The organism is Streptomyces sp. NBC_01304 (assembly GCF_035975855.1).
Lineage (GTDB): Bacteria > Actinomycetota > Actinomycetes > Streptomycetales > Streptomycetaceae > Streptomyces.
This window is the reverse complement of record NZ_CP109055.1, coordinates 3621478-3678079: the sequence shown is the minus strand read 5'-3', so window position 1 is coordinate 3678079 and position 56602 is coordinate 3621478. Positions and strand designations below refer to the sequence as shown.

The following is a 56602-nucleotide window of genomic DNA, read 5'->3' as shown; positions in this document are numbered from 1 at the left end:
AAGCGGGTCGGCGCGCTCCTCGCGGGGGACGCCCCGCCGGAGCCGGCCGCGACGGCGGCGCCGACCGCGGAGCAGGAGCGGCTCGCCCTTGAGGCCTTCCGTACGGGCGGGCCCGTGCTCGCGCTGCGGGCCCAGGCGGAGGCGGGGGAGGAGGAGCCCGTCGGGGTCGAGCTGCTCATCGCGGTGCCGGACCAGCCGGGGGTGCTGCCCGCGGTGGCCGGCGTTCTCGCCATGCACCGGCTCACCGTGCGGGCGGCCGAGCTCGGGGTGCTCGGCCTGCCGGACGAGGTGGGGTCGCCCGACGAGGGGGGCGGGCCCGTGCTGCTCCTCGACTGGCGGGTGGCCGCCGAGTACGGCTCACTGCCGCAGGCCGCGCGGCTGCGGGCCGATCTGGTGCGGGCGCTCGACGGGTCGCTCGACATCCCGGCCCGTCTCGCCGAGCGCGAGGCCGCCTATCCGCGGCGGCGCGGCGCTCCGGCTCCGCCGGCGCGGGTGACGGTGGCGCCGGCCGGGTCGCAGCTCGCGACGGTGATCGAGGTGCGGGCGCACGATGCGCCGGGGCTGCTGCACCGGATCGGGCGGGCGCTGGAGGGGGCGGGTGTCCTGGTGCGTTCCGCGCATGTGTCGACGCTCGGGGCCAATGCGGTGGATGCCTTTTACGTCACCGGGCGCGACGGGGCGTTGTTGCCTGCTGCGGAGGCGGTGTCGGTGGCCCGCGCTGTGGAGGATGCGTTGAGGGGGTGACGCTCGGATGTCGTGCTCGTTGAGCGGAGTGTGCTCCCCGCCTACGCGGGGGTGTTCCGGAGCGTGCGGCTGGCGCTGAGGTGTCGCATGCGTTGTCCCCGCCGACGCGGGGGTTCCGCCCTCGCTTGCCAATCTGGCAGGCGAGGGCGTCGTACTTGCGGCGCCGGATACCCTGGAGGGCGACTGACCGCCCCCGACCTTGAGGATCTGCGACCACCGTGTTCGATACCCTCTCCGATCGCCTTGCAGCGACATTCAAGAACCTCCGGGGCAAGGGACGCCTCAGCGAGGCGGACATCGACGCCACGGCACGCGAGATCCGTATCGCCCTGCTCGAAGCCGACGTTGCCCTTCCTGTTGTCCGGTCCTTCATCAAGCAGGTCAAGGAAAGGGCCCAGGGCGCCGAGGTCTCCCAGGCGTTGAACCCGGCCCAGCAGGTCATCAAGATCGTCAACGAGGAGCTCGTAGGCATCCTCGGCGGCGAGACCCGCCGCCTTCGCTTCGCCAAGTCCGGCCCGACCGTGATCATGCTCGCGGGTCTGCAGGGTGCCGGTAAGACGACGCTGGCCGGAAAGCTCGGCCACTGGCTCAAGGGGCAGGGCCACGCGCCGCTGCTCGTCGCCTGTGACCTGCAGCGCCCCAACGCCGTGAACCAGCTGAGCGTCGTCGCCGAGCGCGCAGGCGTCGGCATCTACGCCCCCGAGCCGGGCAACGGCGTGGGCAACCCGGTCCAGGTCGCCCAGGACTCCATCGAGTACGCCAAGACCAAGCAGTACGACGTAGTCATCGTCGACACCGCCGGCCGCCTGGGCATCGACCAGGAGCTGATGCAGCAGGCCGCGGACATCCGCGACGCGGTCTCGCCGGACGAGGTCCTCTTCGTCGTCGACGCGATGATCGGTCAGGACGCGGTGAACACCGCGGAGGCCTTCCGGGACGGCGTCGGCTTCGACGGCGTGGTGCTCTCCAAGCTCGACGGTGACGCCCGTGGTGGTGCGGCGCTCTCCATCGCGCACGTCACCGGCCGCCAGATCATCTTCGCCTCCAACGGCGAGAAGCTGGACGACTTCGACGCGTTCCACCCGGACCGCATGGCGTCCCGCATCCTCGGCATGGGCGACATGCTCAGCCTGATCGAGAAGGCCGAGCAGACCTTCTCTCAGGCCGAGGCCGAGAAGATGGCCGCCAAGCTGCAGAGCAGCAAGGGCGGCAAGGACTTCACGCTCGACGACTTCCTGGCCCAGATGGAGCAGGTCAGGAAGATGGGCTCCATCTCCAAGCTGCTCGGCATGATGCCGGGGATGGGCCAGATCAAGGAACAGATCAACAACATCGACGAGCGCGACGTCGACCGCACCGCGGCCATCATCAAGTCGATGACCCCGGCCGAGCGGGCGGACGCGACGATCATCAACGGCTCGCGCCGTGCGCGTATCGCCAAGGGCTCCGGCGTCGAGGTCAGCGCGGTCAAGAACCTGGTCGAGCGGTTCTTCGAGGCCCGCAAGATGATGTCGAAGATGGCCCAGGGCGGGGGCATGCCCGGGATGCCGGGGATCCCTGGCATGGGTGGCGGTCCCGGCCGGCAGAAGAAGCAGCAGAAGCAGGCCAAGGGCAAGCGCAAGAGCGGCAACCCGATGAAGCGCAAGGCCGAGGAGGCCGCCGCGCAGGCCAAGCGCGAGCAGGGGGCGCAGGCGCCGCAGGACGGCGGGGCGTTCGGTCTGCCGGGCGGGCAGGGCGGGCAGGACTTCGAGCTGCCGGACGAGTTCAAGAAGTTCATGGGCTGATTGCCTGTTTGTTTGTACGTGGGTGGGGCCCGGGTCGCCGTTTCGGTGGTCCGGGTCCCGCTCTGCGTTTCTGTGAGCCGGTCCCGAAATGCCTGATTGGTCGGGCTCTCGAATAATGGCGAGCGTGACCAGTCCCGTGCCGCCCCGCGACCGCACCGACCAGCCCTGGCGCTCGGAGGGCGCGCCCCCGCCGCCTCCGCCCAAGAAGAAGCTGAGCTGGCGCAGTCTCATCTGGACGGCACTGCTCGTCTTCCTGATCACCAATCTCCTGCTGTCCTTCTTCGGCGACGACAAGCCCACCTCGGTCTCGTACACCGAATTCAGCAAGCAGCTCGACGCCGGCAACGTGCAGAAGATCTACTCCAAGGGCGACCAGATCCAGGGCGACCTGAAGAAGGCCGCGGACGTCCCCGACGGCGGCAAGGGGACGTACGAGGAGTTCACCACCCAGCGCCCCAGCTTCGCCGACGACAAGATCTGGGACGAGCTGACCAAGCAGAACGTCACGGTCACCGCCGAGCCGGTCTACAAAGAGCCGAGCCTGCTCACCAACGTCCTGATCTCGCTCCTGCCCATCCTGCTGCTGGTCGGCCTGTGGATGTTCATGGCCCGCCGGATGGCCGCGGGCATGGGCGGCGGCGCGGGCGGCATGCTGGGCCGCAAGCAGCCGCCCAAGCCCGTCGAGCTGGAGGGCAGTAAGCGCACCACCTTCGCGGACGTCGCCGGCATCGACGAGGTCGAGGGCGAGCTCAACGACGTCGTCGACTTCCTCAAGAACCCCGCCCGCTACCGGGAGTTGGGCGCCCGGATGCCCGGCGGCGTGCTCCTCGCGGGCCCGCCCGGCACCGGCAAGACGCTGCTCGCGCGGGCGGTCGCCGGTGAGGCGGGGGTGCCGTTCTTCTCGGCCTCCGCCTCGGAGTTCATCGAGATGATCGTCGGCGTCGGCGCCTCGCGCGTACGCGAACTCTTCGCGGAGGCCCGCAAGGTGGCGCCGTCCATCGTCTTCATCGACGAGATCGACACCATCGGCCGGGCCCGCGGCGGCGGCTCCGGCATGGGCGGCCACGACGAGCGCGAGCAGACCCTCAACCAGATCCTCACCGAGATGGACGGCTTCACCGGCTCCGAGGGCGTCGTCGTGCTCGCCGCCACCAACCGCGCCGACATCCTCGACCCGGCCCTGACCCGCCCCGGCCGCTTCGACCGCACGGTTACGGTCAGCCCGCCCGACCGCAAGGGCCGCGAGGCGATCCTGAAGATCCACACCCGCGAGATCCCGCTCGCCCCGTCCGTCGACCTCGCTCAAGTGGCCCGTACGACCCCGGGGATGACCGGCGCCGAACTCGCCAACCTCGCCAACGAGGCCGCCCTCCTCGCCGTCAAGCGCGACCAGAAGCAGGTCAGCCAGTCCGACCTGTCCGACGCCCTGGAGAAGGTCCAGCTTGGCGCCGAACGCCCCCTCGTCATGCCCGACGAGGAGCGCCGCCGCACCGCGTACCACGAGAGCGGCCACGCCCTCCTCGGCATGCTGCAGCCCGGTGCCGACCCGGTCCGGAAGATCACCATCGTGCCGCGCGGGCGTGCCCTCGGCGTCACCCTGTCCACGCCGGACGCCGACCGGTACGCGTACACGGAGGAGTACCTGCGCGGCCGCATCATCGGCGCACTCGGCGGCATGGCGGCCGAGCACGTCGTCTACGACGTCATCACCACCGGCGCGGAGAACGACCTCGAACAGGTCACCAATCTGGCCCGCGGCATGGTCGGACGCTGGGGCATGAGCGAGCGCGTCGGCCGTCTGTCGGCCCTCCCCAACGATGCCCAGCAGGCCTACGGCCTCGCGGCCGCCCCCTCCACGCTGGACGCGATCGACGGCGAGATGCGGCGCATCGTCGACGAGTGCTACGAGAGCGCGTGCCAACAACTCCGCGACAACCGCGACAAGTTGGACGCGCTGGCCACGGAACTCCTGGCGAACGAGACGCTGGACGAGGCGGCGGCGTACCGGGCGGCCGGCATCACCAGGCTGACGAAGGAGTCGTAGGACCCCTTCGTACGTACTGAAGCCCGCGCCTCAGCGGGTCCGTGCGATCAAGTACCGGAACACGTTCGACATCCACACCGTCCCGTCCCGCCGCTGATGCGGATGCAGCGCCTCCGTCAGCTCCTTGTCGACCTGCGCCTTGTCCGTCGCGCCGACTGCCGCGTCGAACAGACCGGTCGAGAGCAGCCCGCGCACCGCGCTGTCCATGTCCGCGTACCCGAACGGGCAGGCCACCCGCCCCGACCCGTCCGGCCGCAGCCCGGCCCGCTGCGCGACCTCCTCCAGGTCGTCCCGCAGCGCCGGGCGCCAACTGCCCGTGGAGCGCAGCGGATCGGCCAGCTTGCAGGCCACCCGGAGCACCGCCGAGGTGGTGCACCGCTCGGGCGGACCCCAGCCGGCCAGGACCAACGGACTGCCCCGCTCGGCGAGCGGCGAGGCCGCCTCGAGCAGGGTCGCCAGGCCCTCGGAGTCGCCCGCCATGCAGCCGATCGGCTGGAAGGCGGTGATCAGGTTGTACGCGGGGGAGTCGGGTCCGTCCACGGCCGCGAGCCCCTCGCCGGTCAGCCGGGTGCTGCCGTCCGCCCGGCCCGGGCCCCAGGACGCGTCCGGCAACAGCCGCTCGCGGGCCAGCGCGAGCCGCTCCGGAAACGTTTCGTCGACCCCGGTCACCGCGGCCCCGCGCGAGGCCGCCATCAGCAGGGCGAGTCCCGAGCCGCAGCCGAGGCCGAGGAGGCGGGTGCCGGAGCCGACCTCGAGCCGTTCGTACGCGGCCGCGTAGAGCGGCACCAGCATCCGCTCCTGGATCTCGGCCCAGTCACGCGCGCGTGCACACGCATCCGTACTCCTCGGCGCTGCCGTGCCCGGGTGCGGAAGGTGCTGCTGCACGAGCGTAGGTGTCATCGAAAGCGCCCCAATCACCGAGAGATATCGCAGAGATGCCGTGTTGCCCCTGTTGATCCGCCCCCGTGTACGTGCGCTCGCACTCCCCCCATATGCCAGGGAACTCCGCATCTTTGGCGGCGTCCAGAGGTATTCGGGTAATGCTTGTGTGCCCCGGGCGTGCGCCCCTGCGAGGGCGCCCGCGCCGCTGTCCGATTCACGTTCCCAGCGGGCCGCGCCGTACCATTCGCGCCATGGCAAAGGCTCCCGTTCTCACGCCCCAGGCGGACGACTTTCCCCGCTGGTACCAGGACCTGATCAGCAAGGCCGAGCTGGCCGACAACGGCCCGGTGCGCGGCACCATGGTCATCCGACCGTACGGCTACGGCCTGTGGGAGCGGATGCAGCAGGAGATGGACGCCCGGATCAAGGACGCCGGCGCCCAGAACGCGTACTTCCCGCTCTTCATCCCGCAGTCGTACCTGACGAAGGAAGCCGAGCACGTCGAGGGCTTCGCCCCCGAGCTCGCGGTCGTCACGCACGGCGGCGGCAAGGAGCTCGAAGAGCCGGTGGTCGTCCGGCCCACCTCCGAGATGATCATCAACGATTACTTCTCGAAGTGGGTCCAGAGCTACCGCGACCTGCCGCTGCTGATCAACCAGTGGGCGAACGTGGTCCGTTGGGAGCTGCGCCCGCGCCTGTTCCTGCGGACGACCGAATTCCTCTGGCAGGAGGGCCACACCGCCCACGCCACGCAGGAGGACGCCCGAGACTTCGCGGCGCACATCCACAAGAACGTGTACGCCGAGTTCATGGAGAACGTCCTCGCGATGGACGTCGTCCTCGGCCGCAAGACCCCCAAGGAGCGCTTCGCCGGCGCGATCAACACCCTCACCCTCGAGGGCATGATGGGCGACGGCAAGGCCCTGCAGATGGGAACGAGCCACGAGCTCGGCCAGAACTTCGCCAAGGCCTTCAACACGCAGTACCTGTCGAAGGAAGGCAAGCAGGAGCTCGTCTGGCAGACCTCCTGGGGTTCCACGACCCGCATGATCGGCGCCCTGGTGATGATGCACGGCGACGACAACGGCCTCCGTGTCCCGCCGCGGCTCGCCGCCGTCCAGGTCGTCGTCATGGCGATCAAGGGCGACGAGGCGGTCGCCAAGGTCCGCGAGCTCGGCGACCAGCTGAAGGCGGCGGGCATCCGCGTCCAGGTCGACGACCGCGTCGACACCCCCTTCGGCCGCCGCGCGGTCGACTGGGAGCTCAAGGGTGTTCCGGTACGCATCGAGATCGGCCCCCGCGACCTGGAGAACGGAACGGCGATGCTGGCCCGCCGCATCCCCGGCGGCAAGGAGGCCGTGTCCCTCGACGGCCTCGCCGACCTGCTGCCGAAGGTGTTCGAGGAGGACCAGGCGCAGCTCCTTCGCGAGTCCCGCGAGCGCCGGCAGTCGCGTACGAAGGACGTGTCCACGATCGAGGAGGCCGTCGAGGCGGCCGCCACCGGCTGGGCCCGGATCCCGTGGGCCACGCTCGGCGCCGAGGGCGAGGCCAAGCTGGCCGAGCAGTCGGTCACCGTACGGTGTCTGGTCGCCGAGGACGGGTCGGTGCCGGAGTCCGACGACGCACCGGGTACCGTCGCCATCGTGGCGCGCGCGTACTGACGTAGCGCAGTCCGGAAGGCGAAGAGGCCGAAATACCTCTTGCGCACCTGATGACAACTGCCGCCCCGGCGTGTGGACTTGGTCTACGCGCCGGGGCGTACGCGCCACTACGTACCACCTTGAGACGAGCTGAGCGGCTTCTCCGCAGATCAGCGCACCCGCCCTCGTCCGGACGCATCAGCGGCAACTGACTGGTACGTGCAAATTATTTGAGATGCCCCGGAATAGGAACACCAAGGGGGCTCGGCTCGTTGTCACGACGTGAGCACGACACCACCAGTCCTCGCCGCAGAGCTGGCGCAGGCGTGGGCCGACATTCAGCGGCACCACCCCGAGCTGCCAGATCTAGCCGCGCCCGAGTCCCTGATCGGAGAGTCCTCGTCCGCCTGTGGCGCCGAGCTCTCCTTCGAGCGACTGCTGCACGAGGCAGTCCATGGCATCGCCGCGTCCCGCGGCGTCCGTGACACCTCGCGCGCAGGCCGCTACCACAACCGCCGTTTCCTGGCGATCGCCGAGGAGATGGGCCTGGACCACCCCGAGGAACCGCACCCCAGCAGCGGCTTCTCGCTGGTCACGCTCAACCCCGAGGCCAGAAAGAGGTACCGGCCCACGATCGAGCGGCTCCAGCGCGCCCTCAAGGCACACACCGCGGCGACCTCCGCCGACACGGCCCGCTCCTTCCGGGGACCGGCCGCGCGGCACGGCTCGTCCGGGGGCGGAGTCCGGGTGAAGGCGGTCTGCGACTGCGGGCGCAATGTCCGGGTGGTGCCCTCGGTGTTGGCGCAGGCGCCGATCATGTGTGGGGGTTGCGGGAAGCCGTTCCGGATCCCGGAGGTAGTGGGTGCCGTGGCGGGGTGATCCGGCCCCTCCGGCGTTTGAGGAGCGGGGGTTCGGGGGCAGCGCCCCCGTGACCCCGGCCACAGTCCACCCCTGCCTGGAAGGCGGGCCCGGCCCCGGGGCGGATCCGCCCCCGCGACGTATGGCAGAATGGCTAGCTGTACTCGACGGCCGCACAGGAACCCTCTCGTCCTCCGGCTGACGCGTCCATCGGGCACCCGAGTACCGCAACCCCACGTGGCATCTCGTTGTGCCCAACCACGTCAAGACCAGGAGACACCACTCCAGTGGCAGTCAAGATCAAGCTGAAGCGTCTGGGCAAGATCCGTTCGCCTCACTACCGCATCGTCGTCGCCGACTCCCGTACCCGCCGTGACGGCCGGGCCATCGAGGAGATCGGTCTGTACCACCCGGTGCAGAACCCGTCGCGCATCGAGGTCAACTCGGAGCGCGCCCAGTACTGGCTTTCCGTCGGCGCCCAGCCGACCGAGCCGGTCATGGCCATCCTGAAGCTCACCGGCGACTGGCAGAAGCACAAGGGCCTGCCGGCCCCGGCGCCGCTGCTCGTGGCCGAGCCGAAGCCCGCGCGTCCGACGTTCGACGCCGTGGCCGTGGCCGACGAGCCCAAGGGTGAGGCCATCACCCAGAAGGCGAAGAAGGCCGACAAGAAGGCGGACGAGGCTGCTGACGCGGCTGAGTCCACCGAGTCGACCGAGGCCTGAGCATGCTCGAGGAGGCTCTCGAGCACCTCGTGAAGGGCATCGTCGACAACCCCGACGATGTGCAGGTTGCCTCGCGCACCCTGCGCCGTGGGCGCGTCCTCGAGGTCCGGGTGCACCCCGACGACCTCGGCAAGGTGATCGGCCGTAACGGCCGCACCGCACGTGCCCTGCGTACCGTCGTGGGCGCTATCGGCGGCCGCGGAGTCCGCGTCGACCTCGTCGACGTCGACCAGGTTCGCTGAACAAACGCAGCACCGGCTCGGGCCGGGGAGGGCTTTCGAGCCGTCCCCGGCCCGCAGTCGTATCCGGTACCGACAGGAGAACAACCAAGTGCAGCTCGTAGTCGCTCGGATCGGCCGTGCCCACGGCATCAAGGGCGAGGTCACCGTCGAGGTACGTACCGACGAGCCGGAGCTCCGTCTCGGGCCCGGCGCCGTCCTGGCCACCGACCCCGCCGCCACCGGGCCGCTGACCATCGAGACCGGCCGTGTGCACAGCGGGCGGCTGCTGCTGCGCTTCGCGGGCGTACGCGACCGCACCGGCGCCGAGGCCCTGCGCAACACCCTCCTCATCGCGGACGTCGATCCGGAGGAGCAGCCCGAGGACGCGGACGAGTACTACGACCACCAGCTGATGGACCTGGACGTCGTCCTCGCCGACGGCACCGAGATCGGCCGGATCACCGAGATCTCGCACCTGGCCTCGCAGGACCTGTTCATCGTGGAGCGCGAGGACGGCAGCGAGGTGATGATCCCCTTCGTCGAGGAGATCGTCACCGAGATCGACCTCGAGAAGCAGCGGGCCGTCATCACCCCGCCACCCGGTCTCATCGACGACCGTGCCGAAATCGCGTCCGCGCGTGACTCAGAGGCCGCGGAGGACGAGGCCTGATGCGGCTCGACGTCGTCACGATCTTCCCCGAGTACCTCGAGCCCCTGAACGTCTCCCTGGTCGGCAAGGCACGCGCGCGTGGCCGCCTCGACGTCCACGTACACGATCTGCGGGAGTACACGTACGACCGTCACAACACGGTCGACGACACTCCCTACGGCGGCGGCCCCGGCATGGTCATGAAGACCGAGCCCTGGGGCGACGCCCTCGACACCCTGCTCGCCGACGGCTACGAGGCGGGCCTCGGGGGCCCCGTCATGGTGGTGCCGACGCCCAGCGGCCGGCCGTTCACCCAGGAGCTCGCCGTCGAGCTCTCCGAGCGGCCCTGGTTGGTCTTCACGCCCGCGCGGTACGAGGGCATCGACCGGCGCGTGATGGACGAGTACGCGACCCGCATGCCGGTGTACGAGGTCTCCATCGGGGACTACGTCCTGGCAGGCGGCGAGGCCGCGGTGCTCGTGATCACCGAGGCGGTGGCCCGGCTCCTTCCCGGCGTCCTCGGCAACGCCGAATCCCACCGCGACGACTCGTTCGCGCCCGGCGCCATGGCCAATCTGCTCGAGGGGCCGGTCTACACGAAGCCGCCCGAGTGGCGCGGCCGGGACATCCCGGACGTCCTGGTCAGCGGCCACCACGGCAAGATCGCCCGGTGGCGCAGGGACGAGGCGCTGCGGCGTACGACCGCCAACAGGCCCGATCTCATTGAGCGTTGCGACCCTTCCTCCTTCGACAAGAAGGACCGGGAGATGCTCTCGATCCTGGGCTGGGCCCCCGGCCCCGACGGCCGATTTGGGCGTACGCCCGGGGCCGTGGAAGAATAGGTCGCTGCTGTACGTCCAGCGTGCGCCCCTGCCACAGGGGGATACGACGCACCGCCCGGCGCTCTCAGCACACTCCGAACTTTCATCACGATTTCCGCCGATGACCTGTGGCATGGGCGAGGAAGCAGACGATCATGGCTCACCTGCTCGACTCCGTCGACTCCGCTTCGCTGCGCAGCGACATCCCGGCCTTCCGCCCGGGTGACACCGTCAACGTCCACGTCCGCGTCATCGAGGGCAACCGCTCCCGTGTGCAGCAGTTCAAGGGCGTAGTCATCCGTCGCCAGGGCGCCGGTGTCCGCGAGACCTTCACGGTCCGCAAGGTCTCCTTCTCGGTCGGCGTGGAGCGTACGTTCCCGGTGCACACCCCGATCGTCGAGAAGATCGAGCTCGTCACCAAGGGTGACGTGCGTCGCGCCAAGCTGTACTACCTGCGCGAGCTGCGCGGCAAGGCCGCGAAGATCAAGGAGAAGCGCGACAACTGATCGCGCTCACGGATCCCCGGATCCGTGGGGGTCCTCGGATCCCGGTCCCACAGGGCAGCCGGATAGGCTCTGGCCCCGATGGACACCGAAGCACAGCACACGGAGCGCGACCGCTCTCCCGAACCCGCCGAGCAGGCGGGGGACGGCGAGGGGTCGCGCTCCGCGCGTATATCCCCGGCGGATCCGGCCGACCCAGCCGCTGAAGCCGCCCCGTCCTGGCGCTCCTGGCGCAGGGCCGGCGTGCTCGGGTGCGTATGCGTGATCTTTCTGCTGTTGTTCAGCACCTTTGTGATGCAGCCGTTCCTGATCCCCAGCAGCTCCATGGAACCGGGCCTCAAGGTCGGCGACCGGGTCCTCGTGAACAAGCTGGCGTACCGTTTCGGTGCCGAGCCGCAGCGCGGTGATGTGGTCGTCTTCGACGGCAGTGGCTCCTGGGGGAACTCCGACTACATCAAACGCGTCGTGGGTGTAGGCGGTGACCGCGTGGTCGCGCGTGGCAAGGACGGGAGGATCGAGGTGAACGGCGAACCGGTGGACGAGGGCTACCTGTATTCCGGGGACGCCCCCTCGACGGTGCCGTTCGACGTCGTCGTGCCCGAGGGCAGGCTTTTCGTCCTCGGTGACCACCGCAGCGACTCCAGCGATTCCCGCGACCACCTCGGTTCGCCCGGCGGCGGCATGGTGGCCGTCGACACGGTGATCGGCAGGGCCGACTGGGTCGGCTGGCCGGTGGGCCGCTGGACCTCCATGGACCGCCCCGGTTCCTTCGACCGCGTGCCCGAACCGGGCGGCCCGCATGGGTAACCGCGGCCGTACGCGGACCGGCCACCGCCTCGACACCCGGCTGCCGACCGGGTCCCGGCCGACCAGCGGGCCCGTCCTGCCGGGCCGGGCCGAGCGGCGCAAGCTGGCCCGCAAGGTCAAGCGGCGCAGAAGGCGCTCGGCGGTCAAGGAGATACCCCTCCTCATCGGCGTCGCCCTGCTGATCGCCCTCGTACTGAAGACCTTCCTGGTCCAGGCGTTCGTGATCCCCTCGGGCTCGATGGAGCAGACGATCCAGATCGGCGACCGGGTCCTGGTCGACAAGCTCACCCCGTGGTTCGGGTCCAAGCCCGAGCGCGGTGACGTCATCGTCTTCAAGGACCCCGGCGGCTGGCTCAAGGCGGAGCAGCAGGCGCCGAAGAAGGACGACCCCGTCGGCATCAAGCAGATCAAGCAGGGCCTGACCTTCATCGGGCTGCTGCCCTCCGCCGACGAGCAGGACCTGATCAAGCGGGTCGTGGCGGTCGGCGGGGACCGGGTGAAGTCCGACGGCAAAGGCGGCAAGGTCACCGTCAACGGCGTACCGATAGCGGAGCCGTATCTGAATCCCGGCGACAAGCCCTCGCTCATCAAGTTCGATGTCACCGTCCCCGAGGGCCGGCTCTTCGTGATGGGCGACCACCGGTCGAACTCCGCGGACTCCCGCTATCACCTCACCACGAAGTACCACGGCACCGTCTCCGAGGACGAGGTCGTCGGCAAGGCCAAGGTCATCGCCTGGCCCTTCGGGCACTGGAGCAAGCTGGAGCAGCGCGACGCCTTCGCGGCCGTCCCCGATGCGGCCGGCGTGCGTGGCGGGTCGACCGCGGCCCTCGGCGCGTCGCATAGGCTGGGGACCGACGAACGGAACGTGGAAACCCGCCTCCCGACCCCTGCGGAACTCCCGCTCGTTATGGGAGTGGTAGGCCTGCATCGCCTATGGCGCAGGCAGTCGCACGGAACGAGGAGTGGATGTGGGGGATTTGGCCGTCGGCGCACGATCCGGACACGACGAACCCGAGGATGAGCGCGACGTGATCAGCGACGGTTCCCCAACCACTGGTGGAACGGACACCGATGCGGTCGGCGACGCCGACCCTTCCGGCAACAGTGCCGACCCTTCAGGCAACAGTGACGACAACGAGCCCACGGGAGGGTCGAGGCATCGCTCCTTCTGGAAGGAGCTCCCGCTCCTCATCGGTATCGCGCTGATCCTCGCGCTGCTGATCAAGACCTTCCTCGTGCAGGCCTTCTCCATCCCGTCGGACTCGATGCAGAACACCCTGCAGCGCGGCGACCGGGTCCTGGTCGACAAGCTCACCCCGTGGTTCGGCTCCAAGCCGGAGCGCGGCGAGGTGGTCGTCTTCCACGACCCGGGCGGCTGGCTGCAGGGCGAGCCCGCGCCCAACCCCAACGCGGTGCAGAAGGCGCTGAGTTTCATCGGCCTGATGCCGTCCGCCGAGGAGAAGGACCTGATCAAGCGGGTCATCGGCGTCGCCGGGGACACGGTGGAGTGCAAGGGCACCGGGCCGGTCCGGGTCAACGGCAAGGCGTTGAACGAGCCTTATGTCTACCCGGGCAACACCGCGTGCAGCGATGACAACGGCGGCGGCCAGTTCAAGGTGACCGTCCCCGCCAACAAGATCTGGGTGATGGGCGATCACCGCCAGAACTCCTCGGACTCCCGCTACCACCAGACGAATCCGGGCGGCGGCTTCGTGCCGGTCGACAACGTCGTGGGCCGTGCCGTCGTGAAGGCCTGGCCGATCAACCGCTGGGGCACGCTCCCGGTCCCGGACACCTTCGACCAGCCGGGCATCAACAGCGCGGCCGCGCTGGCGCCGGGGGCGCTAGGTGTGGCGGGTGCGGTGCCGCTCGTGCTGTGGCGCAGGCGGGGTCTGACCGGTGGCCGCAAGCAGAGGGTTTCTGGCGGCAGTACCGCCGGGTAGTGTGCCGTCCCAGATCGCCGATCTTCCGCGCGGACACTTCCGTGCGGGGATCGATTCTCCGAGGTGGGGGCTGGGATGAGCAGAACGCGTCGTACGGACGAGGGCCAGGGCAGGCTCGGCAGCAAGCTGTCGGGTATCGCCGTGGCCCTCGGCTGTGTGCTCTTCCTCGGCGGCTTCGTCTGGGGCGCGATTCTGTACCAGCCGTACACCGTGCCGACCGAGTCGATGTCGCCGACGATCAACGGCGGCGACCGCGTCCTCGCGCAGCGGATAGACGGCAGCGAGGTGCGCCGCGGTGATGTGGTCGTCTTCCAGGAGAAGGCGTGGGGCGACCAGCCGATGCTCAAGCGCGTCGTCGGAATCGGCGGCGACAAGGTCGCCTGCTGCGCCGCGGACGGCCGTCTGACCGTCAATGGAAAGCCGATCGCAGAACCGTATCTCCCGAAGGGCGCGGCCGCCGCGGTCGGCGGCATCCCCAAGACCGAGGTGCCGAAGGGGCGGCTCTTCGTGCTCGGCGACGAGCGCAATGGCTCGCTGGACTCCACTGCCCACCTCGAGGACGCCGTGCAGGGCTCCGTGCCGCGCAGCGCGGTCAAGGCCCGGGTCGACGCCGTGGCCTGGCCCATGAACGGCATGCTGGAGAGCCCCAGCGGGTTCGAGGCGCTGCCCGGCGGGATCTCGGAGCCCGGGCCGCTGCGGCTGGTGCTCGCCGCGGTGGTGGCCGGTGTGGTGCTGATCCTGGGCGGGGCGGCGTACGGGCCCCTCGCCAAGGCGATGAGCGGCAAGGGCGCACCGCGCCGCAAGGAGCCGGCCGGTGTCCGCTGAGCCCGCGGCGGCCGCCGCCTCCGGGCCCGCCGCGGAGCCCTCGGCGGGCCTGCGGAAGGTCGCCAGGGTGGTGCTGCTCGACCCCGAGGACCGGATCCTGCTGATGCACGGGCACGAGCCCGAGGACGCCGGGGACGACTGGTGGTTCACTCCCGGTGGCGGCCTCGAGGGCGACGAGACGCGGGAGCAGGCCGCGCTGCGCGAGCTGGCGGAGGAGACCGGCATCACGGATGTGGAGCTCGGGCCGGTGCTGTGGCGACGGGTCTGTTCTTTCCCGTTCGCCGGGCGCCGCTGGGATCAGGACGAGTGGTACTTCCTCGCCCGTACGAAGCACTCGGCCATGTCGGCGCCGCGGATCGGTGACGGCCTGACCGAGCTGGAACGTCGCAGCGTCGCCGGAATGCGGTGGTGGACGTGCCAGGAACTCTCCGCCTCGCATGAGACGGTGTATCCGACCAGGCTCGCCGAGCTGCTGCGCAGGCTGCTCGACGAGGGTCCTCCGAGCAGTCCCGAGGTCCTCGACACGGAAATCGTCTAGGGGCACGCGGGGCTGGCGCACAATAGGGGGACGCACGGCTGAAGGGGAACATGCCATGAGCGCCGAGGACCTCGAGAAGTACGAGACCGAGATGGAGCTGAAGCTCTACCGGGAGTACCGCGACGTCGTCGGTCTGTTCAAATATGTGATCGAGACCGAACGGCGTTTCTACCTCACCAACGACTACGAGATGCAGGTGCACTCGGTCCAGGGTGAGGTCTTTTTCGAGGTGTCGATGGCTGACGCCTGGGTGTGGGACATGTACCGGCCTGCTCGTTTCGTGAAGCAGGTGCGGGTGCTCACGTTCAAGGACGTGAATATCGAGGAGCTCAACAAGAGCGATCTCGAGCTGCCGGGCGGCTGAGCCACCTCTGACGGGTGACCGAGTTATCCACAGCTGAGCGGTTGTCCACCAAGATCCACCGGCTGGGTGCGGATGCGCCACCTTCGAGACCGGAGGTGGTGCCGAATGAACGCACGAGGAGCACTCGGCAAGTACGGCGAGAACCTGGCGGCCCGACGCCTGGCCGAGACCGGCCTGACGATCCTGGCCCGCAACTGGCGGCCCGGCCGCAGCGGTGAGATCGACATCGTCGCGATGGACCGCGACGCGCTGGTCATCTGCGAGGTCAAGACCCGAAGAGCGGGTCCGGTGGGGCCGGACGGCACCGCCGAGCACTTCGAGCAGCCGATGGCCGCCCTCACTCCGGCCAAGGCCGACCAGCTGCGCGGCCTCGCCGAGATCTGGCTGCACCAGCACGGCGGGCCGCCCGCAGGTGGGGTGCGGATCGACTTCGTGGGCGTCGTGCTGCCCTCGCGCGGGGCCCCCGTCGTCGAGCACGCGCGGGGGGTGGCCTGATGGGGTTCGCGCGTACGTGCTCGGTGGCGCTCGTCGGGGTGGAAGGCGTCGTCGTCGAGGTGCAGGCCGATCTGGAGCCGGGCGTGGCCGCGTTCACGCTGGTCGGACTCCCTGACAAGAGCCTGACCGAGAGCAAGGACCGGGTGCGGGCCGCCGTGGTCATCCCTGTCAAGTCAGCGTGTTGAGATCTTCAGGGCCCGGAGGGCCCGGCTGTTCGCGGTCGGGGCGGGGGCGCCGGAGGTGCCCCCGCCCCGGAGATCTGTGAGCCGCGCTGTCACTCGTCCGTGCGGAATTGCCTGCGCTGGATCGGGACGACATTCGAGCGGGAGTCCATGAGTGTCTCGCGGAGTTCTTGATTCTCCAGGGTGAGCTGGTTGACGACTCGGATGAGTGCCGGGACGTCGGCTCGTAGTTGATCGAGTTCCTTGTTCTTGTTGGAGATCGTCTCTTTGAGTTTCACTATCTTCTGGCGAAGGCGGGCCTCGACGTCCGGTGTCGCTCCGCGTTCTTTGACGTGTTCGTAGAACTCGTTCTTCAGGTCGAGGTGCCGTTGGGTGAGGGCATTTCTAGGGACGCCGGCTTCCTGGGCAAGGGCAACGATGGTGAGGGCTCCGTTGGATGCCTGCGGGGTTCCGGCGAGGATGCGCTCCATGGCGTCGCGGATGCGGTCGCGTTCATCGAGGGCGGGAGTCATGAGGCTTCCTGAAGTGTGACGCGGGTGCGGTCGTGGTGGTCGGCGATGGCCCGGAGTTTGGTGGCGTTGACTCGCAGCCGGTCGCCAACTGGCTGGGGGGTGCTGGCGGCACGGTTGTCGAGCGCATCGGCTCGCTCGCGGATCCGGGCGACGTGCTGATCGGTGCGGACGATGTTCCCGCAGCCGGGAACACAGTGGTCCAGGCTGGGGGTGTCCTTGACGTCATCGCGGTGGCATAGGGCCTGTTCGCGCCGGTAGTGGCAGAGCAGGAGGGCTTGCGGATTGTCGTGGATCATCTCGCTGTCGTTCTCCAGGAGACGACGGGCAGTGATCGCGTTGATTGTGGTTCCGGCAAATCGCGGCGCCTGAGCGGCAGTTCTGATGGCCCTCCGGGCCGCAGGCCCGGAGACGCCTTCACCGGCTTCGAGGGCGTCGTGGAGTTCGGCAACGGTGTCGGCGACGGCCAGGACCGTCGCCATGTCGACCAGTTCGTGGATGCCGCCGCGGCTGCGGGATGCGTACCCCTCTGAGACCAAGGTCGTCCGCAGGTGCCCATATTGAATCGCGAGAGCGACCAGGCCGTTCGGTCGGCGGGCGATGTGCCAGGCGAGGGACCGCCGGAAACGCTCCATGCCGATGTTGCCGTGAGGGTCGGGCGGGATGACCTCGTGGATCACGCCGTGGGTGGTTGCCTCCTCGTTTGCCCAGACGATGAAGTCCTCGATCCGGGTGCGGAGGGCATCGGACTTCAGAGAGCCGGTGCCCGCGCGAGATGCGAGCAGGTCGTGAGCCTGGTGGTCAAACAACAGGTGGCCCGCGGGGACCATCTGCTCCAGGACGCGGATGGCGTTGACGACTGGAGTGATCGCGACCCAGGGCACTTCGCGTTCGGCGCCGGAGGGAGCGTGATTGCCGTCCTCGTCAGTCGCGGTCTTGTATTCGTGGCCGCGGATCAAGTGCCGACCGACCGTCCCGTCAGGGCCCGGGGCGGGGTCGGGGCAGCAGCCGGCCCGCAGCCCGAGAACTTCATCGGGCCGCATTCCAGTCAAATACGACAGGGCCACGAAAGCGGCTGTTCCAAGGTGCCGCATCAGGCTCGCGCCCTCACTGAAGTCGATCTCCTTCCGCCAAGGGCTGCCGTTGATGCGGCCGGTCACGGGCGTGGCCAGTGGGCAGCGGCCCGGTCGGCGGTGGACTGCGGCGATCAGGTCGTGCTTCCGGACGAACTGGTCGATGACGTTCTTGGAAGCGCCGGTGAGGCCGCCGATGTAGTGACGGGCGAGGCCCGGCTGGCCATTGTTCAGGGAACTGGGCAAGGGGGCGTCGGCAGCAAGCAGCGGGGTCAAGAAGGCGGCCAGGGCGGCTCGCCCTTCTGGTGTCGCGCGGCTGGTGCGGGCGATGTCCCGCAGCCGCTGGACTTCATTCCAGGCGGCAAGGATGTCCGCCGAGAAGTCGTCGATCATGCGGATTGCCCAGACAAGCAGAGGGCCCATGGTCTGTTCGGCGATGGGCTCGACGCTGTTTTCCCCGCCGGTGGAGGTCGCGGCCGGGAGGTAATCGTCCACTCCCAACTCGTCCCAGGGCGGCCGGGCGATGCCGGTGGGACGGGCGGAGAGCTCACCGAAGGCCCAGAGCCGCGTCAAGGCGCCCAGGATGCGTTCGACGCGGTCCCGGCGGGAGTACTTCTCGTTCAGGTGCAGGGCGTACTCCTGCAGCACCGTGGTGTTGCAGGACGCGAGGGAAGTGATGTCCCGCTTGGTCAGCCATGTCGCGAAGTGCGACCAGTCGCGCACCGTCTCGGCGGTGCGCTCGCCGCCGAGGCGGGAGCGGAACCGGTTGCCTCGTTCTTTGACGTATGTGGGTCTGAGCTGGCCGTTGATCATGGTCCAGGCGATCAGTCGTATCTCGTCCTGGAAGACCGGAGGGCAGTTGCTCCAAAGGATCGTGGTCTTGGTCGCGCTCGGCTTGTCGGTGAGCGGGGCCAAGGACCAGACCGGATCCGCGTACTGGTTGTTGAGATGAGCATGAACAGCAACGACGCGGTGTCCGGGAACCACGAGCGTGGCGGGCGTGGGCAGGGCGAGGCAATAAGGGTCAACCTCAGGTGCGGTGGTCACGTGTCGAGGCTTCCGTTCAGCAACAGGTCGATGAGGTCACGGTCGGCGTCCGTGACGCGGGCAAGACCCTGTTCCCACGTCCCGTCGCCGAGCTTGACCTTCAGGTCATCTAGCTGAGCGTGAGCATCGCCCCAGTCCTTCGCCCAGGTGCGAGTGGGCAGAACCGAGCGGAGGTTGCCGAGTGCGTGGTGCAGGTGGGTCAGGCGGGGGTGATGCCCCGGGTGAACGCTCGCGTTTTCGCAGCCCAGACACATCAGGAAGGAGGCGCCGCAGCCCCCGTCCGGTGCCGGGTAGGGACCGTGGTCGAAGTCAGAGCAGTCCGCCGTGGCGGTCTCCGTGTGCTCGGGGTCCGGCGCGTCGGTCAGCTGGGCGAGCAGCACCGCTGTGCGGGCTCGAGCTGCGGCGTCCTCGGCCCCGCTCGCGATGACCTCGATCGCGTCGGCCTGGACGCGCTTGTCGACGAGCGCGTATGAGCGGTCATGGGTGTCCTGATTGTGTTGGGTGGGCTCGCGCCGATCGACCGCAACAACCGTCCGCCGCCCCCGCTGGAACGGCGAGCCCGTGAAGCCCAGTTGCTGGGCCCATTCCTGGGCATCGTCGTGAGACAGCCCGAAGGAAAACACATCGATTGAGGGATGCCGGTCCCTATTCTCGCGGTCGCGGTCGGGCCGGTTCGAGCGCCAGACGACCAAGAGGTCGGTGCCGGGGGCGAGCTTCTCGACTGCGGCGCGGGCGAACCGGGTGGCCTGAAGGGCCTGCGTGACCAGACGCCCGCGGGAGTCGGCGCCGTCGTCGGTGACGTTCCTGGTCTCGAAGTAGTTGCCAGCACCACGACGCCGCTTTTCCACCGGAATCCGATAGGTGGGATGGCCGTCCTCGCCTTGATCCGGCAGAGCCTGAGGCACGTTGGCCCGGTCGATGGTGGAGAGGTTCCAGCCGTACTCGGCCAGCAAGAGGATGCCGAGCGCGGTCGCCTCCATCCGCGACAAAAACAGCCGCTGCCACGTGTTCTCGGCCCGGCCACCACCCAGGATCCTCCGGTAATAGGCCAGGGGCTCCCGCTTCTTGTCGCCTCCGCGGACGTATCGCGGGACATCTGCCGTGCGAGCGATGTGCTCCAGGGCTTCGCCGACCATCCAGTCCTGGCTGGTTCGGGGGAAATCTCCCCGGTGCCACCGGTCGAGATGACGAGCGTTCTCGTCGATCCGCAACAGTGCAGCCCGGAACATCCGCCGGGCCGCCGTCCTGATCTGGTCGAACTCCGCCTCGGCGTATGACTGTGTCTGACTCTTCGGCCGCGGGACCCGCCTGGCCAGGGCGTCGGCCACCGGCCCTGACTGCAACCGGTCGTCACCGCGCAGTAGGCGGGCGGTGTAGTCGAAGGTGTTGCAGCCTCCGGCAGTCTTCGACAGGCTCTGCCACCATCGGTTCACCAAGGCGCCGGTGAGTTCGTCGAGGTCACCAGGAGGTTGATCCTGCTTGGCCAGAAACGACGAGAACAGCGTCAGCTGGCGCCAATACATCTTCGACGAGCCGTGCGACCGCCACCGATGGGGCGTGCACTGTGCGGCGAACAACATCGCGAGTGAGCGCTGCATCGGCTCGGCGACCGGCAGAGTAGTGAAGTCGTACTCCTTAACGCGTTGTTCCCTGTTGTAGTGGTGCACGACCAGGCCGTTGGAGCTCAGCGGCTCGGGGCGGACGTGGTCGGCCGGCGGCAAGGACGCCCGGCGTCCGCGCGGGCTCATGCGGCACCGCCTGTGGCGGGCTGCATGCGGTCGTCGATGTCCTGGATGCCCTCCGACTCCCGGGCGATGCGGGCGAAGACGGCATCCAGCTCGGGCATCGGCGCCTCGATGCGATCCTCGGCCGTGGCCAGCATCGCCCGCAGTTGCAGATCCGCGACGGGCGCGAGGTAATGCTTGACCGTCGTGTCCCGCGAGGCGTGACCCAGCAAATTCTGGACCATGAACCACGGATCGCCGTAGAGCAGACGGAAATCCCGGCGTTCCTCCGGAGTCAGTCCGTAGCGCTGATCCAGCAGATGGTTCAGAACAACCAGCATGAACAGGGCAAAAGAATGCCGGGCGGCGTGCGGGGTCGCGTAGGGCGCGAAGACCTGGTGCGGGTCCTTCCGCAGGTGCTCGGGCGGGGTGAGTACTCGCTCGCAGCGTTCGTTCGCCGTGCGGAAGACGCTCTCCCACGACGACGGCTCGAACGGCAGCCCGCGCTCGTTCAACCAGAGCCATAACGGCTCAGGACCATTCGACCTGTCCTCGAACAGCAGCGTCCTCTCCTGCCAAGTCAGCAGGTTGAGTTCCCGTTCCCCGATCACACCGTTCCGATCGCACCAACGGACCTTCGGCTTCAGCCCCCGGGTCACCTCCAACAGCATCCGCATCTCGGGCAGACGGTCATAACGGCCGGCCTTCTGAGCCTTCCGCACCGCCCAGGCCCGCGACGACGCGACGTACGACTCCACGTCCCCAATCGCCTCGGAGGAGACGTAATACGTGCGTTGCTTCTTCGACCGAGTCACCTCGGCGGCGACTTGGCCGCGGTAGTAACGGCCGCCGCCCAGCCGTCGTTTCGGAACCTCGAACGTCAGCAGAGAGCTGCCCTCGCCCAGCCGCAGGCCCGAGGAGACTAACGTCCGAGCAAAAGCCACGTTGCGGTCCTCCAGCCGGCCCACCCAGCCCGGCTCCGGCGCCCCCTCACGGGTATGGCCGCGAAGCCCGACGTCGATCCAGCGGCGCCAGGTCCTCGGCGTCAGCCAGTGCACGTTGCTCGGTCGGGCGTCATCCGCCCTCTGCTCGGGGACCAGCAGGCTCTCCCCGTTCCGCCCGAGCACCTGCTTCATGAGGACCGGATTGCGCGTGAGATAGCCCGCCTTCTTCGCCCACGAGTACAAACTCATGATTGCGGACAGTTCCCGGTCCCACTTCGAGCCGCCAATACGGTCCGGGTTCGCCGAAGCGAAACGGCGCCAGTCCTCGTAATTCTCCAGATCCTTCGACGTCGCCTCGAGCCACGTCTTCCCTCGGGACCACAGCGCGGTCAACAACAGGGCGATATCCGTTGTGTAGTTCCGCTTCGTCTCGACCGTGTACCCGCTGAAAGGACGCGACTGCACGTACAGAGACAGCAGCGGATCCACCCGGAAATCCGGAGACAAGAAAATCGGATCGCCAGCCCGTACCCCCACCGCATCCTCGCGAGACGGGAGGTCCTCCCACCCCTCCAGCACGGACTTCCGCACACCACGTCGTACCGCGTCATTTGGCACCCAGAACACACGCCAACTCACCCGACGAGACACCCCTCTTGATCAGCTTCAACACGCTAATTCAACAGGGAAGTGGGCAACTCCGGTGGCGAATGGCCGCAGAAAAAGCTCACGGTGGGGCTCAGTCCTGCCTCGGTGCCCAAGGGCGGCAGCGGCTTCGACCTGGCGATCGCCTGTGCGGTCCTCGGTGCCGCCGAGCGGATCGACCCCCGGGTGCTCGCCGACATCGTGATGATCGGGGAGCTGGGGCTCGACGGTCGGGTGCTGCCGGTGCGGGGTGTACTTCCGGCCGTTCTCGCGGCGGCCGACGCCGGGTACGAGCAGGTGGTGGTGCCGGAGCGGGCGGCGGCCGAGGCCGCGCTCGTGCCGGGGGTCTCGATCCTCGGGGTGCGCAGCCTGCGCCAGTTGATCGCGGTGCTCGCGGACGAGCCGGTGCCGGAGGAGGAGCCGGACGACGTCGGACGGCCGGACCATGGGCTCGCCGGGCTGCTGGCGCCCGGGGCGGGACTGGGCGGCGGCCTGGCCGCGGCACGGGACACATCAGGCTCCGACCTTGCCGAAGTCGCCGGTCAGCTCGAGGCGCGGACCGCTCTGGAAGTGGCCGCGGCCGGTGGGCACCATCTGTATCTGAAGGGGCCGCCGGGTGCGGGCAAGACGATGCTCGCAGAGCGCCTGCCCGCCATCATGCCGCCCCTGACCAGGCAGGAATCCCTGGAGGTGACGGCGGTCCACTCGGTGGCGGGCACCCTGCCGACGGGGCGGCCACTGGTCGAGGTGGCGCCGTACTGCGCACCGCACCACTCGGCCACCATGCAGGCCCTGGTCGGCGGTGGGCCGGGGCTGCCCCGGCCGGGGGCCGTGTCGCTGGCGCATCGGGGGGTGCTGTTCCTCGACGAGGCACCGGAGTTCAGCTCCAAGGCGCTGGACGCACTGCGGCAGCCGCTGGAGTCGGGGCATGTCGTGATCGCGCGGGCGGCGGGGGTGGTACGTCTGCCGGCCCGGTTCCAGATGATCCTGGCCGCCAATCCGTGCCCCTGCGGGCGGTGCACGACGGAGTTCGAGGGGAGCTGTCTGCCCGCCACGATCCGCCGCTATCAGTCCCGGCTGTCGGGGCCGCTCCTTGACCGGGTCGACCTCAATGTCACCGTTCAGCCCGTCACCCGCGCCCAGTTGACGCGGAGTGCGGTGCAGGGTGCGAGCACCGGCGAGGTGGCCGACCGGGTGCGCGAGGCGCGGGACCGGGCCACGGCGCGCCTGCTCGGTACGCCATGGACCACCAACACCGAGGTTCCCGGGCACGAGTTGCGGACCCGCTGGCAGGTGGCTTCCGGAGCGCTGCACGAGGCGGAGTGCGACCTGGAGCGGGGTCTGCTGACCGCGCGGGGCCTCGACCGGGTCCTTCGGGTGGCCTGGACCGTCGCGGACCTGGCGGGGCGCGACCGACCGGAGGCGGAGGACGTGAATCTGGCGCTGCAACTGCGGACGGGGATTCCGCGCGGTGCGGTGGTGGCGGGCGGGGTTTGACGATGGGGGAGGGGCGGGAGTTGGAGCGTTGGGACGGGGCCGAGGAGGGTGATCCCGGAGTTGGGCGCGCGCGGCGCCGTGGGAGCGGGGAAGGTCGGTGGATTGCTGGGGCCGACGGTCTTGCTGGGAGACAGGGCGGGCCGAGCGTGCCGGGGCGAGCTGTGGGACGGAGCGGTTCAGGGGCCGATCTCGGACGGAGTGCATCGAGGGCCGAGGCCGGGTGGGGCGGCTCAGGGGCCGAGATCGCGCGGAGCGCCTTGGGGGGCGAGGCCGGACGGAGCACGTGGATAGCCGGGGCTGCGGACGTCTCGGAGCCGGAGCCGGAGCCGGAGCCGGATACGGATACGGATACGGAGCCGAGGTTGAGGTCGGGGCAGGACCAGGATCAGGATCAGGAGCGGCTGGCGCGGGCTGCGTTGACGCGGGTGCTCGAGCCCGGGGACGAGGTCGGTGGGCAGTGGCTGCGGATCTACGGGGCCGTGGGGCTGATGCGGCGGCTGACCGAGGATGACGATCTGCTGCCCGGTGCCACACCGAAGCGGGCCCAAGGGCTGCGGTTGCGGGCCGCCCGGGCCCGGCCTCAGCGGGACCTGGAGGCGGCCCGTGCCGCAGGGGCCAGGTTCATCTGTCCCGGCGACATGGAGTGGCCGGCCCAGCTCGCGGATCTGGGGGATGCGCAGCCCATCGGGCTGTGGCTGCGAGGGCCGGCCGACCTGCGGATATGGGCCCTGCGCTCGGTGGCGGTCGTCGGCTCGCGGGCCTGCACGGAGTACGGCGCCCACACGGCGGTCACCCTCGGGGCGGGGCTCGCGGAGCGTGGCTGGGTCGTGGTGTCCGGCGGGGCGTACGGCGTGGACGGGGCCGTGCACCGCGGGGTGCTCGGGGCGGGCGGCGCCACGGTGGCCGTGCTGGCGAGCGGGGTCGACATGCCGTATCCGCGGGGGCATGCGGGGTTGCTCGACCGGATCGCGGAACAGGGCATCCTGGTGGGCGAGTTGCCGCCGGGCGACCATCCCACGGCCTACCGGTTCATCCAGCGCAACCGCGTGATCGCGGCGCTCACCCGGGGCACCGTCGTGGTCGAGGCCGCGTACCGCAGCGGAGCGCTGGTGACCGCGAGGGCGGCGCAGCGGCTCGGCCGGCACACCATGGGCGTGCCAGGCCCGGTCACGAGTCCGCTCTCGGCCGGGGTGCATCAACTCCTGCGTGGTGAGGGTGTGCTGGTGGGTGATGCCGCGGAAGTGGTGGAGCTGGTCGGCGACATGGGCGATCTCGCGCCGGAGCGGCGCGGTCCCGTGGTGCCGAGGGATCTCCTCGAGCCGCCCGCGGCGCGGGTGCTCGCCGCGTTGCCGGCCCGGGGAGCGGTGTCCTTGGCCGACGTTGCGCGGGGTGCGGCGACGCCTTTGGACGACACCGTCGGCAGGCTGTACGAACTGCAGTCACTGGGGTTCGTCGAACGACACGGCGACGGCTGGCAGTTGACACGCCAGGCGATCATGTCCGTATTTCCGTCTCGGGAAGGGGGCGGCAAGGAGGGTGACAAGGGGGCTGACCATAGGCGTTGAGCTGTCCGGATGATCCCCGATGACCTTGGCAGATTCTGTGATCGGGGCCCCGTCGCCGGACCGGAGCGGCCGCCGGATCGACCGTGTGGGGCGAGCAGCTGAACGTATCTGCGCAGGCGCGATCCCTTACTCTTCGCTCACTGCGACACTCCAGTCACGCTACGCTCACAAGGCTTCCGGCTCCGACACGCACACTCAACTCGATTCACAGCAGAACGGCTCAAGGCGACGAATGCCCCAGCACACCTCCGGGTCTGACCGCGCGGCAGTTCCCCCTGCTGCCCGTGGCAGCGTGCGACCGCCCGCACCTTCGTCGCTCGACGAGCTGTGGCGGTCGTACAAGGCGACGGGCGACGGACGGCTGCGCGAGCAGTTGATCCTGCACTACTCACCGTTGGTGAAGTACGTCGCGGGCCGGGTCAGCGTGGGGCTGCCGCCCAATGTGGAGCAGGCGGACTTCGTGTCCTCCGGGGTCTTCGGGCTGATCGACGCGATCGAGAAGTTCGACATCGAGCGGGCGATCAAGTTCGAGACGTACGCGATCACCCGCATCCGGGGCGCGATGATCGACGAACTGCGGGCCCTGGACTGGATTCCGCGCTCCGTTCGGCAGAAGGCGCGGGCCGTCGAGCGCGCCTACGCCACGCTCGAGGCGCAGCTGCGACGTACGCCCTCGGAGGCTGAGGTCGCCGCCGAGATGGGCATCCAGATCGAGGAACTGCACGCTGTCTTCAGCCAGTTGTCGCTGGCGAATGTGGTGGCTCTGGAGGAGCTGCTGCATGTCGGGGGCGAGGGTGGCGACCGGCTGAGCCTGATGGACACGCTCGAGGACACCGCTGCCGACAACCCGGTGGAGGTCGCCGAGGGGCGCGAGCTGCGGCGGCTGCTCGCGCGGGCGATCAACATGCTGCCCGAGCGCGAGAAGACCGTGGTCACCCTCTACTACTACGAGGGGCTCACGCTCGCGGAGATCGGCAATGTGCTCGGTGTGACCGAGAGCCGGGTGAGCCAGATCCATACGAAGTCGGTCCTGCAGCTCCGGGCGAAGCTGGCGAGTTTCGGGCGCTGAGGCCGGGCGGCAAAAGGTGCCCGGAGCGGTCGGGGGACGGTTCGGGCCCCGGTAGGTGCGCCACCTCCGTAAAGTGGAGGCGTGCCTAGGATTCGAGCGGCCTCTGTGGCCGAGCACCGGTCGATGCAGCGTGGCGCCCTTCTGGACGCCGCGAGGTCCCTGCTGTCCGAGGGCGGTACGGAGGCGCTGACCTTCCCCGCACTCGCCGAGCGCACGGGCCTGGCCCGGTCCTCCGTGTATGAGTACTTCCGGTCCCGGGCGGCCGTGGTGGAAGAGCTCTGCGAGGTCGACTTCCCGGTCTGGGCGGCCGAGGTCGAGTCCGCGATGGAGCAGGCCGATACGCCCGAGGGCAAGGTCGAGGCCTATGTGCGGGCGCAGCTCGCGCTCGTGGGGGACCGGCGGCACCGCGCGGTCGTGGCGATCTCCTCGAGCGAGCTGGACGCGGGGGCCCGCGAGAAGATCCGAGCCGCGCACGGCGGCCTCATCGCCATGATCGTCGAGGCGCTGGATGCCCTGGGACACGAGCAGCCGCGGATGGCGGCGATGCTGTTGCAGGGCATCGTGGACACGGCGGTGCGGCGCATCGAGCTGGGGGCGGCGGAGGATCCGGCCGCGATCACCGAGGCCGCGGTTTCGATGGCTCTGCGCGGGGTGAGTGGCTGACTCGGGCGGGGCCCGGCCCTCGGGCCAGACCCGCTGAGGTCACGGGGCTCCGCCCCCGGACCCCGACGGAGTCCGGCCCGGGAGGGAGACTCTGCCGAGGTCGCGGGGCTCCGCCCCGGACCCCGCTCCTCAAACGCCGGAGGGGCTGAATTTGCCCAACTGCCGGAGGAAGGGCCGATGTTGGGGTCGATGTTGCCCGGTGCCGGAGGGAAGCTGATTGTCCGGCGCCGAACACAGGCTGATGTTGTCCGGCCCTGAACACAGGCTGATGTTGCCCGGCGCCGAACACAGGCTGGTGTACCCGGTGCCAGACTCAGGCTGTTGTTGTGCGGCGCCACACTCCGGCTGAAGTTGCCGGCCGCCGGAAACTACGGTTCCGGCACCCCGGCCACCGGCAGCAGACGCGAAGGCCCCCGCCGCAGCAGGTCGGGTGGCAGCAGGGTCAAGGGATCCAGGTAGGTCTCACCCCGCAGCAGCCCCCAGTGCAGGCACGCTCCGGGGCAGTGGAACGGGCCGGTCTCCATCACCCCCACCACCTCGCCCGCCGCCACCTCGTCCCCCTCCTCGGCCAGCGCCCGCACCGGCTCGTACGTGGTGCGCAGTGGTGGGTCACCCGTCCCGGTGAGTTCGACGGACAGCACGCCCCGGCCCGCCACCCTGCCCGCGAAGGACACCCGCCCCGGCGCCGCGGCCCGCACCTCGGCGCCCGGTGCGGCCGCCAGGTCCACGCCGCGATGGCCGGGCCCGTACGCGGTCGCGGGCGGTTCCCAGGCGCGTACGACCAGAGGTCTGTCACCCACCGGCCAGGCCCGGCCACCCGCCGGGGCATCAGGGCCCGCAGCCGCCAGGGCCCCCGCCGGCGGCACCGCGAAAGCCGCCTCCGGGGCCCGCACCGCGGCCCCGGCCAGGGCCGCGCAGCCCAGCAGCAGTGCGGCCGTCAGCAGGGCCGCAGAACGTAGTCGTCGCATGCCGCACACCGTCCCGCAGCAGGCGGATTCGCGCTGATCATGGCCTGGATCTGTGGAGTACCGACCGGTTGTGGACAGCGGCGTCACCCGGTGCCTCGCGGGTCCCGTACACTTCTTGTGGCGATCCGGGTCACCGGGTCGACTTCGCACGCCCCGACGTCGAGCTCTCCACAGCATCGGCGTCAGCACCCCTCGGTCCCGTACGAAAGTCACGGGCAAGGGCACGCGCCGGGGCGTCAGGAAATAACCGAGAAAACACAAGGAGTACGGCTATGGCCGTCGTCACGATGCGGGAGCTGCTGGAAAGCGGCGTCCACTTCGGTCACCAGACCCGTCGTTGGAACCCGAAGATGAAGCGCTTCATCTTCACGGAGCGCAACGGCATCTACATCATCGACCTTCTCCAGTCGCTGTCGTACATCGACCGCGCCTACGAGTTCGTCAAGGAGACCGTCGCCCACGGCGGCACGGTCATGTTCGTCGGCACGAAGAAGCAGGCGCAGGAGGCGATCGCCGAGCAGGCGACCCGCGTCGGCATGCCCTACGTCAACCAGCGCTGGCTGGGCGGCATGCTCACCAACTTCTCGACCGTCTACAAGCGTCTGCAGCGCCTCAAGGAGCTCGAGCAGATCGACTTCGAGGACGTCGCCGCTTCCGGTCTCACCAAGAAGGAGCTTCTCGTGCTCTCGCGCGAGAAGGCCAAGCTGGAGAAGACCCTCGGTGGTATCCGCGAGATGTCCAAGGTGCCCAGCGCCGTCTGGATCGTGGACACCAAGAAGGAGCACATCGCGGTCGGTGAGGCCCGGAAGCTCAACATCCCGGTCGTCGCCATCCTCGACACCAACTGCGACCCCGACGAGGTCGACTACAAGATCCCGGGCAACGACGACGCGATCCGCTCCGTCACCCTGCTCACCCGCGTGATCGCCGACGCCGTCGCCGAGGGCCTCATCGCCCGCTCCGGTGGTGCTGGTGAGGGCAAGGGCGAGAAGGCCGCCGGCGAGCCCCTCGCCGAGTGGGAGCGCGACCTCCTCGAGGGCGAGAAGAAGGCCGACGAGGCTGAGAAGCCCGCCGAGGCCGCTGCCGCCGAGGCCCCTGCCGCCGCTGAGGCCGAGGCCGAGAAGCCGGCCGAGGCTGCCGCTGAGGCTCCGGCCGAGGCTGCTGCTGAGGTTCCCGCCGAGGCTCCGGCCGCGGACGCCGCCGAGCAGGCCTGACCCTCACCGGTCACAAGAGTTCGGTAGTTGACGGCGGGGGCCCACAAGGCCCCCGCCGTTCACCCGTAGATCTTCAGACTTCGCTTAGAGAGATTTCCGAGAATCATGGCGAACTACACCGCCGCTGACGTCAAGAAGCTCCGCGAGCTCACCGGCGTCGGCATGATGGACTGCAAGAAGGCGCTCGACGAGGCCGACGGCAACGTCGACAAGGCCGTCGAGGCGCTCCGTATCAAGGGCCAGAAGGGCGTCGCCAAGCGCGAGGGCCGCTCTGCCGAGAACGGTGCCGTGGTCTCCATCATCGCCGACGACAACACCTCCGGTGTCATCGTCGAGCTGAAGTGCGAGACGGACTTCGTCGCCAAGGGCGACAAGTTCCAGGCCGTCGCCAACACGATCGCCGAGCACGTCGCCAAGACGTCCCCCGCCGACATCGCGGCGCTGCTCGCGTCCGAGATCGAGGCCGGCAAGACCGTCCAGGCGTTCGTCGACGAGGCCAACGCCCAGCTCGGCGAGAAGATCGTCCTGGACCGCTTCGCGCAGTACAACGACGGCTTCGTCTTCGCGTACATGCACCGCACCATGCCCGACCTGCCCCCGCAGATCGGTGTCCTGGTCGAGCTGGACAAGGCCGACGCCGACGTCGCCAAGGGCATCGCGCAGCACATCGCCGCCTTCGCGCCGAAGTACCTCACCCGTGAGGACGTCCCGGCCGAGGTCGTCGAGACCGAGCGTCGCGTCGCCGAGGAGACCACCCGCGCCGAGGGCAAGCCGGAGGCCGCGCTCCCGAAGATCGTCGAGGGTCGCGTCAACGGTTTCTTCAAGGACGTCACCCTTCTTGGCCAGCCCTACGCGCTGGACAACAAGAAGTCCGTCGAGAAGGTCCTGGCCGAGGCCGGTGTCACCCTGAAGCGCTTCTCGCGCATCAAGGTCGGCATCTGAGTCCGTACCGCGACCGACGGTAGACCCCGCTAGGGTCGACAGCAGTCGCCCGCGTACGACAGCGTCCTACGGAAACTCGTACGACGCCGGACGACCGCAGATCTGACGAGGAGGCCATTGCCGCTGAGGGACGCAAGTACCCACCGGCAATGGCCTTCTTGTATGTGCACCACTAGGAGAGCTCCATGACCAATGGCGATACCACTGCCGACAAAAGCGCCGACGGCAAGACGGCCGGTCGCTTCCTGCTGAAGCTGTCAGGTGAGGCGTTCGCCGGCGGCGGCGGCCTGGGCGTCGACCCCGACGTGGTGCACGCCATCGCCCGGGAGATCGCGGCCGTCGTCCGGGACGGCGCGCAGATCGCCATCGTCATCGGCGGTGGCAACTTCTTCCGCGGCGCCGAGCTCCAGCAGCGCGGCATGGACCGGGCCCGCTCCGACTACATGGGCATGCTCGGCACCGTGATGAACTGCCTCGCCCTCCAGGACTTCCTGGAGAAGGAGGGCATCGACTCCCGCGTCCAGACCGCCATCACCATGGGCCAGGTCGCGGAGCCGTACATCCCGCTGCGCGCCGTGCGCCACCTGGAGAAGGGCCGCGTCGTCATCTTCGGCGCCGGCATGGGCATGCCGTACTTCTCCACCGACACCACCGCCGCGCAGCGCGCCCTGGAGATCGACGCCGAGGCCATGCTGATGGGCAAGAACGGCGTGGACGGGGTCTACGACTCCGACCCGAAGAAGAACCCCGACGCGGTGAAGTTCGACGCGCTCGAGTACGGCGAGGTCATCACCCGCGACCTCAAGGTCGCCGACATGACGGCCATCACGCTGTGCCGGGACAACAAGCTCCCCATCCTGGTCTTCGAGTTGCTCGCCGAGGGCAATATCGCGCGGGCCGTCAAGGGTGAGAAGATCGGCACGCTCGTGAGCGACCAGGGCACCCGGGCCTGACCCACGCCAACTCCCCGGCCCGCCCCGGGGGGATGGACAAACCCCTGCCGGTCGGACACCGTGCAGGAACAAGACGCGACGCAGCCGGCCGCCCGCGAGGACGCATGCCGGGCCTACTCAAGACACGCAGGAGCAAGTGGTGATCGAAGAGACCCTCCTCGAGGCCGAGGAGAAGATGGAGAAGGCCGTCGTGGTCGCCAAGGAGGACTTCGCCGCGATCCGCACCGGCCGTGCGCACCCGGCGATGTTCAACAAGATCGTGGCCGACTACTACGGCGCACTGACGCCGATCAACCAGCTGGCGTCGTTCTCGGTGCCGGAGCCGCGGATGGCCGTGGTGACCCCGTTCGACAAGAGCGCGCTGCGCAACATCGAGCAGGCGATCCGGGACTCCGACCTGGGCGTCAACCCGAGCAACGACGGCAGCATCATCCGTGTGACGTTCCCGGAGCTGACCGAGGAGCGTCGCCGCGACTACATCAAGGTCGCCAAGACCAAGGCCGAGGACTCCAAGGTCTCGATCCGCTCCATCCGCCGCAAGGCCAAGGAAGCGATCGACAAGGCCATCAAGGACGGCGACGTCGGTGAGGACGAGGGGCGCCGCGGCGAGAAGGAGCTCGACGACACCACCCACAAGTACGTGGCCCAGGTGGACGAGCTCCTGAAGCACAAGGAAGCGGAACTCCTCGAGGTCTGATGAACGACTCTTCCTGGGGGGCCCCGCCGCAGCCCGGCTACTGGGGACCGCCCGAAATGGGCCCCGCCCAGGGGCGTCCCCCGGCGGGTCCTGCCTACGATGTGCCTGACGCCCAGCAGACTCGGCCCATGCCCATCGTGCCCGAGGTGCCTGATGCCGGGAGAGACGCTCTCGACGCAGGTAGAGACGCTGGAGACCGCGACGACCGCGAATCGGGGGCCGCTCGGCTGAGCGGCCCCTTGTTCCGCGACGAAATGCCGCAGGAGCCCATGTCCAGCACGCCACCGCCGCCGGCTCAGCCGCCCCAGAAGAAGAGCGCGGGCCGAGACCTGCGTGCGGCCATAGGGGTCGGCGTAGGGCTCGGGGTGGTGATCATCGGGTCGCTGTTCATCGTGAAGGCCGTCTTCATCGGCGTCATAGCGATCGCCGTGGTGGTCGGCCTGTGGGAGCTCACCTCCCGTCTGCAGGAGCGCAAGGGCATCAAGGCTCCGTTGGTGCCGCTCGCCGTCGGTGGTGCGGCCATGGTCGTCGCCGGCTATGTGCGCGGTCCCGAGGGTGCCTGGGTGGCGATGGCGCTGACCGCGCTCGCGGTCCTGGTCTGGCGGATGACCGAGCCTCCCGAGGGCTACCTCAAGGACGTCACCGCGGGTGTCTTCGCCGCGTTCTACGTGCCGTTCCTGGCGACCTTCGTCGCGTTGATGCTCACCGCGGACGACGGTGCCTGGCGGGTGCTCACCTTCCTGCTGCTGACCGTGGTCAGTGACACCGGTGCGTACGCGATCGGCTGGCGCTTCGGCAAGAACAAGCTGGCGCCGCGCATCAGCCCCGGAAAGACCCGCGAGGGCCTGTTCGGAGCGATCTCCTTCGCGATGGTGGCGGGCGCGCTGTGCATGCAGTTCCTGATCGACGACGGCAAGTGGTGGCAGGGCCTGCTGCTCGGGCTCGCGGTGGCGTGCAGCGCGACGCTCGGTGACCTGGGCGAGTCGATGATCAAGCGGGACCTCGGGATCAAGGACATGGGGACCCTGCTTCCGGGACATGGCGGGATCATGGACCGGCTGGACTCGCTGCTGCCTACCGCGCCGGTTGTGTGGCTGATGCTGGTGATCTTCGTCGGTTCCAGCTGATTTCCTTCCGTACGTGATCTGACCTGCGTTTTGTGTGTTGGCGGGCTCGTTGTCCACAGGGCGGCGAGCCCGTCGGCGTATGTCTGGGAGAATGGCTGCATCATGCCCAAGCCCGGAGAACTCACTTTCGTCGCGCCCCGCGGAGCCAAGAAGCCCCCGCGGCACCTCGCCGACCTCACGCCCGCCGAGCGCAAGGAAGCGGTGGCCGCGATCGGCGAGAAGCCGTTCCGTGCCAAGCAGCTCTCGCAGCACTACTTCGCGCGGTACGCGCACGATCCGGCGGAGTGGACCGACATCCCCGCCGGATCGCGCACGAAACTGCAGGAAGCGCTGCTGCCCGATCTGATGTCCGTGGTGCGGAACATCTCCTGCGATGACGACACCACCCGCAAGACCCTGTGGAAGATGCACGACGGGACGCTCGTCGAGTCCGTCCTGATGCGCTACCCGGACCGGGTCACCATGTGCATCTCCTCGCAGGCCGGCTGCGGCATGAACTGCCCGTTCTGCGCGACCGGCCAGGCCGGGCTCGACCGGAACCTGTCGACGGCCGAGATCGTGCACCAGATCGTCGACGGCATGCGCGCCCTGCGCGACGGCGAGGTCCCCGGCGGTCCCGCGCGGCTCTCCAACATCGTCTTCATGGGCATGGGCGAGCCGCTCGCCAACTACAACCGTGTGGTGGGCGCCATCCGCCGCCTCACCGACCCGGAGCCCGACGGCCTCGGCCTGTCGCAGCGCGGCATCACCGTGTCCACGGTCGGGCTCGTCCCGGCGATGCTGCGCTTCGCCGACGAGGGCTTCAAGTGCCGCCTCGCGGTGTCGCTGCACGCGCCCGACGACGAGCTCCGCGACACCCTGGTACCGGTCAATACGCGGTGGAAGGTGCGGGAGGTGCTCGATGCCGCGTGGGAGTACGCGGAGAAGTCCGGCCGCCGTATCTCCATCGAGTACGCACTGATCCGGGACATCAACGACCAGGCGTGGCGCGGCGACCGGCTCGGGCGGCTGCTCAAGGGCAAGCGGGTGCATGTGAACCTGATTCCGCTGAACCCGACGCCCGGCTCCAAGTGGACGGCCTCACGGCCCGAGGACGAGAAGGCCTTCGTCGAGGCCATCGCCGCCCATGGGGTGCCGGTCACCGTCCGGGACACCCGTGGTCAGGAGATCGACGGGGCCTGCGGACAGCTGGCGGCGTCCGAGCGCTGACGGGGCCTCGCAGGGGCGGCCCGGAGCAGCGGGGGTCCCTTACGAGTGCAGTACTGTGCATTCGTACTAATGAAATCCGACAGGGGAGCGCGAACAGCGCTGAGAGTGCGGCAACCTGCCGCAGACCCTCGGACCTGATCCGGGTCATACCGGCGTAGGGAGTCAGCACCATCATGAACATCACCTTTCGGCGTGCCCTGGGCACGGTGCTCTGCGGCGCACTCGGTGCTTCGGCCCTTGCCGCCTGCGGCAGCGACTCCGGCGACAAGGCGTCCGGCGGCGACTCCAAGACCGTGACGCTCGTCAGCCACTCGTCCTTCAACGTCACCCCCGAGGTGCTGAAGGACTTCGAGAAGGCTTCCGGCTACAAGGTCAAGGTGCTCAAGAGCGGTGACGCGGGCGAGGCCGTCAACAAGGCGATCCTGTCCAAGGGCAACCCACAGGGCGACGTCTTCTTCGGCGTCGACAACACCCTCCTCTCGCGGGCCCTCGACAACGGCCTGTTCACGTCGTACGAGGCCAAGGGCCTGGACCGGATCCCCGAGGGCGTCCAGCTCGACAAGGGCGAGCACCGTGTCACGCCCATCGACACCGGCGACATCTGCGTCAACTACGACAAGAAGTACTTCGCGGACAAGAAGCTGGCGCCGCCGCAGTCCTTCGACGACCTCATCAAGCCCGAGTACAAGGACATGCTGGTCGTCGAGAACGCCGCGACCTCCTCGCCCGGCCTCGGCTTCCTGCTCGGCACCGCCGCCAAGTACGGCGACGACGGCTGGCAGGAGTACTGGACCAAGCTGAAGGCCAACGGCGTCAAGGTCATCGACGGCTGGGAGCAGGCCTACAACGAGGAGTTCTCCGGCTCGGCCGGCGGCAAGAAGGCCAAGGCCGACCGCCCGCTCGTCGTCTCCTACGCCTCCAGCCCGCCCGTCGAGGTCGTCTACGCCAAGGACAAGCCCAAGACGGCCGAGGACGCCCCGACCGGTGTCGCCACCGGCACCTGCTTCCAGCAGATCGAGTTCGCCGGCCTGCTCAGCGGTGCCAAGAACGAGAAGGGCGGCAAGGCGCTCCTCGACTTCCTGATCTCCAAGAAGTTCCAGGACGACATGCCGCTCAACATGTTCGTGAACCCGGTCGCCAAGGACGCGCAGGTGCCCGAGGTCTTCACCAAGTTCGGCGCCCAGGCCACGGACCTGCAGACGATGGACCCGAAGAGGATCGCGGACAACCGTGAGAAGTGGCTGAAGTCGTGGCAGTCGCTGGTCGTGAAGTAGGCAAGGCGGTCAAGAAGGTTCAGCTGCGAGGGAGCGCGACGCGGCTCGGTCTGATGATCGTGCCCGTCGTGTTCTTCGGGCTCTTCTTCGCCTACCCGGTCGCCGCGATCGTCGGCCGGGGACTGAAGGCCGACGGCGTCTGGCGCTTCGGCCGGATCGTCGACGTCCTCACCGAACCGGACATCCTGCACGTCCTGTGGTTCACCACCTGGCAGGCCCTCGCGTCCACCGCGCTGACCCTGCTGATCGCCCTGCCGGGCGCGTATGTCTTCGCGCGCTTCGACTTCCCCGGCAAGCAGCTCCTGCGGGCCGTCGTCACGGTGCCGTTCGTGCTGCCGACCGTCGTGGTGGGCACGGCATTTCTCGCGCTGCTCGGGCGCGGGGGCATGCTCGACGAGCTGTGGGGCGTGCGGCTCGACACGACGGTGTGGGCGATTCTGCTCGCGCACGTCTTCTTCAACTACGCCGTCGTCGTACGCACCGTCGGCGGCCTCTGGTCGCAGCTCGACCCCCGCCAGGAGGAGGCCGCGCGGGTGCTCGGCGCCTCCCGGTTCGCGGCCTGGCGCAAGGTGACGCTGCCCGCGCTCGGGCCCGCGGTGGCGGCGGCCGCGCTGATGGTGTTCCTGTTCACCTTCAGCTCGTTCGGCGTCGTCATGATCCTCGGCGGGCCGACCTTCTCGACCCTCGAGGTCGAGATCTACCGGCAGACCGCACAGCTGCTCGCCCTGGACACGGCAGCCGTCCTGACGATCGTGCAGTTCGCGGCGGTCAGCCTGATCCTCGCCGTGCACGCCTGGACGGTACGCCGCCGGGAGACGGCCCTGAAGCTGGTCGACCCGGCGCGGACCTCGCGCAGGCCGCGCGGGGCCGGGCAGTGGGGGCTGCTCGGATTCGTACTCCTGACGGTTCTGGTGCTGATCCTGGTGCCGCTCGGGGTGCTCGTCGAGCGGTCGCTGAGCACGTCCGAGGGGTATGGCTTCGGCTACTTCAGGGCGCTGACCTCGAACGAAGGCGGGGCGTTCCTGGTCCCGCCGATCGAGGCGATCGGGAACTCGCTGCAGTACGCGGCCGCCGCCACGGCCATCGCGCTGGCGATCGGCGGCCTCGCGGCGGCCGCGCTGACGCGGAAGGCCGGGCGGCTGGTACGCGGCTTCGACGCGCTCCTCATGCTGCCGCTCGGGGTGTCGGCGGTGACCGTCGGCTTCGGGTTCCTGATCACGCTCGACAAGCCGCCGCTGGACCTGCGGGCCTCCTGGATCCTGGTGCCGCTGGCCCAGGCGCTGGTCGGGGTGCCCTTCGTCGTACGCACCATGCTGCCGGTCCTGCGCGCCGTGGACGGCCGGCTTCGTGAGGCGGCCGCGGTGCTCGGGGCCTCGCCGTGGCGGGTGTGGCGCGAGGTCGATCTGCCGATGGTGCGGCGGGCGCTGCTCGTCGCCGCCGGGTTCGCCTTCGCCGTGTCCCTCGGCGAGTTCGGGGCGACCGTGTTCATCGCGCGGGCCGACAACCCGACGCTGCCGGTCGCCGTGGCGACGCTGCTCGGTCGGGCCGGGGAGCTCAACTACGGGCAGGCGATGGCCCTTTCGACCATTCTGATGGTGGTGTGCGCCGTGTCTCTGCTGCTGCTTGAACGTGTACGTACCGACAGGACCGGAGAGTTCTGATGGCGCTCCTGGAGCTTGATCAGGTCAGTGTGCGGTTCGGCGGAGCCGGCGGGCATGCCGCCTTGGATGCCGTCGATCTCGATGTCGCCGAGCACGAGATCGTGTGTGTGCTCGGGCCCAGCGGCAGCGGGAAGTCGACGCTCCTTCGGGTCGTGGCGGGGCTGCAGTCGATCGACGGCGGGCGGGTCCGGCTGGACGGGCGCGACCAGGCCGGGGTGCCCGCGCACAAGCGGGGCGTGGGCCTGATGTTCCAGGACCATCAGCTGTTCCCGCAGCGGGACGTGGGCGGGAACGTCGCGTTCGGGCTGCGGATGCACGGGGCCTCGAAGAGCGAACAGGCCGTACGCGTAAAGGAATTGCTTGAACTCGTCGGTCTTCCGGGAGCCGGGCGGCGGGCCGTCGGGTCGCTCTCCGGTGGCGAGCAGCAGCGCGTCGCCCTGGCGCGGGCGCTCGCCCCGCAGCCCCGGCTGATCATGCTCGACGAGCCGCTCGGCCAGCTCGACCGTTCCCTGCGCGAACGCCTCGTCGTCGAACTTCGGGAACTCTTCGGCCAGTTGGGCACCACCGTGCTCGCCGTCACCCACGACCAGGGCGAGGCCTTCGCGCTCGCCGACCGGGTCGTCGTCATGCGGGACGGGCGGATCGCCCAGTCCGGGTCCCCGCTTGAGGTGTGGCAGCGGCCCGCCGACGAGTTCGTGGCACGCTTCCTCGGCTTCGACAACGTGGTCGGGGCGAGCGTGAGCGGCGAGGTCGCGGACACCGCGTGGGGGAAGGTGCCGGTGCCGGCGGGGTCCCGGCAGGGGGCGGCCAGTGTGCTCGTACGTCCCGCAGGTGTGCGGCTCGTGCCGGCGAAGGAAGGGCTGGAGTGCACGGTGGCCGGGCGGACCTTCCGGGGTACGCACGTCGCCGTACATCTGCAGCCCGCGGGTGCGCCGCGGCTCGAGGCGGCCTGTGCGTTGCGGGACGCGCCCGAGGTGGGTCAGCGCGTGGGGGTCGCGTTCGACGCGGCCGACGTGGTGGTCCTCGGCGAGTGAGGGCCCGGCCTGAATACCGGGTGCGGGGTGTTCGGCGGGCACCCTAGTGTGCTGGCATGAGCCTTCTCGACCATGAACGCTACTGTGCCGAAATCGTCCACCAGACAGAGCAGTTGATCGCCCTGCTGCCCGGTGCCGATCTCGCGGCCACCGTGCCGAGCTGCCCGGACTGGAATCTGCGGAGGCTCGTCCTGCATGTGGGCGGGGCGCATCGCTGGGCCGAGTTCCTGGTGCGGACCCGGGCCGTGGAACACACCGAGCGGCCGAAGCTGGATCAGTACACCGGGCCCGACGACGACGCCCACGCGCTCGGCGCCTATCTGCTCGCCGGGGCCGAGCGGCTCGTGGCGGCGCTGCGCGAGGCCGGGCCCGAGACCAAGGTGTGGGCCTGGGTGGGGATGAGCAATGCCCGGTTCTGGGCGCGGCGGATGACGCTGGAGACGCTGATCCACCGGGCCGACGTGGCCCTCACCGTGGGAGCGGAGTTCGAGGTGGCGCCCGAGGTGGCGGCCGACGCCATCGACGAGCTCCTGGAGATCCTGCCGCACGTCCCGCGTGCCGAACTGGCCACCACCGCAGCCGAGTTGAACGGCCGCAGTCTCCACCTCCACGCCACCGACTCCCCTGTCGAGGTGAACGCGGAGTGGCTCATCGCGTTCGGCGACGAGGGCTTCACCTGGCGGCGCGGGCACGAGAAGGCGACCGTCGCGCTGCGCGGGCCGCTCGCCGAGGTGGTCCGGGTCTTCTTCCGCCGGCTCCCGGCGGACAGCGAGCGGGTCGAGGTCCTCGGCGACCGTGCGCTGCTCGACACCTGGCTGGCGCGCTCCACCTTCGGCTGAGCCGGGCCGGGCCGACCGGGGTTGCAACGGCAACTGCCGCATGCGGCCCCCTCGTACGGCCGGTGGCGAAGGGGCGTACGGCCGGAGGTGAGGGGACGTACGGCCGGAATCTACGCGTCCGGCACCCAGCTCCCGTGGAACCCCAGCGGCATCCGGGTGGCGCCAAGTGCTCCCTAGGGGCAGGAGTTTGGGGCGTGGCCCGTCAGTTCGTGGTCGGTCGCGCGTGCGCGGTCAGGCGTGCCAGCGCTTCGGGCGCCTCCTCCACCGTGTCCACCAGCGCGATCCGCGTCTCCATCGCGCGGCCCTTCGCCAGGGCCTGGAGCAGCGGCCAGGCGGGGAGCTTCGTCGTCCAGTGCTCGCGGTCGACCAGGACCATCGGGGTCGGCTCGCCGCGGGACCCGTAGTAGTTGGGGGTGGCGTTGTCGAAGATCTCCTGGACCGTGCCGGCCGCGCCGGGGAGGTAGATCACGCCCGCGTTCGAGCGGGAGAGCAGGCCGTCCTCGCGGGTGGCGTTGGCGAAGTACTTGGCGATGTGGGCGGCGAAGGCGTTCGGCGGCTCATGGCCGTAGAACCAGGTGGGGATGCCCACCGAGGTGCCGCCCATCGGCCAGCGCTCGCGGACCGTGAAGGCGGCCTGGGCCCAGTCGGTGATCGACGGGGTGAACGAGGGGGATTTGGCGAGGAGTTCGAGGGATTCGTCGAGCATCTCGTCGGCGTACGTCGACGCGTACGCGCCCAGGTTGGCGGCCTCCATCGCGCCCGGGCCACCGCCCGTGGCCACGGTCAGGCCCTCGCGGGCCAGGGTGCGGCCGAGGCGGGCCGCGCCCGCGTAGGCGTCGGTGCCGCGGGCCATGGCGTGGCCGCCCATCACGCCCACCACGCGGGTGCCGACCAGGAGTTCGTCCAGGGCGTCCGAGACCGCGTCGTCGTGGATGGCGCGGAGCATCGAGGCGAAGATGTCGCCGTCGGATTTGGTGGCGTTGAACCAGTCGTACGTACGGGCGTCGGGGGTTGCCTCGTAGCCGTCCGGCAGGCCTTCGAAGAGCTCGTCCGGGGTGTAGAGCAGGCCTCGGTACGGGTCGAAGGGGAGGCCCGGGACGGGTGGGAAGACCAGGGCTCCGCTCGCCCTGACCTTCGCGGCCACGTCGGGTTCCATGGGGCAGCCGAGGAAGACCGCGCCGGCCGTGTCCGCGGAGAGCAGGGCGAAGGTGCGGTCGGTCAGGTCGATCGCTTGGATGCGGTGGTGGGCGAGCGAGCCCTTCGCCACGACTGTGTCGAACTCTGCGAGGGTCTCGATTTCCAGGTCGGCCATTTGGCAATGCTAGCGGGGGCCTGGCCGGGTGGGGCTGGGTGCTTCGTTGAGGTCGCGGGGCGCTGCCCCGGGCCCCGCTCCTCGCCGGAGAGGCTGATTTTTGCCCCTCCCCGCCCCTTCCCGTAAGGCTGCCGCCGGCTTGAAAAGATTGTCCTCAAACGCCGGACGGGCTGATTTAGAGGGCCCTGCTACCCATGAACGGCACCGTCAGCCACGGGCTGTCCGGGGACGTCAGCAGGGCTCGGTGGGCGGTGAGGACCGTGGTGTACCAGTCGCCGAACTCCTCGTCGTCGAAGTGCAGGCAGCGGCCGAGTACGTAGCCCGCCGAGAACTCCTCCCAGGAGCCGTACACCTCGCGTGCGCCCTGGCCGGCGCGTTCCAGGGCCGCGTGGGACTCCTTCTCCGCTGCGTAGCGGGCGCCCCTGCCCCAGCGGGCCATCTTCGAGGCGCGGCCCAGGTCCCAGGCGGCGACGGTGCGCACCACCTCGTCGGGGGCCAGCAACTCGTCGGCGCGGAAGCGGGCTTCGTAGCGGAGTATCTGGCCCACGAGGCCACGTGCCATGGCCATGAAGTCGGCGAACTCGGGGTCCTCGCCGCGCACCCGCTCGCGCAGCGTCGTCTCCACGCAGTCGCGCCAGGCGCCCGCGTCCACGGCCGAAGGGCGGATGCCGTGCTCGCGTGCCAGGGCGGATCGCGCGCCGAGCACGAAGTCCCAGTACCAGGGGCTGACTTCGCGCTTCAGGAGCCGCTCCTGGATGTCCAGCCACTCCTCGCGGCTGTCCACGCCCCACCACTCGCTGAGCCGCTCGACCTCGTTCTGGTAGCCCTTGTGGCCCTGCCAATTGAGCAGATTCCAGGGGTCGCCGTTGGTGAAGCAGAGGTGGCCGCCGCAGGCCAGTCCGTGCAGCAGCGGGCCCATCGGCGGGGCGCCGGTGCGCAGCGCGAGGACCCGGTCGTGGCTGTCGCCGTGCTCGTACAGGTCCTCGCTGAGGTCGCGCCAGACGTCGCGCTCCTCGTCGTCGACGGCGAAGAACTCCTGGCACGGGGTCATCGGGTTCACCACGAGGATGTCGGCGTCCTCGGGCACCATCCGGGCGAGCCCGTCGAGGGTGATGTGCTCGAAGACCAGGCCGGGAAAGGGGCGCGGCAGCACCCCGAACGTGTACACCGGCACGATGACCCGGCCCTCGGACTCCCGCTGCAGCATCGCCGGATACTGGTCGGACGGGGTGTCCCTGGCGTCCTGCAGCGGCACCGGATAGAAGACGCCCTCGTGCGCGAGGGTGCGCAGGTAGGCGTACGAGTTCTCGCTGCGCACCAGCTTGTACAGGTGCTGCTCGACATCGGTGGGCGCGAGCCAGCGGCTGCCGTCCGTCGGCGTCGGGATGTCGGGGAAGATCTCGTCGTGCTCCTCGTCGCCGAGGTCGTCGATGAATTCCACGGACTCCATGGCAGGCCCCTCCCCGTACCGGCTTCCCCGGCTTCCCCCATTGATCTTCCCCGCACGCTATCGGGAGCCGTCGCGCGGTCGTCCGTCAGGTCCCGGTGATGTCGCCCGAGCGCGAATGCACTGCTCGGGCGCAGCTCCGGCCTGCCGGAACGGATCAGCCCTGGACGGCGGCCGGGTCCATCCACATGACCTCCCAGTGGTGCCCGTCCGGGTCCTGGAAGGAGCGGCCGTACATCTGGCCGAAGTCGATGGGGTCCTTGGCCGGCGAGCCGCCCGCCGCGAGCGCCTTGTCGGCGAGCTCGTCGACCTTCGCGCGGCTCTCCGCGCTCAGACAGAGCAGCACCTCGGTGGACTTGGTGGAGTCCACGACCGGCTTCGTCGCGAAGTCCGCGAAGCGCGGCTCGGTCAGCAGCATCGCGAAGATCGTGTCGCTGATGACGAGGCAGGCGGTCGTGTCGTCGCTGAACTGCGGGTTGAAGGAGTAGCCGAGCTCGCTGAAGAACTTCTTGGAGACCTCGAGGTCCTGGACGGCCAGGTTCACGAAGATCATCTGCTGGTACGCCATGGCGGCTGCTCCCTGAGTCGATGCTGTGGGTTACGAAGGGATGGACCCCCGCCCCTCACAGAACTCATCGTTCCCCGCGAAGAAATTTCCGGCGACTTTTCAGGACGCCGCTCACGGCTGCCCTCACGGCCGCAGGGGAATCGCCACCAGCTCGGCAACAGCCCAGGTCAGAGGCCCGAACACGAGCAGCAGTGCCACCGCCCGCAGCCCCGCCGCACCCCGCAGGAGCGACACCGGAGCCCCGAGCCGCAGCAGTGCCGCCGTGGTGTGGGCCCGCGCCTGCCGTGCCTCGATCGCCGCGGCGAGCAGCGCGAGCAGGGTGCAGCCCACGACGAGCCCGGCCCCGAGCTCGGTCAGCGGCCCTACCTCCGGGCGCCGCCCCGCGTACAGCGAGCCCGCCGCGAGCGCCCCGGACGCCACCGCGCAGACCACACCGAGCGGTCGCCCGATCCGCCGGGCCTCCTCCATGAGGGCCCGGCCGCCGAGCAGGCGGGCCGCGCCCGGGCGCAGGCACTGGAGCAGCCGCCCGCTCAGGAAGGCGAGGCCGGGTCCGGCCAGGGTGAGGCCGAGGGCACACGCCGCCCAGCCGCCGAGGACGCCGGCCGGGGTGGCGGCCACCCGGCCGGGCAGGGCGATGCCGCCGGTTCCCGCCCCGCGGGCCGCGTACGTCTCCAGGGCGAGACCGGCCGCCATCAGGGCCACGCCCCAGGGCAGCCCGTTCGGCGCGGGCGCGGGTGCCTCGGGGGCGGCCGGGTCCTGCTCGTCGCCGGGCCGCAGCTGCTTGGCGCGGGGGGTGAACGCGCTGGCCCCGGCGGCGACCAGCGGCACCACGGCGAGCAGCGTCAGGGCGGCGCCGAGCGGCAACGACTGTCCCGCGCCGAGGAGTTCACCGGCCGCGCCGTCGAAGGGCAGTCCGCTCAGGTCGCCGCGCAGATGCAGGAAGAACAGCAGCGCCACCATCGACCCGAGCAGACAGGACACCCCGGTCGACACCGCGGCGATGACGCGCATCCGCCCCGGGCCAAGCCCCACCGCCGAGAGCCCCGCCCGCGGCCGCGTCGCCGGGTCGGTGCGTGCCACGGCGACGGCGAGCTGCACCGTCGCGGCGAGCGGCGGCAGGCACCAGGCCAGGCGGAGCGCCGACGAGGAGGACGCGGCGGGATGCGCGACCGCGTACCCCAAGGTGCACAGCAGGAGGAAGCCGGTCCCCGCGGAGGCAGCCGCGACCGACAGCCGGCGGAGCAGAACGAGCGGATGGGCGCCGCGGGCTAGACGGAGAGCGAGCACGCCACCCCTTCGTTCTCGACGGCTCCGGGGAGGCGGACGGTGTTGACGCGACGGCCGTCGAGCAGCGCGACCGTGCGGTCGGCGAGGGAGGCGACCTCGGCGTCGTGGGTGGCGAGGACGACGGTGATGCCGTGCGAGCGGGCGGCGGTGGTGAGCGTACGCAGCACATGGGCGCGGTCCGCGCGGTGCAGCGGCGCGGTCGGCTCGTCGGCGAAGAGCACGGTGGGCGCGGTGACCAGGGCGCGGGCGATGGCGACGCGCTGCCGCTCGGCCTGTACGAGGGCGTGCGGGCGCTTCTTGGCGCAGGTGCCGACGTCGAGCCGCTCCAGCCATTCGAGCGCGGCCGTACGGGAGTTGCGGTTGGAGAAGCCGCGCAGCATCAGCGGCAGGGCGGCGTTCTCCCAGGCGGTGAGCTCGGGCACCAGCTGCGGCTCGGGGTCGATCCAGCCGAACTTGTCGCGGCGCAGCCGCTCCCGGACGAGCGGGCCCATGGTGTGCACGGGCGTGGAGTTGAACCAGACCTCGCCCTGTTGCGGCAGGCGCTGGCCGGACAGGCACTGCAGCAGCGTCGTCTTGCCGCAGCCGCGCGGGCCGTGCACGGCGAGGATCTCGCCTTCCCGTACGCCGATGGAGACGCCGGTGAGTGCGGGCGAGCCGTCGTGGGAGCAGTGCAGGGCGCGTGCCCAGAGCACGTCGTTGTCCGGCGGGGCCACCATGGTGAAACACCTCGGTTCGGTTGCGTGGGGCACGAAGGGCCCGTGAAGTCCCGTCCCCCGTACGGGGGAACGAGACGGAGGGCCGATCGGTCACTGCGAACCGTAGGGACATACGCGCACAAGGCCGGACAGCACACGGCCCGGGCAACCCCGTTCTCACTCGAACGAGGCACCCGGGCCGTGTGGTTGATGTGTGCTTACAGCTTGGTCCACGCCTCCGTCAGGGTCGCGCGCAGGATCTGCTCGATCTCGTCGAACGTCGACTGGTCGGCGATCAGCGGCGGCGCCAGCTGCACCACCGGGTCGCCCCGGTCGTCGGCGCGGCAGTAAAGGCCGTTGTCGTAGAGGGCCTTGGAGAGGAAGCCGTAGAGCACGCGCTCGGTCTCCTCGTCGTTGAAGCTCTCCTTGGTGACCTTGTCCTTCACCAGCTCGATGCCGTAGAAGAAGCCGTTGCCGCGGACGTCGCCGACGATCGGCAGGTCGTGCAGCTTCTCCAGCGTCGCCTTGAACGCGCCCTCGTTGTCCAGCACATGCTGGTTGAGGTTCTCGCGCTCGAAGATGTCGAGGTTGGCGAGGCCCACCGCGGCGGACACGGGGTGGCCGCCGAAGGTGTAGCCGTGCAGGAAGGTGTTGTCGCCCTTGTAGAACGGCTCGGCGAGCTTGTCGGAGATGATGCAGGCGCCGATCGGGGAGTAGCCCGAGGTCATGCCCTTGGCGCAGGTGATCATGTCGGGTACGTAGTCGAACTTGTCGCAGGCGAACATCGTGCCGAGCCGGCCGAAGGCGCAGATGACCTCGTCCGAGACGAGCAGCACGTCGTACTTGTCGCAGATCTCGCGGACCCGCTGGAAGTAGCCGGGCGGCGGCGGGAAGCAGCCGCCGGCGTTCTGCACCGGCTCCAGGAAGACGGCCGCGACGGTCTCGGGGCCCTCGAAGAGGATCTCCTGCTCGATCTGGTCGGCGGCCCAGCGGCCGAAGGCCACCGGGTCGTCGCCGTGGATCGGGGCACGGTAGATGTTGGTGTTCGGCACCTTGTGCGCACCGGGCACCAGCGGCTCGAACGGAGCCTTCAGAGCCGGGAGTCCGGTGATGGACAGGGCGCCCTGCGGGGTGCCGTGGTAGGCGACCGCACGCGAGATGACCTTGTACTTCGTGTGGTTGCCGGTGAGCTTGTGGTACTGCTTCGCCAGCTTCCACGCGGTCTCGACGGCCTCGCCGCCGCCGGTGGTGAAGAAGACCTTGTTGAGGTCGCCCGGCGCGTGGTTCGCGAGCCGCTCGGCCAGCTCGACGGCCTTGGGGTGCGCGTACGACCAGACCGGGAAGAAGGCCAGTTCCTGGGCCTGCTTGTACGCGGTCTCGGCGAGCTCGTGGCGACCGTGGCCGGCGTTGACCACGAACAGGCCCGCGAGGCCGTCGAGGTAGCGCTTGCCCTTGTCGTCGTAGATGTAGGTGCCCTCACCGCGCACGATGGTGGGCACAGGTGCGTTCTCGTACGACGACATGCGGGTGAAGTGCATCCACAGGTGGTCATAGGCGGTTTTCGAGAGGTCCTTGCTCACGGCTATCGGGTTCCCCACATGTAGGTCTGCTTCTTGAGCTTGAGGTAGACGAAGCTCTCGGTGGAGCGCACGCCCGGCAGGTTCCGTACGCGCTTGTTGATCACTTCGAGCAGGTGGTCGTCGTCCTCGCAGACAACCTCGGCGAGGATGTCGTACGAGCCCGCGGTGAGGACCACGTACTCGACCTCCTGCATGGCGCTCAGCGCATCCGCGATCGGATCCAGATCGCCCTCGACGTTGATGCCGAGCATCGCCTGGCGCCGGTAGCCCACGGTGAGCGGGTCGGTGACGGCGACGATCTGCATCACGCCCTGGTCGAGCAGCTTCTGGACGCGCTGGCGCACGGCCGCCTCGGAGAGGCCGACGGCCTTGCCGATCGCGGCGTACGGCCTGCGGCCGTCTTCCTGGAGCTGCTCGATGATCGCGAGGGAGACGGCGTCCACCGAGGGTGAGCCGTTTCCGGTTCGGGGGGTGTCTGATCTGGGGGAGTCTGCGCTTCGACTGGCCACGGCTTCACTGTGCACGAGGTCTCGTCCGTTCCGCAAGAGCAGACCGATGAAATTCGTTGTTTGCGTGCCTCTGAGTCACGGAATCCGCAGGAGTTGCCGTCTGGGTATGTCGAAAGCGTTGGTGCTCGGACTAGTGTGGGTGTCTCATCCATTGGACAGCTGATCAGGAGGCCGGGCAGTGACCACCGAGCTGCGTCGTTTGCGCAATTACATCGACGGAGAATTCCGGGACGCCGCCGACGGACGGACCACCCAGGTGGTCAACCCCGCGACCGGAGAGGCGTACGCCACCGCGCCGCTGTCCGGCGCCGCGGACGTCGACGCCGCGATGGCGGCCGCCGCCGCTGCCTTCCCGGCCTGGCGCGACCTCGTCCCCGCCGAGCGCCAGAAGGCCCTCCTCAAGATCGCGGACGCCTTCGAGGAGCGGGCCGAGGAGCTGATCGCCGCCGAGGTCGAGAACACCGGCAAGCCGATCGGGCTCACCCGCTCCGAGGAAATCCCGCCCATGGTCGACCAGATCCGCTTCTTCGCGGGCGCGGCCCGGATGCTCGAAGGCCGCGCGGCCGGCGAGTACATGGAGGGGCTGACCTCGATCATCCGCCGCGAGCCGATCGGCGTCTGCGCCCAGGTCGCGCCGTGGAACTACCCGATGATGATGGCCGTGTGGAAGTTCGCCCCGGCGCTCGCCGCGGGCAACACCGTCGTCCTCAAGCCCTCGGACACCACCCCCGCCTCCACGATCCTGATGGCGGAGATCATCGGCTCGATCGTGCCCAAGGGCGTCTTCAACGTCGTCACCGGCGACCGCGACACCGGCCGCGCGATGGTCGAGCACCCGACCCCGGCCATGGCCTCCATCACCGGCTCCGTGCGCGCCGGTATGCAGGTCGCCGAGTCCGCGTCCAAGGACCTCAAGCGGGTCCACCTGGAGCTCGGCGGCAAGGCGCCCGTCGTGGTCTTCGAGGACACCGACATCGCCAAGGCCGTCGAGGACATCTCGGTGGCGGGCTTCTTCAACGCGGGCCAGGACTGTACGGCCGCCACGCGCGTCCTCGTGCACGAGTCGATCCACGACGACTTCGTGACGGCGCTCGCCAAGGCGGCGGCGGACACCAAGACCGGCATGCCGGACGACGAGGACGTGCTGTACGGGCCGCTCAACAACCCGAACCAGCTCGCCCAGGTCGAGGGCTTCATCGACCGCCTGCCCGCGCACGCGCGCGTGGAGGCCGGCGGTCAGCGGGTCGGCGAGACGGGCTACTTCTACGCCCCGACCGTCGTCTCCGGCCTCCAGCAGGACGACGAGATCATCCAGAACGAGGTCTTCGGCCCGGTCATCACCGTCCAGTCCTTCACGGACGAGGAGCAGGCCGTCGAGTACGCGAACGGCGTCCGCTTCGCCCTCGCCTCCTCGGTGTGGACCAAGGACCACGCGCGCGCGATGCGCATGTCCAAGGTCCTCGACTTCGGCTGCGTCTGGATCAACACGCACATCCCGCTGGTCGCGGAGATGCCGCACGGCGGCTTCAAGCAGTCCGGGTACGGCAAGGACCTGTCGGCGTACGGGTTCGAGGACTACACGCGGATCAAGCACGTGATGACGTCGCTGGGCTGAGCCTCCGCAAGGCCATGACGCGGCCCCGCACGGGAGTTGTCCCGTGCGGGGCCGCTCCGCGGAGGCGAGTAGGTCTTCTGCGGGCCGGTGGGGGCTGGTCGCGCAGTTCCCCGCGCCCCTTCGGGGCGCAACCCTCGCCGCCCACCGCTCAGACGCTTGCGCTTGTGCTCGCGTCGGGGCTGCCGTCGTCCTTGAACTCCTTGTGCAACCCGGGCTCACCGGGCTTTCCCGGCTTCCCGGGCGGCACCGGTGAGTCCGGCAGGTCGACGCCGGCGTCCTTGAAGATCGGCGCGCAGGTCCGATACGCCTTCTGGAACTTCTTCGACGTCGGGTCCAGACCACCCTTGCCGTTCAGGCTCAGTTCGAGCAGTACCGAGCCGTCGTCGTCGGACGACACCTCGAAGCCGGGGAACTTGTGCAGGCCCTCGTCGCGCATGCAGGCCGTGAAGTCCTCGTTCGCATCCTTGATCTTCGCTACGTCGCCGTCCTTGAGCCGGATCGCCATCATGAAGCCCCGCTCGTGGCCCTTGCCGGCCTTCAGTTCGCCGATGGCCTTGTCGTGCGCGGGCGGCGCGCCGGGCGGCGGCGTGGTCCCGCCTGCGGCCATGGCCTGCACGGAGAAGACCGTGCCGAGCGTGGCGGCCGTGAGCAGGGCGCCGGCGAGCGTCAGCCGACGGCGCCGGGCGCGCCTCGACCGGGGCGCGGGGGTTGCGGGTTCCGGGGTTGCGGGTTCCAATCCTGCGGGCGCTTCCATCAACTTCCTCCTGCGGTAGGTACGTTGCCGCCGTGGGGCGGTGTGGAACCAGAGAAGCGCGGCGCCGGTTACGGCACGGGAACAGACGCTCACAGCTCTGCCTTACGGCCCCCCGACCACGGCTCGGGCACGCTCGACCCATGCGTGTGCTGGTGGTCGAGGACCATGAGGAACTGGCCGAGACCGTGGCCGGGGGGCTGCGCCGCGAGGGGATGGCCGTCGACGTCGTCCTCGACGGGGCGACCGCGCTCGAACGAGCCGAGATCAATGCCTACGACGTGGTCGTCCTCGACCGCGACCTGCCCGGCCTGCACGGAGACCGGGTGTGCCGGGCCCTGGTGGCGGCCGGCAGCAGGGCGCGCGTCCTCATGCTCACGGCGTCCGGCACGGTCGCGGACCGGGTGGCAGGCCTGCGGATCGGCGCCGACGACTATCTCCCGAAGCCCTTCGCCTTCACCGAACTGGTCGCCCGCATCCGGGCGTTGGGCCGCCGGGCCCAACCCGCCCTGCCCCCGGTCCTGGTCCGCGGCGAACTGCGCCTCGACCCGGCGCGCCGCACCGCCTCACGGGCCGGCCGGCGCCTGACGCTCACCCCCAAGGAGTTCGCGGTCCTGGAACTGCTCCTCGCGGCCCAGGGCGCGGTCGTCTCGGCCGAGCAACTCCTGGAACGGGCCTGGGACGACGCGGCGGACCCGTTCAGCCAGACCGTCAAGGTCACGGTCAGCCGCCTGCGCCGCAAGCTCGGCGAACCACCGCTCATCGAGACGGTGGAGCGGGCCGGGTATCGCCTATGACCAGGGCCCGCCCGGGGCAGGCACCGCATGCCCAGACAAATCGAGGGCACCGCATGCCCGGACAAGAGGGGCGAATACCAGCCCGTCCGGCGCTTGAGGACCGGGGGCCCGGGGGCAGCGTCCCCGCGACCTCAGCGAAGGAAGATCAGCCGCAACACCGCACGCCCCGGTCACAGCGACGCGCAACCCGGCCGGGGAAAAGCATCAGGTGGCGCCTGACCCTGCTCTACGGCGGCCTCTTCGTCATCGCGGGCGCGCTCCTGCTCACCATCACGTACGTCCTGGTCTCCCGGGCCCAGTCCACCGGCCCTCGCACGGACTCCGTGCAGCTCCCCGACGAACTCGGCCTGCCTGGCGGTGAGATGGGCTTCAAGTCCGTCCTGGACGAGAAGGTTGCCGCCGTCCGCCAGGACCAGCTGAACGACCTGGTCGTCCAGTCGGGCATCGCGCTCGGCCTGATGGCGGCAGCCTCCCTCGGCCTGGGCTGGTTCATGGCCGGCCGCGTCCTCGCGCCCCTGCGCACCATGACCGCCGGCGCCCGCCGCATCTCGGCCGACAATCTGCACGAGCGGCTCGCCGTGCCGGGCCCCGCCGATGAACTCAAGGACCTTGCGGACACGTTCGACGACCTCCTTGCCCGCCTGGAGGACGCCTTCGCGGCGCAGCGGCAGTTCGTCGCGAACGCCTCGCACGAGCTGCGTACGCCGCTCACGCTCCAGCAGGCCGTCATCGACATCACGCTCGCCGACCAGGGCGCCGACGCCGTGGACCTGCGCGCGGCCCTCGGCCGGGTGCGGGCGGCCGGGCAGGAGCAGGAGCGGCTCATCGACGCGCTGCTCACCCTCGCGCGCAGCCAGCGCGGGCTCGAGCGACGGGAGTACGTCGACCTCGCGGTCCTGGTCCGGGCGCTGCTGCCCGCCGCCGGGCCGGGGGTGCCCCGGGTGGCGGCCGAGCTGCACAGGGCGCCGCTCCTCGGCGATCCGCAGTTGATCGAGCGGCTCGTGGTCAACCTCAGGGACAACGCCGTACGCCACAACTCCCCGGATCCGAGCGGCAGTTGGATCTCGCTGTGGACAGGCATGGAGGCCGGGCGCCCCACCCTGCGCATCGCCAACAGCGGCCCGATGATCCCGGCCGACCAGGTGGACGGCCTCTTCGCGCCCTTCCGCCGCCTCGGGCCCGACCGGGTCCGCACCCGCGACGGTCTGGGGCTCGGCCTGTCCATCGTCGCGGCCGTGGCGGCGGCGCACGGGGGAGCGGTCCGGGCGAGCCCGCGTGCACAGGGCGGGCTGAACGTCGAGGTCACGCTGCCTCCGGCCTGACGGGCGACGGCCGAGGGGCAAGCCTGCGACGACCGACGGGCAGGCCGTCGACGGCCGATCGACAGCCTGTCGGGTCACCGCCCGCGCGCGCTCGACGCAGCGTCCATTGCCCGGCCAAGATCCGCGCGCCATGCTGCGGAGGTGTCAGCGAACCGAAGGACCCCCCGCCTGTCCTCTGTGCCTCGCCCGTCCCGCCGGACCCTGCTGCGAAGCCTGGGCGGCGGCGCCGCGATGGCCGCCCTCGCGGGCTGCGGGGTGCCTGCGGCCTACATCGCCCCGGACGAGCGCGCGGCAGCCGATGTGTCGTCCCGGGAGAAGCGTCTCGCCTTCGCCAACTGGCCGCTCTACATCGACACGGACGACGAGAACGCGTCGCGTCGGCCCACTCTGGACGCCTTCGAGAAGCGCACCGGCATATCGGTGTCGTACACCGAAGAGATCAACGACAACGACGAGTTCTTCGGGAAGATCAGCCCGGCCCTGATGAACCACCAGGCCACCGGCCGGGACCTGATCGTCATCAGCGACTGGATGTGCGCCCGCTTCGTCCGCCTCGGCTGGGTCCAGGAAATGGACCGCTCCCGCCAGCCGAACGTGCAGAAACACCTGGACCCGCTCCTGCGCACCCCGCGCTTCGACAAGGGCCGGCGCTTCTCCGTGCCCTGGCAGTCGGGCATCACCGGCATCGCGTACAACCGCAAGAAGCTCGGCCGCGAGATCCGTTCGGTCTCCGACCTGTGGGCGCCGGACCTGCGCGGCAAGGTCACGCTGCTTTCGGGCCTTGACGAGGCGTTCGCGCTGCTGATGCAGGGTGACGGCGTGGACATCACGCGGTGGCGTACGGATGACTTCCACCGGGTCTGCGACCGGGTGGAGAAGCTGGTGAATTCGCGGCACATCCGCCGGTTCACCGGCAACGACTACATCAAGGATCTGGAGAGCGGGGACGTCCTGGCCTGCCAGGCCTACTCCGGGGATGTGATCCAACTCCAGGCGGACAAACCGGAGATCGAGTTCGTGGTGCCGGAGGAGGGGGCCGAGTTGTGGTCGGAGTCCCTGATGGTTCCCAATCTGGCGCGGCACAAGCGGAATGCGGAGGCGTTGGTCGACCACTACTACGACCCTTCGGTCGCCGCCGAGTTGGCGGCGTGGGTCAACTATGTGTGTCCGGTGCCGGCGGCTAGGGATGTGCTGGCGTCGTCGAAGGACGAGGAGACGGCGGCGTTGGCCGAGGATCCGCTGATCTTTCCGGATGATGCGATGCGGTCGCGATTGGCCATCGCGCGGGACATCACGTCGGGGGAACGGGTGGAGTTGGCCAAGCGGTGGAATGGGATTGCCGGGCTTTAGATCTTCGCCTCCCCTCCCCGCGCCTTCCCGAAAGGCCGCCGCCGGCTTCAAAGACTGTCCTCAAACGCCGGACGGGCTGACAAAGTCAGCCCGTCCGGCGTTTGAGGACTTTCGGGAAGGGGCGGGGAGGGGAAGATCAACGACTGAACGCAGCCCGCACCACCCGCTCCGCCACCGGATTCATCGCCTCCCCCTTCGCGTCGGTCGAGTTGACCGAATACACCAGGGTCCGGGACAGGTCCCGAGTCCCCGCGATCACCGTGTTGTACCCGGGCCGCCCCCCGGTCTTGGCCCACACGACCTCGTCCTCGCTCAGCTCGATCCGGGACAGCCCCGCACTCATCGTCGCCCCATCGATGTCCGGCACCGTGAACATCTCCTCCAGCTGCGCCGACGGCACCACCTCGCCCCCGAACAGCGCGAACAGGAACTTCTCCAGGTCGGCCGTGGTCGAGATCATGTCTCCCGCGGCCCACCGGTCCGACATGTTCCACTCGGTCACATCGACGAGCTTCCCGCCCATCACCTGGTATCCGCGGTTGTGCGGCCCGTGAATGCGGGGGTCGGGCCCGCCCGGGAAGGACGTGTGCCGCATCCCGACCGGGTCGAAGACGCGGACCTGCGCCTGGTGTTCGTACGAGTCGCCCGTGATCTTCTCGATGAGCATGCCGAGCACGGTGTAGTCGATGTTGGCGTACCGCTGCTTCTTGCCGGGACCCTCGCCCTCACCCCGGTAGGGCCCCTTGGCCACGGAGGACGCCACGACCTCCTCGGGAGTGAGCGTCTCGAAGCGGTGCGGGTACTCCTCCTCGACGCTGCCGCCGAAGGACTTCCCGGACTGCAGCCCGCTGGTGAAGGTGAGCAACTGCCGTACGGTGATGGGCTGGAAGTCGGCCGACAGCAGATCCGGCAGATACTCCTGCACCGTGTCGTCCAGGCTGAGCTTCCCCTCCGCGACGAGCTGCAGCACGACCGCCGAGGTGACCACCTTGGTGGTGGACCCGGCCCGGAATCTGGCGTTCTCCTGGGCCTTCCGGTTCGTCACGATGTCGTGGACGCCCGCGCTGCCGTGCCAGCTCCCCTTGCCGCCGACGCGTACGAGCGCGGCCGTGGCATCGCTGTTCGGCAGGCCCGCAATCGCCTTGCGCAGGGCCGCGGCGTCGGGGCCGTACTCCTGGGTGGCGGCGGTCGCGGAATGCGTCGAGGGCGCGGCGAAGGCGGTCGTGGCGACGGGGCCGGCGGCGATGCCGAGGACGAGAGCGGCGGCGAGCAGAGTGCGGGTCCTGGCGTTCATGGGGTACGTGCCTCCGGGTGTGGGATGCGGTGCGGAACGGCTCCCATCCTGGCCCGGGGGACGCCCCCAGTGGATCAGGGAACGACCCTGGTGGAGCCCGGAGTCAACTGCCGCCATCCAGCGGCCTGTTGTCGGGGCTGCCCCCTAGGGGGCCTGCTCCGCCCGTTGCCGCTCGGCCCGGTCCTGTGCCGCCATGACCTCGTCCCCGTACGCGAATCCCCACGCTCCGAACGACTCGATCGGCCCCAGCAACGTACGTCCGAGAGCGGTCAGTTCGTACTCGACGCGGGGCGGCGCCTCCGCATACGCCCGCCGGGTCACCAGTCCGTTGAACTCCAGCCTGCGCAGCGTCTCGGTGAGCACCTTCGGGCTGATCCCGCCGATGTGCTCCCGCAGCTCGCCCGGACGCCGGGGGCCGTGGCGCAGGGCCCAAAGAGCCACGGCGTTCCAGGTGTTGGCGAGCAGGTCGAAGGCCAGACGTGCGCGGCAGTCGGCGAGGAAGCGGTCGGGTGCGGGGTCGGTCGTCACGTACCAAATGGTGCCCGAACCGCTTCCTAGTGTCCGTGTGTACGCACTTCGGAAGGGAAGCACCATGAAGATCGGCATCATCGGCACGGGCGGCATGGCCTCGGCCTTCGCCGCCCAATGGCTCGCAGCAGGCCACGAAGTACGCATCGGTGGCCGCGACTTGGCGGCGGCCAAGACCCTCGTCGCCGGGCTCGATGCGGACCACGGCGGCACAGCGGCCCACGGCGGCATCCCGGACGCCGTCGAGTTCGGCGAGGCGGTCCTCCTGGCCGTCCCGCACGACGCGGCGCCCGCGATACTCGCCGCGCTGCCCGAACCGGCCCTGCGCGGACGCACGTTGATCGACCCGACCAACCCCGTGGTCGAGGGCTTCACGCTCGCCACCGCCGGCGGCCCCTCCGCGGCGCAGCGCATCGCGGCCGCCGCCCCGACGGCCCATGTGGTCAAGGCGTTCAACCTCTGCCACGAGGGCGTCTGGCGCCTGACCCCGCCGGTCTTCGACGGCCGCCCGCTCGGAGTCCCGCTCGCCGGAGACGACGAGGCCGCCCTCATCCGCGTACGAGAACTGGTGCGGGACCTCGGCTGCGAGCCGTACGCGGCGGGCGGGTTGGAGCGGGCGGGTCTGCTGGAGGCCACAGCGGCGGTGCTGATCGGGCTGTGGGTGGGGGAGGGGGTCGATGCGCAGGCGATCGCGCCGCCGCTGACGCATGCGGCGGGTTGACCTGCCCCGCAGGTCAGGCGCCGAGGTCGATGAGGGTGCCCACGTCCCGTTCCCGGGCGAGGTCGATCAGGAGGCGGGCCGTGGCCAGGTCCTGGAGGCCCACGCCCACGGAGTCGAACAGGGTGATCTCGGCGTCGGAGGTCCGGCCGGGCGCGAGTCCGGCCAGGACCTGGCCGAGCTCGCAGCGGAAGTCGTCCTCGCCGAGGGCGCCCTCGGCGAGCGGGATCAGTACCTCGCCGGACTTCGCCCGCGCCGTGTCGAAGGCGTCCACGACGATCCGGGAGCGTACGACCCCTGCGGTGTCGATCTCCCGGTGGTCGGGGCGGGGCGGGGCGCCGACCGCGTTGATGTGCTGGCCGTCGAGGAACCAGGCGCCACGTACGAGGGGTTCGCGGGACGGGGTGAGTGTGCACAGGACGTCGGCCGCCTCCGTGACGGCCCGGGGGGAGTCCAACACCTTTGCCTCCAGGCCGAGTTCGGAGGTCAGCGTGGTGGCGAGTTCCTGGCTCCTGGACGGCGTACGTCCCCATAGCACGATCCGCTCGTAGGCGCGGGCCGGCAGCAGCGCGTGGGCATGGGCGTGGGCCAGCGGGCCGGTGCCGATGAGGCCGAGGGTGCGGGCGTCCGCGCGGGCCAGGGCGCGGGTGGCGACCGCGGTGGCCGCGGCGGTCCGCACCCGGGTGAGCGCGCCGCCGTCGAGCAGCGCCTCGGGGGCGCCGGTCTCCGTCGAGGTCACCAGGACGGACGAGCGCTGCACGGGCAGGCCCCGCTCCCGGTTGCCGGGCAGGTCGGCCAGGAGTTTCACCGCGGCCAGGCCGGCCGGGGCCGAGGCCGAGGCCATCGCCAGGAAGGTCCCGTCCGAGCCGGGCAGGGCCATCGCCGGCGGGGCGGGCAGGACGGCACGGCCGAGCGCCAGGTCCCGGTGGGCCCGCTGCACCGCGGACTCGACTTCCCCGGTGGCGTCGGCGAGCAGCCCGAGGACGTCGGAGCGGGTCAGGATCAGGGTCTGGGGCATGGGGTTCCTCCGGGAGCGTGCAGGCCGGCGGTCAATTCGTGCGGGCCATCGGTCGATTGTCGGGTCTGGGTGATCATGTGCCGCGTACGAACGGCACGGTGAGCCCCGACGGGGCCCGGCTGCGGCCGACCAGACCGCTGACGGCGAGCAGCGCGAACACGTACGGCAGCGTGGTGAGCAGTGGCGCCGAGACGTGCAGACCGAGGGCGGGGGCCGCGAACTGCAGGGACTGTGCGACGCCGAAGAAGAGGCAGGCCGCGACGGTCGGCCAGGCGCGCCACCGCCCTGCGATCACCGCGACCACCGCGAGATAGCCGATGCCGCCGGTGATGTTGTCGCTGAACGCGTGCACCTCGGACAGCGCGAGCTGGGCGCCCGCGAGCCCGGAGACGGCACCGGTGACGAGGACGACGGCGTAGCGCACCGCCTGGACGGGCCTTCCGCAGCGGTCCGCGGTGGTGGCGTCCTCGCCGACCGCGTCGATGACCAGGCCCCACTGCGTACGCCTGCTCAGTCCAAAGGCGAGCGCGGCCGCGATCGCGAAGGCGGCATAGCCGAGTGCGGTCTGCTCGAAGAGGGCCGGGCCGAGGACCGGGATGCGGTGCAGGCCGGGGACGGGCAGCGGGTCGAAGCCGGGCACGGAGTCGGCCTTGCCGTCGCCGAAGAGCAGCCGCGCGCCGTACGTCGTTGCGCCCAGGGCCAGCGCGTTGGCGGTGATGCCCGTGACGATCTGGTCGGCCCGCAGGGTGACGGAGAGCAGGGCCTGCAGCGCGGCGAACAGGAGCCCGGCAGCCAGCGCGGTGAGCGCGCCGACGGCCGCGCTGCCGGAGGCGAGGGCTCCGCCGGCGCCCGCGAAGGCGCCGGTCAGCATCATGCCTTCGACGGAGAGGTTGAGAACTCCCGCGCGTTCGCTGAGCAGTTCACCGCTGGAGGCGAGCAGGAGAGGGACGGCCAGGCGGACGCCGCCCGAGGCCAGTTCGTCGACGACGGCGCTCATGAGGTGCTCCGGGTGGGGTCGCTGCCGGTGTGGCTGTCGGTGTGGCTGCCGGTGTGGTTGCCGCCCGGGTGCTTGTTGCCTGCGTGGTTGCTCCAGAGCATGGCGGCCGCGATGAACAGCACCAGCAGGCTCTGC

Annotated in this window: 54 protein-coding genes, 2 pseudogenes and 1 riboswitch (2 of these 57 running past the window's edge); of the genes and pseudogenes, 37 read left to right on the top strand and 19 right to left on the bottom strand. The window is 69.9% G+C overall.

Annotation, left to right across the window (positions count from 1 at the left end; genetic code table 11):
* The 3 genes from OG430_RS15925 to ftsH all read left to right on the top strand — a co-directional run.
* Positions 1-744: the final stretch of a [protein-PII] uridylyltransferase gene (locus tag OG430_RS15925; RefSeq protein WP_327353159.1), read on the top strand. The gene continues 1710 nt to the left of window position 1, outside the view; the window shows 744 of its 2454 coding nt (coding positions 1711-2454); the start codon falls outside the window, past its left edge; it ends in the stop codon at positions 742-744.
* 218 nt (positions 745-962) lie between these two features.
* The gene (ffh, locus tag OG430_RS15920) at positions 963-2528 is read left to right on the top strand and encodes a signal recognition particle protein (protein ID WP_327353158.1); all 1566 of its coding nucleotides are present in this window, start codon (positions 963-965) and stop codon (positions 2526-2528) included.
* 124 nt (positions 2529-2652) lie between these two features.
* On the top strand, positions 2653-4572 hold the full coding sequence (gene ftsH, locus OG430_RS15915; protein WP_327353157.1) for an ATP-dependent zinc metalloprotease FtsH: 1920 nt from the start codon (positions 2653-2655) through the stop codon (positions 4570-4572).
* A 30-nt stretch (positions 4573-4602) separates the two neighbouring features.
* On the opposite strand, the gene OG430_RS15910 is transcribed toward ftsH, so the two are convergent.
* A complete protein-coding gene (locus OG430_RS15910) occupies positions 4603-5472 on the bottom strand; it encodes an SAM-dependent methyltransferase (RefSeq protein ID WP_327353156.1) in 870 nt (289 codons plus the stop codon).
* A 233-nt stretch (positions 5473-5705) separates the two neighbouring features.
* On the opposite strand from OG430_RS15910, the gene proS reads away from it, so the two are divergent.
* The 15 genes and pseudogenes from proS to OG430_RS15835 all read left to right on the top strand — a co-directional run.
* A complete protein-coding gene (gene proS / locus OG430_RS15905; RefSeq protein ID WP_327353155.1) occupies positions 5706-7115 on the top strand; it encodes a proline--tRNA ligase in 1410 nt (469 codons plus the stop codon).
* Positions 7116-7376: 261 nt separating this feature from the next.
* A complete protein-coding gene (locus OG430_RS15900; protein WP_327353154.1) occupies positions 7377-7973 on the top strand; it encodes a hypothetical protein in 597 nt (198 codons plus the stop codon).
* A gap of 266 nt (positions 7974-8239) precedes the next feature.
* Positions 8240-8674: a 30S ribosomal protein S16 gene (gene rpsP / locus OG430_RS15895; RefSeq protein WP_327353153.1), complete on the top strand. Its 435-nt coding sequence runs from the start codon at positions 8240-8242 to the stop codon at positions 8672-8674.
* Positions 8675-8676: 2 nt separating this feature from the next.
* Positions 8677-8916: an RNA-binding protein gene (locus tag OG430_RS15890; RefSeq protein ID WP_327353152.1), complete on the top strand. Its 240-nt coding sequence runs from the start codon at positions 8677-8679 to the stop codon at positions 8914-8916.
* An 88-nt stretch (positions 8917-9004) separates the two neighbouring features.
* Positions 9005-9565 (top strand): ribosome maturation factor RimM, encoded by a 561-nt coding sequence (gene rimM, locus OG430_RS15885; RefSeq protein WP_327353151.1) that lies wholly within the window; start codon positions 9005-9007, stop codon positions 9563-9565.
* On the top strand, positions 9565-10386 hold the full coding sequence (gene trmD / locus OG430_RS15880) for a tRNA (guanosine(37)-N1)-methyltransferase TrmD (protein WP_327353150.1): 822 nt from the start codon (positions 9565-9567) through the stop codon (positions 10384-10386). Before rimM ends, trmD begins: the two co-directional genes overlap by 1 nt.
* 134 nt (positions 10387-10520) lie before the next feature.
* Positions 10521-10871: a 50S ribosomal protein L19 gene (gene rplS / locus OG430_RS15875; protein WP_327353149.1), complete on the top strand. Its 351-nt coding sequence runs from the start codon at positions 10521-10523 to the stop codon at positions 10869-10871.
* A 78-nt stretch (positions 10872-10949) separates the two neighbouring features.
* Positions 10950-11675, top strand: a complete 726-nt coding sequence (lepB, locus tag OG430_RS15870; RefSeq protein ID WP_327353148.1) for a signal peptidase I — start codon at positions 10950-10952, stop codon at positions 11673-11675.
* Entirely contained in the window at positions 11668-12699 is a 1032-nt protein-coding gene (gene lepB / locus OG430_RS15865) for a signal peptidase I (RefSeq protein ID WP_327353147.1), read from the top strand. The genes lepB (OG430_RS15870) and lepB (OG430_RS15865) overlap by 8 nt, the downstream gene beginning before the upstream one ends.
* Positions 12656-13621 carry a signal peptidase I gene (gene lepB, locus OG430_RS15860; protein WP_327359115.1) on the top strand — a complete coding sequence of 322 codons (966 nt, stop codon included), beginning with the start codon at positions 12656-12658 and terminating at the stop codon, positions 13619-13621. Before lepB (OG430_RS15865) ends, lepB (OG430_RS15860) begins: the two co-directional genes overlap by 44 nt.
* Before the next feature lie 75 nt (positions 13622-13696).
* Positions 13697-14446 carry a signal peptidase I gene (gene lepB, locus OG430_RS15855; protein WP_327353146.1) on the top strand — a complete coding sequence of 250 codons (750 nt, stop codon included), beginning with the start codon at positions 13697-13699 and terminating at the stop codon, positions 14444-14446.
* Complete coding sequence (locus OG430_RS15850) at positions 14436-14984, top strand: NUDIX hydrolase (protein WP_327353145.1); 549 nt, start codon at positions 14436-14438, stop codon at positions 14982-14984. The genes lepB (OG430_RS15855) and OG430_RS15850 overlap by 11 nt, the downstream gene beginning before the upstream one ends.
* Before the next feature lie 55 nt (positions 14985-15039).
* Positions 15040-15348 (top strand): DUF2469 domain-containing protein, encoded by a 309-nt coding sequence (locus OG430_RS15845; protein WP_003965949.1) that lies wholly within the window; start codon positions 15040-15042, stop codon positions 15346-15348.
* Between the two features lie 105 nt (positions 15349-15453).
* The gene (locus OG430_RS15840) at positions 15454-15843 is read left to right on the top strand and encodes a YraN family protein (protein ID WP_327353144.1); all 390 of its coding nucleotides are present in this window, start codon (positions 15454-15456) and stop codon (positions 15841-15843) included.
* Positions 15843-16004, top strand: a pseudogene (locus tag OG430_RS15835) (magnesium chelatase domain-containing protein); the annotation flags it as partial. The gene OG430_RS15840 and the pseudogene OG430_RS15835, both read left to right, overlap by 1 nt.
* A gap of 113 nt (positions 16005-16117) precedes the next feature.
* On the opposite strand, the gene OG430_RS15830 reads toward OG430_RS15835, so the two are convergent.
* From OG430_RS15830 to OG430_RS15815, 4 genes are read right to left on the bottom strand one after another with little or no spacing between them, the layout of a single operon-like run.
* Positions 16118-16537, bottom strand: a complete 420-nt coding sequence (locus OG430_RS15830) for a hypothetical protein (protein ID WP_327353143.1) — start codon at positions 16535-16537, stop codon at positions 16118-16120.
* Positions 16534-18654 (bottom strand): integrase, encoded by a 2121-nt coding sequence (locus tag OG430_RS15825; RefSeq protein ID WP_327353142.1) that lies wholly within the window; start codon positions 18652-18654, stop codon positions 16534-16536. The genes OG430_RS15830 and OG430_RS15825 overlap by 4 nt, the downstream gene beginning before the upstream one ends.
* A complete protein-coding gene (locus OG430_RS15820; protein WP_327353141.1) occupies positions 18651-20402 on the bottom strand; it encodes a hypothetical protein in 1752 nt (583 codons plus the stop codon). Before OG430_RS15820 ends, OG430_RS15825 begins: the two co-directional genes overlap by 4 nt.
* On the bottom strand, positions 20399-21811 hold the full coding sequence (locus tag OG430_RS15815) for a site-specific integrase (RefSeq protein WP_327353140.1): 1413 nt from the start codon (positions 21809-21811) through the stop codon (positions 20399-20401). Before OG430_RS15815 ends, OG430_RS15820 begins: the two co-directional genes overlap by 4 nt.
* A gap of 201 nt (positions 21812-22012) precedes the next feature.
* Between OG430_RS15815 and OG430_RS15810 the strand changes: the two are divergent.
* The 4 genes and pseudogenes from OG430_RS15810 to OG430_RS15795 form a co-directional block, all read left to right on the top strand.
* Positions 22013-23464, top strand: a pseudogene (locus OG430_RS15810) (YifB family Mg chelatase-like AAA ATPase); the annotation flags it as partial.
* Between the two features lie 362 nt (positions 23465-23826).
* Positions 23827-25029 carry a DNA-processing protein DprA gene (gene dprA / locus OG430_RS15805; protein ID WP_327353139.1) on the top strand — a complete coding sequence of 401 codons (1203 nt, stop codon included), beginning with the start codon at positions 23827-23829 and terminating at the stop codon, positions 25027-25029.
* Positions 25030-25261: 232 nt separating this feature from the next.
* Complete coding sequence (gene whiG, locus OG430_RS15800; RefSeq protein ID WP_327353138.1) at positions 25262-26098, top strand: RNA polymerase sigma factor WhiG; 837 nt, start codon at positions 25262-25264, stop codon at positions 26096-26098.
* Between the two features lie 105 nt (positions 26099-26203).
* On the top strand, positions 26204-26761 hold the full coding sequence (locus OG430_RS15795) for a TetR/AcrR family transcriptional regulator (RefSeq protein WP_327359113.1): 558 nt from the start codon (positions 26204-26206) through the stop codon (positions 26759-26761).
* 368 nt (positions 26762-27129) lie between these two features.
* On the opposite strand, the gene OG430_RS15790 is transcribed toward OG430_RS15795, so the two are convergent.
* The gene (locus tag OG430_RS15790) at positions 27130-27729 is read right to left on the bottom strand and encodes a M23 family metallopeptidase (RefSeq protein WP_327353137.1); all 600 of its coding nucleotides are present in this window, start codon (positions 27727-27729) and stop codon (positions 27130-27132) included.
* Between the two features lie 272 nt (positions 27730-28001).
* On the opposite strand from OG430_RS15790, the gene rpsB reads away from it, so the two are divergent.
* From rpsB to OG430_RS15740, 10 genes are all read left to right on the top strand, one after another.
* Positions 28002-28943, top strand: a complete 942-nt coding sequence (rpsB, locus tag OG430_RS15785) for a 30S ribosomal protein S2 (protein WP_327353136.1) — start codon at positions 28002-28004, stop codon at positions 28941-28943.
* Between the two features lie 105 nt (positions 28944-29048).
* Positions 29049-29885, top strand: coding sequence for a translation elongation factor Ts (gene tsf, locus OG430_RS15780; protein ID WP_327353135.1), 837 nt, complete (start codon positions 29049-29051; stop codon positions 29883-29885).
* A 185-nt stretch (positions 29886-30070) separates the two neighbouring features.
* Positions 30071-30838, top strand: coding sequence for a UMP kinase (gene pyrH / locus OG430_RS15775; protein WP_327353134.1), 768 nt, complete (start codon positions 30071-30073; stop codon positions 30836-30838).
* A 139-nt stretch (positions 30839-30977) separates the two neighbouring features.
* Complete coding sequence (gene frr / locus OG430_RS15770) at positions 30978-31535, top strand: ribosome recycling factor (protein ID WP_327353133.1); 558 nt, start codon at positions 30978-30980, stop codon at positions 31533-31535.
* On the top strand, positions 31535-32662 hold the full coding sequence (locus OG430_RS15765) for a phosphatidate cytidylyltransferase (RefSeq protein ID WP_327353132.1): 1128 nt from the start codon (positions 31535-31537) through the stop codon (positions 32660-32662). Before frr ends, OG430_RS15765 begins: the two co-directional genes overlap by 1 nt.
* A 102-nt stretch (positions 32663-32764) precedes the next feature.
* Positions 32765-33871, top strand: a complete 1107-nt coding sequence (rlmN, locus tag OG430_RS15760) for a 23S rRNA (adenine(2503)-C(2))-methyltransferase RlmN (protein WP_327353131.1) — start codon at positions 32765-32767, stop codon at positions 33869-33871.
* Between the two features lie 71 nt (positions 33872-33942).
* A riboswitch (TPP riboswitch) is annotated at positions 33943-34049 on the top strand.
* On the top strand, positions 34045-35145 hold the full coding sequence (locus OG430_RS15755; RefSeq protein WP_327353130.1) for a thiamine ABC transporter substrate-binding protein: 1101 nt from the start codon (positions 34045-34047) through the stop codon (positions 35143-35145). (Overlaps the previous riboswitch by 5 nt.)
* A gap of 53 nt (positions 35146-35198) precedes the next feature.
* Positions 35199-36806: an ABC transporter permease gene (locus OG430_RS15750; protein WP_327359112.1), complete on the top strand. Its 1608-nt coding sequence runs from the start codon at positions 35199-35201 to the stop codon at positions 36804-36806.
* Positions 36806-37840: an ABC transporter ATP-binding protein gene (locus tag OG430_RS15745; RefSeq protein ID WP_327353129.1), complete on the top strand. Its 1035-nt coding sequence runs from the start codon at positions 36806-36808 to the stop codon at positions 37838-37840. The genes OG430_RS15750 and OG430_RS15745 overlap by 1 nt, the downstream gene beginning before the upstream one ends.
* Before the next feature lie 56 nt (positions 37841-37896).
* Positions 37897-38679, top strand: coding sequence for a maleylpyruvate isomerase family mycothiol-dependent enzyme (locus OG430_RS15740; RefSeq protein ID WP_327353128.1), 783 nt, complete (start codon positions 37897-37899; stop codon positions 38677-38679).
* Positions 38680-38881: 202 nt separating this feature from the next.
* Here OG430_RS15740 and OG430_RS15735 read toward each other — a convergent pair whose 3' ends face one another.
* From OG430_RS15735 to OG430_RS15705, 7 genes are all read right to left on the bottom strand, one after another.
* Positions 38882-39991: an LOG family protein gene (locus OG430_RS15735; RefSeq protein WP_327353127.1), complete on the bottom strand. Its 1110-nt coding sequence runs from the start codon at positions 39989-39991 to the stop codon at positions 38882-38884.
* A gap of 175 nt (positions 39992-40166) precedes the next feature.
* Positions 40167-41441 (bottom strand): DUF1266 domain-containing protein, encoded by a 1275-nt coding sequence (locus OG430_RS15730; protein ID WP_327353126.1) that lies wholly within the window; start codon positions 41439-41441, stop codon positions 40167-40169.
* A gap of 154 nt (positions 41442-41595) precedes the next feature.
* Entirely contained in the window at positions 41596-42006 is a 411-nt protein-coding gene (locus tag OG430_RS15725) for a VOC family protein (protein ID WP_327353125.1), read from the bottom strand.
* Between the two features lie 123 nt (positions 42007-42129).
* Complete coding sequence (locus OG430_RS15720) at positions 42130-43293, bottom strand: hypothetical protein (RefSeq protein ID WP_327353124.1); 1164 nt, start codon at positions 43291-43293, stop codon at positions 42130-42132.
* Complete coding sequence (locus OG430_RS15715; protein ID WP_327353123.1) at positions 43275-44009, bottom strand: ABC transporter ATP-binding protein; 735 nt, start codon at positions 44007-44009, stop codon at positions 43275-43277. The genes OG430_RS15720 and OG430_RS15715 overlap by 19 nt, the downstream gene beginning before the upstream one ends.
* Before the next feature lie 197 nt (positions 44010-44206).
* A complete protein-coding gene (locus OG430_RS15710) occupies positions 44207-45586 on the bottom strand; it encodes an aspartate aminotransferase family protein (protein WP_327353122.1) in 1380 nt (459 codons plus the stop codon).
* Entirely contained in the window at positions 45571-46092 is a 522-nt protein-coding gene (locus OG430_RS15705; protein WP_442816499.1) for an Lrp/AsnC family transcriptional regulator, read from the bottom strand. Before OG430_RS15705 ends, OG430_RS15710 begins: the two co-directional genes overlap by 16 nt.
* A 163-nt stretch (positions 46093-46255) precedes the next feature.
* Between OG430_RS15705 and OG430_RS15700 the strand changes: the two genes are divergently transcribed.
* Positions 46256-47692, top strand: coding sequence for a gamma-aminobutyraldehyde dehydrogenase (locus OG430_RS15700; RefSeq protein WP_327353120.1), 1437 nt, complete (start codon positions 46256-46258; stop codon positions 47690-47692).
* A gap of 148 nt (positions 47693-47840) precedes the next feature.
* On the opposite strand, the gene OG430_RS15695 is transcribed toward OG430_RS15700, so the two are convergent.
* Positions 47841-48446 (bottom strand): hypothetical protein, encoded by a 606-nt coding sequence (locus OG430_RS15695; RefSeq protein ID WP_327353119.1) that lies wholly within the window; start codon positions 48444-48446, stop codon positions 47841-47843.
* A 140-nt stretch (positions 48447-48586) separates the two neighbouring features.
* Here OG430_RS15695 and OG430_RS15690 point away from each other — a divergent pair, with 140 nt between their 5' ends.
* The 3 genes from OG430_RS15690 to OG430_RS15680 all read left to right on the top strand — a co-directional run bounded on the left by OG430_RS15690 (position 48587) and on the right by OG430_RS15680 (position 51912).
* Complete coding sequence (locus OG430_RS15690; protein WP_327353118.1) at positions 48587-49240, top strand: response regulator transcription factor; 654 nt, start codon at positions 48587-48589, stop codon at positions 49238-49240.
* A 53-nt stretch (positions 49241-49293) separates the two neighbouring features.
* Positions 49294-50562 (top strand): sensor histidine kinase, encoded by a 1269-nt coding sequence (locus OG430_RS15685; protein WP_327353117.1) that lies wholly within the window; start codon positions 49294-49296, stop codon positions 50560-50562.
* Between the two features lie 231 nt (positions 50563-50793).
* A complete protein-coding gene (locus OG430_RS15680; RefSeq protein WP_327359111.1) occupies positions 50794-51912 on the top strand; it encodes a polyamine ABC transporter substrate-binding protein in 1119 nt (372 codons plus the stop codon).
* Positions 51913-52048: 136 nt separating this feature from the next.
* Here OG430_RS15680 and OG430_RS15675 read toward each other — a convergent pair whose 3' ends face one another.
* Together OG430_RS15675 and OG430_RS15670 are read right to left on the bottom strand one after the other, a co-directional pair.
* A complete protein-coding gene (locus OG430_RS15675) occupies positions 52049-53206 on the bottom strand; it encodes a serine hydrolase domain-containing protein (protein WP_327353116.1) in 1158 nt (385 codons plus the stop codon).
* 144 nt (positions 53207-53350) lie between these two features.
* On the bottom strand, positions 53351-53743 hold the full coding sequence (locus OG430_RS15670; protein ID WP_327359110.1) for a winged helix-turn-helix transcriptional regulator: 393 nt from the start codon (positions 53741-53743) through the stop codon (positions 53351-53353).
* Between the two features lie 55 nt (positions 53744-53798).
* Here OG430_RS15670 and OG430_RS15665 point away from each other — a divergent pair, with 55 nt between their 5' ends.
* Positions 53799-54455, top strand: coding sequence for an NADPH-dependent F420 reductase (locus tag OG430_RS15665; protein WP_327353115.1), 657 nt, complete (start codon positions 53799-53801; stop codon positions 54453-54455).
* A gap of 13 nt (positions 54456-54468) precedes the next feature.
* On the opposite strand, the gene OG430_RS15660 is transcribed toward OG430_RS15665, so the two are convergent.
* From OG430_RS15660 to OG430_RS15650, 3 genes are all read right to left on the bottom strand, one after another.
* A complete protein-coding gene (locus tag OG430_RS15660; RefSeq protein WP_327353114.1) occupies positions 54469-55470 on the bottom strand; it encodes an ornithine cyclodeaminase family protein in 1002 nt (333 codons plus the stop codon).
* Positions 55471-55543: 73 nt separating this feature from the next.
* Entirely contained in the window at positions 55544-56467 is a 924-nt protein-coding gene (locus OG430_RS15655) for an ABC transporter permease (protein ID WP_327353113.1), read from the bottom strand.
* Positions 56464-56602, bottom strand: the end of a protein-coding gene (locus OG430_RS15650; protein WP_327353112.1) for an ABC transporter permease. Its footprint extends 983 nt past the window's final position; 139 of the gene's 1122 nt are visible here — the last part of the coding sequence; its start codon lies off the right edge, out of view; its stop codon occupies positions 56464-56466. The genes OG430_RS15655 and OG430_RS15650 overlap by 4 nt, the downstream gene beginning before the upstream one ends.

Coding starts and splice junctions, on each gene's coding strand:
- OG430_RS15790 (WP_327353137.1), bottom strand. CDS start 27,729: ATGCGACGACTACGTTCTGCGGCCCTGCTGACGGCCGCACTGCTGCTG.
- OG430_RS15680 (WP_327359111.1), top strand. CDS start 50,794: ATGGCCGCCCTCGCGGGCTGCGGGGTGCCTGCGGCCTACATCGCCCCG.
- lepB (WP_327353147.1), top strand. CDS start 11,668: ATGGGTAACCGCGGCCGTACGCGGACCGGCCACCGCCTCGACACCCGG.
- OG430_RS15910 (WP_327353156.1), bottom strand. CDS start 5,472: ATGACACCTACGCTCGTGCAGCAGCACCTTCCGCACCCGGGCACGGCA.
- OG430_RS15730 (WP_327353126.1), bottom strand. CDS start 41,441: ATGGAGTCCGTGGAATTCATCGACGACCTCGGCGACGAGGAGCACGAC.
- OG430_RS15765 (WP_327353132.1), top strand. CDS start 31,535: ATGAACGACTCTTCCTGGGGGGCCCCGCCGCAGCCCGGCTACTGGGGA.
- OG430_RS15820 (WP_327353141.1), bottom strand. CDS start 20,402: ATGAGCCCGCGCGGACGCCGGGCGTCCTTGCCGCCGGCCGACCACGTC.
- OG430_RS15750 (WP_327359112.1), top strand. CDS start 35,199: ATGATCGTGCCCGTCGTGTTCTTCGGGCTCTTCTTCGCCTACCCGGTC.
- OG430_RS15715 (WP_327353123.1), bottom strand. CDS start 44,009: ATGGTGGCCCCGCCGGACAACGACGTGCTCTGGGCACGCGCCCTGCAC.
- pyrH (WP_327353134.1), top strand. CDS start 30,071: ATGACCAATGGCGATACCACTGCCGACAAAAGCGCCGACGGCAAGACG.
- OG430_RS15695 (WP_327353119.1), bottom strand. CDS start 48,446: ATGGAAGCGCCCGCAGGATTGGAACCCGCAACCCCGGAACCCGCAACC.
- OG430_RS15675 (WP_327353116.1), bottom strand. CDS start 53,206: ATGAACGCCAGGACCCGCACTCTGCTCGCCGCCGCTCTCGTCCTCGGC.
- OG430_RS15890 (WP_327353152.1), top strand. CDS start 8,677: ATGCTCGAGGAGGCTCTCGAGCACCTCGTGAAGGGCATCGTCGACAAC.
- proS (WP_327353155.1), top strand. CDS start 5,706: ATGGCAAAGGCTCCCGTTCTCACGCCCCAGGCGGACGACTTTCCCCGC.
- rplS (WP_327353149.1), top strand. CDS start 10,521: ATGGCTCACCTGCTCGACTCCGTCGACTCCGCTTCGCTGCGCAGCGAC.
- OG430_RS15740 (WP_327353128.1), top strand. CDS start 37,897: ATGAGCCTTCTCGACCATGAACGCTACTGTGCCGAAATCGTCCACCAG.
- trmD (WP_327353150.1), top strand. CDS start 9,565: ATGCGGCTCGACGTCGTCACGATCTTCCCCGAGTACCTCGAGCCCCTG.
- OG430_RS15755 (WP_327353130.1), top strand. CDS start 34,045: ATGAACATCACCTTTCGGCGTGCCCTGGGCACGGTGCTCTGCGGCGCA.
- whiG (WP_327353138.1), top strand. CDS start 25,262: ATGCCCCAGCACACCTCCGGGTCTGACCGCGCGGCAGTTCCCCCTGCT.
- OG430_RS15845 (WP_003965949.1), top strand. CDS start 15,040: ATGAGCGCCGAGGACCTCGAGAAGTACGAGACCGAGATGGAGCTGAAG.
- OG430_RS15725 (WP_327353125.1), bottom strand. CDS start 42,006: ATGGCGTACCAGCAGATGATCTTCGTGAACCTGGCCGTCCAGGACCTC.
- OG430_RS15735 (WP_327353127.1), bottom strand. CDS start 39,991: ATGGCCGACCTGGAAATCGAGACCCTCGCAGAGTTCGACACAGTCGTG.
- rlmN (WP_327353131.1), top strand. CDS start 32,765: ATGCCCAAGCCCGGAGAACTCACTTTCGTCGCGCCCCGCGGAGCCAAG.
- OG430_RS15685 (WP_327353117.1), top strand. CDS start 49,294: ATGCCCGGACAAGAGGGGCGAATACCAGCCCGTCCGGCGCTTGAGGAC.
- lepB (WP_327353148.1), top strand. CDS start 10,950: ATGGACACCGAAGCACAGCACACGGAGCGCGACCGCTCTCCCGAACCC.
- tsf (WP_327353135.1), top strand. CDS start 29,049: ATGGCGAACTACACCGCCGCTGACGTCAAGAAGCTCCGCGAGCTCACC.
- OG430_RS15840 (WP_327353144.1), top strand. CDS start 15,454: ATGAACGCACGAGGAGCACTCGGCAAGTACGGCGAGAACCTGGCGGCC.
- OG430_RS15660 (WP_327353114.1), bottom strand. CDS start 55,470: ATGCCCCAGACCCTGATCCTGACCCGCTCCGACGTCCTCGGGCTGCTC.
- lepB (WP_327353146.1), top strand. CDS start 13,697: ATGAGCAGAACGCGTCGTACGGACGAGGGCCAGGGCAGGCTCGGCAGC.
- OG430_RS15690 (WP_327353118.1), top strand. CDS start 48,587: ATGCGTGTGCTGGTGGTCGAGGACCATGAGGAACTGGCCGAGACCGTG.
- OG430_RS15745 (WP_327353129.1), top strand. CDS start 36,806: ATGGCGCTCCTGGAGCTTGATCAGGTCAGTGTGCGGTTCGGCGGAGCC.
- OG430_RS15830 (WP_327353143.1), bottom strand. CDS start 16,537: ATGACTCCCGCCCTCGATGAACGCGACCGCATCCGCGACGCCATGGAG.
- rpsB (WP_327353136.1), top strand. CDS start 28,002: ATGGCCGTCGTCACGATGCGGGAGCTGCTGGAAAGCGGCGTCCACTTC.
- OG430_RS15655 (WP_327353113.1), bottom strand. CDS start 56,467: ATGAGCGCCGTCGTCGACGAACTGGCCTCGGGCGGCGTCCGCCTGGCC.
- OG430_RS15665 (WP_327353115.1), top strand. CDS start 53,799: ATGAAGATCGGCATCATCGGCACGGGCGGCATGGCCTCGGCCTTCGCC.